Source organism: Nesterenkonia sp. CL21, assembly GCF_031705515.1.
In the GTDB taxonomy this organism is placed as follows: domain Bacteria; phylum Actinomycetota; class Actinomycetes; order Actinomycetales; family Micrococcaceae; genus Nesterenkonia; species Nesterenkonia aethiopica.
In genome coordinates, this window is the sequence record NZ_JAUTWR010000011.1 from 54,398 (window position 1) to 112,068 (window position 57,671).

Here is a 57,671-nt window from a genome sequence, read left to right on the forward strand (position 1 = left end):
CCTCCGGCGCCGAAGAGATCGACATGGTGGTCGACATGGCCGCGGCGAACGCCGGTGACGCCGAAGCGGTCGAGTCCCAGATCCGGGCGATCGCCGAGGCGGCGCACGCCGGGGGCGCCACCCTGAAGGTCATCCTCGAGACCGCCCTGCTCAGCGAGTCCGCCAAGGAGCTCGTGTGCCGGGCTGCTGAGGCCGCGGGCGCGGACTTCGTGAAGACGTCCACGGGCTTCGCCGGCGGCGGGGCCACGGCGGAGGACATCGCCCTGATGCACCGGCTCGTGGGAGGCCGCCTGGGCATCAAGGCCTCCGGCGGTGTGCGCACCTACGAGGACGCCGTCGCGATGGTCTCAGCGGGGGCAACACGCATCGGCGCGAGCTCCTCTCTTGATATCGTGGGAGCAGACGACACGACGTCCGCAGCCGGCGCCGACGCCAGCTACTGAGCAGCGGACATCGACCACTGGCCGCCCAGCGGGGCCATGAAGACTTCCTCAGGGGGAACCACCACATGATCAGCAACGGCAAGGTCAAGGCCTACTCCGGCCAGGGCAACCTCGTCGGCAATCTCATCGCCTTCCTCTTCGTGTTCGGCCTCCTGGTCGGCTCAGTGGTGGCCATCGGCTTCTGGAGCCTGGAGAACGCCTGGATCCCGGGGCTGTCCTTCATGGCCCTGTGGACCCTGGCCTTCTTCGTGGCCAAGGAGGTCATCGGACGGTCGGACTCGCTGGAGCACCAGGACCTGCACGGTGAGCACGGCGATGCCGTCGAGCCGAAGGCCCACTGACCGCTCTGCCCCGCGCTGAGAGACCGCTGAGACCCTGACGGCACACCCCACGGCACCCGCCCGCTCCGATCGCGCCTCCGAACGCAACATCGGAGTGGATCTGCTGCGGGTCATCTCCGTGGCCGCCGTCGTCATCGGACACGCCTATCCGGGCATCCCCGGCGAGGAATATCTGCAGATCTGGCGCATGCCGCTGTTCTTCTTCCTCGCCGGGTTCTTCTTCTCCACCTCCCGGACCTTCTCCGGTGAGGTCGCCGTGCGCTGGCGGACCCTGGCCACCCCGTACCTCACCTGGTTCCTGATCCTGCTCGGTGCGGTGTGGGCCATGGAGCACACGCCGTGGCCGTTCGGAGAGTATGTGATCTCCGGGGCGCTGGCCGGCGGCGCTTCCACTGACATGCCGTTCCTGGCGTTCTGGTTCATCTCCGTGATGTTCTTCGCCGCCCTGCTGCTGCGTATCCTGGTGGCCCTGCCCTGGTGGGTGGGCGTCGTCGTCGCGCTGGTGGGCCTCACCCTGGCGGAGATCCCGGAGTCCCGGATGGCCTATACCCTGCTGGGCATCGGACTGGTGCCGGCGTGCACCACCTACATGCTGGCCGGCTACTGGTTCCGCCGCCATTTCTGGAGGATCCCCCGCGCCGTGCCGGTAGGGGTGCTCTGCCTGATCGTCGGGTTCGGCGGCGTCGTGCTGGGCGCGGAGACCATGAACATGAAATGGTCCGGCTTCGGCACGTACCTGCTCTCGCCGATGCTGGCGATCCTGATCTGCTGCGGGATGGTGCTGATCTTCTCCACGCGGGTGGACGCAGTGCTGCGCCGCCTCCCCTCTGCGGTGACCGTGATCTCCGAGCTGGTGCGCACCGGAACCCTGGTGGTCTTCGCGCACGCACTCGTCCTCTACCTGGCGCTGCGCTGGCTCGGCATCGAGGAGCCCCTCACCCGCACAGCGCTGGCGCTGGCCCTGTGCTGGGCCCTGGGGGTGCTGGTCAACCGGACGCCGCTGTCGCCGTACCTGACCGGACTGCCGGCGCGAAGATCGCCTCGAACACCTGCTCCAGCCAGCTCAGCAGCGCCTCGTCGGTGAGGTCCTGGCCACCCACCCGGGCGGTGGTGGGCCGCGGGAGGAGCACCGCTGAGAGCGACGACTTGATCTGAGACCCCGGGTACAGGCGTTCCAGGCGCATCTGACGAGACTCGGGCAGCTCCTCCACCGGGGCGAAGCGGATGAACTTCCCCTGCACCCCGATGTCGGAGATCCCGGCGGCCCGGGCGCGGTTCCGCAGGCGGGCCACCTCCACCAGGTTCTGCACTGCCTGGGGCAGCTCCCCGTAGCGGTCCTGCCATTCGGTGACCACCTCGGTGATCTTCTCCTCGGTGTCCGCGGCCGCCATCTTCCGGTAGCCCTCCAGCCGCAGCCGCTCCCCCGGGACGTACTCCTCCGGGAGGTGGGCGTTGATGGGCAGCTCGATCTTGACCTCGGTGATCTTCTCTTCGGCGTCGCCGCGGTAGTCGGCCACCGCCTCCCCCACCAGGCGCAGGTACAGGTCGAAGCCGACCCCGGCGATGTGTCCGGACTGCTCGCCGCCGAGCAGGTTCCCGGCCCCGCGGATCTCCAAGTCCTTCATGGCCAGCTGCAGTCCGGCGCCGAGCTCGTTGTTCGCCGCCACGGCCTTCAGCCGCTCCAGGGCGACCTCTCCCAGCGGCTTCTCCGCCGGGTAGAGGAAGTAGGCATAGGCGCGCTCCCGGGAGCGGCCCACCCGGCCGCGCAGCTGGTGCAGCTGGGAGAGCCCGTAGGTGGAGGCGCGGTCCACGATGAGCGTGTTCGCGTTGGAGATGTCCAGGCCGGTCTCGATGATCGTGGTGGAGACCAGCACGTCGAAGCGCTTCTCCCAGAAGTCCTGGATGATCTGCTCCAGGCGGGACTCGCTCATCTGGCCGTGGGCCACTTCCACGCGAGCCTCCGGCACCAGCTCGCGCACCTTCGCCGCAGTCGCCTCGATGGAGGAGACGCGGTTGTGCACGAAGAACACCTGCCCTTCGCGCATGAGCTCACGGCGGACGGCCGCCGAGACCTGCTTGTCCGTGAACGGCCCCACATAGGTGAGCACCGGGTGCCGCTCCTCCGGCGGGGTGGCCAGGGTGGAGGTCTCCCGGATCCCGGCCATGGACATCTCCAGGGTGCGGGGGATCGGGGTCGCGGACATCGCCAGCACGTCCACATTGGTGCGCAGCTTCTTCAGCGCCTCCTTGTGCTCGACGCCGAAGCGCTGCTCCTCGTCGATGATGACCAGCCCCAGGTCCTTGAACTGGACCTCCTTGGAGAGCAGACGATGGGTGCCGATGACGACGTCGACGTCGCCTGCGGCGATCCCGGCGATGATCTCCCGGGACTCCTTGGCCGTCTGGAAGCGAGAGAGCGCCTTCACCGTGACGGGGAAGCCGGCGAACCGTTCGGTGAAGGTCTCCTGGTGCTGGGAGCTCAGCAGCGTGGTGGGGACCAGCACGGCCACCTGCTTGCCGTCCTGGACGGCCTTGAACGCCGCCCGGACCGCGATCTCGGTCTTGCCGTAGCCGACGTCGCCGGAGATCAGCCGGTCCATGGGCACCTCTCGCTCCATGTCCCGTTTGACCTCCTCCATGGTGGTCAGCTGGTCGGGGGTCTCCGGGTGCGGGAAGGCGTCCTCCAGCTCCCCCTGCCAGGGGGTGTCCGGGCCGAAGGCGTGGCCCCGGGAGGCCATGCGCGCCGCATAGAGTCGGATGAGCTCGCCGGCGATCTCCTTGACCGCGCGCTTGGCCTTCTTCTTGGTCTGAGCCCAGTCGCTGCCGCCCATCTTGGACAGGCTCGGGGCGTCCCCTCCCACATACTGGGACACCTGGTCCAGCTGGTCGGTGGGCACCATGAGGCGGTCCTTGGGCCCTCCGCGCTTGGAGGGGGCGTACTCCAGGACCAGATACTCGCGGATCCCGGCGGTGCCGGCCTTCACCGCCTGCGGAGAGCCCACACGCCGCTGGACCAGCTCCACGAACTGGCCGATGCCATGCTGCTCGTGGACCACGTAGTCGCCCTGCTTCAGGGCCAGCGGGTCCACCGCGTGACGACGACGACGGGCCGGCATGCGCCGCGAACCGGTGGATCCCGAACGCATGGAGCGTCCCAGCATCTCGGACTCGGTCAGCAGCGCCAGCTGCAGCGGGTCCACGGCGAAGCCCTGCGAGACCTCCGCAGTGGTGACGGTGATCCTCCCCGGGGAGGGGGCCTCCTCGAGGCTCTCCACCAGCTCGGCGGGGACCTCATGCTCGGCCAGCAGCTCGGCCACCCGCTGGGCCGAGCCGTGCCCGGCGGTGGTGACCACCACGGACCAATGGTCCCGGGCCCGCTCGGCCAGGAACTGCATGACATCCTCCACGCTGCCGCGATACCCGATGGGCTCACGGGAGTCGAGGGAGACGATGTCGGCGTCCTGCTCGAGCTCCTCGTCCAGCCCCAAGGAGGTGATCGACCACCATCCGGCGCCGTGCTGCAGGGAGGCCTCCCGGGTCTCGCCCAACGTGGCGAAGGAGCCGGCGGCCAGGCCCTCCTGCTCGGCGGCGGTGATGTCCAGTGGCGCGGCGCCGCCGTCGGGGGCTGCGGCCCAGGCCGCGGCGAGGAACTCCTCATTGGTGGCGGCCAGGTCCTGGGCGCGGCCGCGGGTGCGCTCCGGCTCCACCACCACGGTCAGTGATCCGGTCGGCAGCTGGCTGACCAGGGGGACCATACGGTCCACGAGCACCGGGGCCAGGGACTCCATGCCTTCGGGCGCCAGCCCGTCGGCGATCTTGGTCAGCAGGTCCTGGGCGTGGGGCATCTGCGGCAGCAGCTCCTTGGCCCGGGCCCTGACGTCCTCGGTGATCAGCAGCTCCCGGCAGGGGGCGGCGTCCACGGCGGTGGGATGCTCGTCCTCCTCCAGCGAGCGCTGATCGGCCACGGAGAACCGGCGCATCTGGTCGATCTCGTCGCCGAAGAACTCCACGCGCACGGGATGGGGCTCGGTCGGCGGGAAGACGTCGAGGATTCCACCGCGCACCGCGAACTCGCCGCGACGGGTGACCATGTCCACCCGGGTGTAGGCGGCGTCGGCCAGGCCGGCGACGACGTCGTCGAAGTCATGCTCCTGTCCGACCTCCAGCCGCACCGGGGCCAGATCGCCGAGGCCGTCCACCAGCGGCTGGACGACGGCGCGCACCGGCGCCACGACGACGTCGAGCCGACCGGCCTGCTGCGGGTGGGCGAGCCGCCGGAGCACGGCGAGCCGTCGGCCGACGGTGTCCGAGCGTGGGGACAGCCGTTCGTGGGGCAGGGTCTCCCAGGACGGGAAGTGGGCGACCTCGATCCCCGGGGCGTAGCTGCGCAGCGAGGTGGCCAGGTCGTCGGCCTCTCGATCCGTGGCGGTCACCGCCAGCAGCACCCCGGTGTCCTCCGCGCCGCGCAGTCGGGCGGCGATCTCCGCGACCAGAGCCGGCCGCAGACCGGTGGTGGCGGCGATCTGCAGCTCGTCGGTGCGTTCGGCCGCCGGGTGCGAGGCCGCGGCGGAGACCCGCCCATAGGAGGAGGAAGCCGCCAGTGCCGTGCGCAGACCGGACAGTGCCATGGAGTGGAACGCCTCGCTTCGTGACAGTTCAGGGGAGAGTCGCCGGACCAGGTGGCCGATGGGCCTCCCACAGGATACTGCGCCGCCCGCCGGCAAGGCATCCACGTCCGCTCTCAGCGGGAAGCGACGTGAGGGACGGACCGCGGCGTCGCGGCTCCAGCTGACCGGCGACCAGGGCCGCCAACGCCAGGCCGTACCCTCCCAGCTGGGTCCAGGTGAACACCTGGCCCAGCACCACCACACCCATCAGGGCGGCAGTGAGGGGCGAGAGCAGCCCCAACAGTGCCGTGGCGGTGACGGGCAGCCGCCGCAGTCCGTCGAACCACAGGCCGTAGGCCACCAGCCCGCCGACCAGCCCCAGCCACAGGTGGCCGAGCACCGCACCGGCGTCGAGACCGGTGGGCGGCCCCTCGACCAGGATTGCGGGGAGCAGCAGGACGACGCCGCCGGCGGCGAGCTGCCAACCCGCATAGCCCACGGGTCCCACCCCGTCGGGTCGGCCCCAGCGCTTGGTGAGGACCACTCCGAAGGCCATGCAGACGGCCCCGGCCAGGCCGGCGACCACGCCCAGCCCGTCCAGCGCCGCCGCCGGGCCGAGGACCACCATGCCCACACCGACCACCCCCAGCCCGCCCCACAACAACTGCCAGCGGCACAGCCGTTCGGAGAGCACGACGACCACCAGCAGGGTCACCAGCAGCGGCTGGACGGCGCCGAGGGTGGCCGCCACTCCCCCAGGAAGCCGCTCTGCCGCCAGGAACAGCAGCGGGAAGAACGCGCCGATGTTCAGCGTGCCGAGGACCAGGGACCGCCACCACCAGTGCCCGTGGGGCAGACGCTGCGCGATCAGCAGCGCCAGCAGCCCGGCAGGCAGCGCACGCAGCAGAGACGCGGTGAGCGGCCGGTCCGGAGGAAGCAGCTCAGTGGTCACCAGAAAGGTCGTGCCCCAGGCGATGGGGGCCAGGGCGGTCAGCACAGTGGTGCGCAGGACGGGGTTCATGGCACCAGCCTCCGCCAGCACTCATCGATGAGTCCAACACATCTTTGTCATCGCAACCATCGTGATGCACGATAGATGGATGGACCTGCAGCAGATCCGCTACGTGCTCGCCGTCGCCGAGCACCGCAGCTTCACGCGGGCAGCGCGGGCATGCTTCGTAGTGCAGTCCGCCCTCAGCCACCAGATCGCCGCCCTCGAGAAGGAGCTCGGCGTGCGGCTCTTCGCCCGCAGCAGCCGACGCGTCGAGCTGACCGCCTCCGGAGAGGCCTTCCTGCCGGCGGCACGCCAAGCCGTGGAGGCCGCCGAGCGGGCCGCGGCCGAGGCGGCCTCCGCCGCCGGAGAGATCCGCGGAACGGTGCGCATCGGGATCATCCCCACCGTCACCGCCGTCGATCTGCCGGCCCTGCTCCGCCGCCTCCACGAGGCCCATCCCGAGGTGACGGTGAGCCTGCGCATGGGGCGCAGCGACGAGATCGTCACCGAGATCCGGCACGGCCGGCTCGACATCGGGGTCCTCGGGCTGGCGGCCGGCCAGTCACCGACGGGGGTCAGCTCCCGAGAACTGGCGCGGGACCGGCACGTGGCCGTCGTCGCCCCGGACCATCGGCTGGCCCGCCGCCGGAGGGTCCGTCTCGAAGAGCTCGCCGACGAGCGCTTCGCCGACTTCCCCGCCGACTCCCCCGGGCGCACCCAGACGGACCTGGCCTTCGCCGAGGCCGGGCTGACCCGCGAGGTGGCCTTTGAGTCCACCACCGCGGACCTGATCCTCGGCCTGGTGCGTCAGCGGCTCGCCGTCGCGCTGCTGCCCTCCGCGCTCGACGACGAGTTCCAGGGTCTGCACACCCTTGACGTGATGAACGGACCGACGCGCACCGAGCATCTGGCCTGGGACGGGTTCAACACGTCCCCGGCCGCTGCGGCGCTGTTGGAGCTTCTGCCGGAGTGACCCCGCCCGCCCCGGCGGCTGATCAGTCGATCCCCACCTGGCGCCTGCCATGCCGGAGCCCGACCTCGTAGCCCACCAGGGCGATGATCCACAGGGCGGTGACCGGCAGGACGAACCACACCATGGCCGCGCTGAACGGCCCCAGCACGGCGTGATGGGAGGCGGCCATCACCAGATAGGCCACATACGAGGCGTAGAGGGCGACCAGCAGCGCACCCTCCCAGCGAGAGATCGCCTGGCCGGTGAAGGCCAGCGGCAGCAGCACCAGCGCGGTGGCGAGCATGACGGGCATGTCGAAGTGGATCGCCGCGGCCTCGACGTCGATGCCCGAGGGTGCGACGAGGGCGGTCACTCCGACCACGGCCCCGATGTTGAAGATGTTGGAGCCGACCAGGTTGCCCACGGCCATCTCCCGCTCGCCGCGCACGGCAGCGATGATGCTGGTGGCCAGCTCAGGCAGCGAGGTGCCGATGGCCACCACCGTCAGACCGATGATGAGGTCAGAGACTCCGAAGGCCTCGGCGATGTCGGTGGCCCCCGAGACGAGCATCTGCGCACCGACCACGAGCAGAGCCACGCCGACGGCGACCAGGACCAGGTCGGTGAGGACCGAGCGCAGCGTGGTGGCCCGCAGAGCCCGCATGAGTGGGCCCGGCTCCTCGCTCCACTCCTCCTCGACGCCGAGCGCAGGAACCCGGCCCTTCGACCGCTGACGTCGGGCATAGATGACCAGCGCCACCAGGTAGACGCCCAGGAGCACCAGCAGGAGGACCCCTTCCCAGGTGGCGATGCCGCCGTCGAGGGCCAGCACCACCAGCAGCACCGAGAAGACGATCATCACCGGGATGTCCGCGCGGATGAGCTGCAGGCGCACGGTCAAGGCGCCGAAGACCGCCGTGAGCCCCAGCACGAAGAGGATGTTGGCGATGTTGCTGCCCACCACATTGCCGATGGCCAGACCGGGGGATCCTGTCAGCGCCGCACCGGTGGAGACCGCCAGTTCGGGGCTGGAGGTGGCGAAGGAGACCACGGTCAGCCCCACGATCAGCGAGGACAGTCCGGCTGTGCGGCCCAGCGACCCCGCGCCGCGCACCAGCGCCTCGCCGCCGGCGACGAGCAGCACGAAGCCGCCCAGGAGCAGAAGAATGCTGAGAATGCTCACCGGTCCAGCCTACTCTCGAGCATCTGCTCAGGGCAGAAACCCTGGAGAGCCACACAGCGCCCGGTCTACTGTGGGGCCATGAGCCAGCAGCAGGGGGACCGCACGACGTGGCGACGCGCCTCGCCGGGAGCCCTTGCGCAGCAGGAGCCGCTGTGGCGCGAAGTGCTCGGTGCCCGCCTCCGTCGGCTGCGAAAGCACCAGGGGCGAACCCTGCATGAACTGGCCGCGGAGGCCGGACTGTCCCCGCAGTACCTCTCCGAGATCGAGCGGGGCCGCAAGGAACCCTCCTCGGAGATGATCGCCGCCATCGCCGGGGCACTCGGAATCGGACTGGTGGATCTCACCCTCGAAGTCGCTGACGAGCTGCGCCGCGACACGCTCTCCTTCATCGGCTTCGCCCCCGTCTCCGACCTGCGGACGCACACCGGCTCACCTCCACGCGACGTCAGTGCCTCCACCGTGGTCAGCCTCAGCGCCGTCGCCTGAGCCGCCGCGATCGACCCACCGGTCATTGAAACCTTTTACTCCCGCATGACGCCTGCTACTGTGCCGCACGTCATGTGATCTGCGACACATTCAGTCGCCGGGAGACTTTCGACCTCATCGTCGTCGTTCGCCCTCCGGGCTGATATTGCAACGTTGCATGACAGTTCTGATCCCCACGAGAGGACGACATGACGACTCTTCCCGCGATGAACCATCCGCCGACGGCTCCCTCGACGCCACCCGCCTCCCCCGACGTCCGACGTCGACCCAGGCTCCTGAGGAGAGCATTCGGCGCCTCACTCGCCGTGCTCGCCCTGCTGGCAGCCACCCTCACCGGCGGCGCACCCGCCATGGCGCAGCAGGACTGCGGCGGCGGAGACGCCGTCGTGACCGGCAGCCAGCAGCAGGGCTTCACCACCAGCTATCGCGGACAGACGGTCTATCAGGGTGAGAGCTACATCGTCGCCATCTGGGAGGCGGTCGGCAGCCTGACGCCCGGACGCACGTCCCAGGAGAGCGTCTCGGTGATGGCCAGCGGCTGGATCGGCCACCACACCATCGACCTGCCCAGCCACACCTCCTTCGAGGTCTGCGGCACCATGGACGTCGGCAGCGCCACCGGTCGCGGCGCCATCGAAGCCTTCGGCGCGACGGATGTCGCCATCCCGCATCTGACCATGACCGGGAGCCCCTGGTTCGGACTCCACTTCGGCGCGGTGCGCGGGCTGCACCTGGGCCAGATCACCCTGGAGCTCGCCGGCGGCCTGGGCGTCCGCTTCGACCGCGAGAGCCCAGACAGCACCTCCGTGGTCATGGACCGCATCCACGTCTCCGGCACCGACAACCACGGGGTGGAGACGTGGAACGTCAACGGCCTCGACATCGGGGCGGTGATCGCCCGGGACGTCGGCTACGCGGGGCTGCTGCTGAACAACACGCGCAACGCACGCATCGGGCTGGTGGACGGCCACAATGTGGCCACCGGCACGGGCTACGCCACCTTTCGCATGGCCAACACCGCAGGACGCGCGGCCGACGGCGGATATGACACCAACGTCGTCGTGGACAAGGTGGTCGCCCACGGCGGCGGACGCGGCATCTTCTGCGTCTCCCAGTCCGGCGGGCTGCACGTCGGGGAGGTCGAGCTCAGCGGCACCGGCGGCAACGCCGTGCTGATCGAGAACTGCTACAACGTCACCCTGGCCTCCGGCACCGTCGACGGCGGCGGGGAGGTCCGCATCGCCTCGCGCAGCGAGTTCCCCCTCACGCGTGATGTGAGCATCACCCTGGAGGTCAACGGCACCTCCGTCCGCGAGTCGCCCTGCGGGGAGAACATCACCTGGCGCATCACGGGGGACGCCCCTCAGCACATCTGCTGATCACGGAGCCGCCGCGATCGACACAGGCCCTGCTGCTGCGCGATCCACGAGTCACTTTCCCGTGCATCTCCGCACGCTGACACGTGTCAGACTCGGGATGATCGACGGGAATGTGACGCCGCGATGGAGGGATCACCCCGCGGCCGGGCTCGCCGCCGTCGTGGGGCGGGTGCTCAGCACCTCGTCCACGAGCCCGTAGTCCAGGGCCTCGGCGGCGGCGAACACCCGGTCGCGGTCCGTGTCCCGGCGCAGCTGGTCCGGGCCGCGACCGGTGTGACGAGCCAGGACCCGCTCGATCTCGCCCCGCACCCGGACCAGCTCGTCGGCGTGCAGGATGAGGTCCGGGATGGCGCCGCGGCCGGCACCGATCGCCGGCTGGTGGAGCACGATCCGGGTGTGCGGCAGCATGGACCGCATCCCGGGCTCTCCCCCGGCCAGCAGCACCGCGCCGGCGGCGAAGGCCTGCCCCACGCAGGTGGTGGCCACCGGCGCGCGGATGTACTGCATCGTGTCGTAGATGGCCAAGGTGGCCGAGGGGTCGCCGCCCTCGCAGTTGATGTACAGGTTCACCGGCACCTGGGGGTCCGCGGACTCCAGATGCAGCAGCTGCGCGATGATCGCATTGGCGACCCCGGAGTCGATGCCGGTGCCCAAGTAGATGATGCGCTCGGCGAGCAGCTGGGAGTAGACGTCCATGACCCGTTCGCCTCGGCCGTCCCGGCTGATCACATGCGGAATGGTGTAGGCGCTCATGATCCCTCCCCGTCGGCCCCCGGCGCGCTGCGCTCCACCTGGGAGGTGAGCCCCACCGGGCGGCGTCGTGCGCGCGGGATGATCGCGGAGAAGTCCGCGACGACGGCGTCGACGAAGCCGTAGTCCACCGCCTCGGCGGCGGTGAACCAGGTGTCCCGCAGGGAGTCCTCGAACACTCTCTCCGGCGGCTGGCCGGTGTCTGCGGCGATGAGCCCCAGCACGGTGTCCCGGGTGCTGCGCAGATCCTTCGCCTGCAGCTCGACGTCCACCGTGGAGCCCCCGATCCCCGAGGATCCCTGGTGCATGAGGATCTTGGCGTGCGGCAGGGCATGCCGGCGCCCGGGCTGCCCGGCGGAGAGGAGGAACTGCCCGGCGCTGGCCGCCACGCCGAGCGCCAGGGTGGTCACCGGGCAGGGCACGGTGCGCATCAGGTCCCGCAGAGCCAACATGGCCGGCACGGAGCCGCCCGGCGAGCGGATCCACAGGGCGATCTCGGTGTGCGGGTCGTCGGCGGCCAAGGTCATCAGCTGGGTCATCAGCAGCGTGCCATTGTCGTCGTCGAGCACGCCGTCGAGGACCAGGACTCTGCGGTGGAGCATCTCCTGGCGGGCGGACTCGCCGAACAGCGGGGCTGCGGGGGTCTCATCACTCATGGTCCCAGGATCACCGTCGGCTCCCCGTCACAGCGACGAAACCTGCTGTCGGCTGATCCGCCGTGGGCTGATCAGCTGACAGCGGCGGCGGGCCTATGATGAGAGGAGCCGCGGGCGACGTCACCTCCGACGTCGCCTTCCCCACGTCCTCACTCTGAAGGAGCACCGCCTGTGGCGCTTGAAGCCGAGACCGTCATCTCCCACTCCGTCGACAAGATCGTGACCGCGTACGCCTCCCGTGACTTCCACCAGCACCTGGCCGACACCGTCGGCTCCACGCTGGAGAGCTTCGAGGTCAGCGGGGACACGGACGGCGCCTTCCAGGTGACCTCGCAGCAGTCGATGTCCGTGGACCGGCTGCCGGACATCGCCAAGAAGGTGATGAAGGGGCAGGTCACCGTGACGGTGACCGAACGCTGGTCGACGCCCGACGCCGACGGCTCCCGCCGCTCCGACATGGACGTGAAGATCCACTCGGCCCCCGTCAGCGCCGAGGCCTCCCAGGTGCTGCATGCGCGCGGACCCGAGGAGACGCTGTCCACGGTGCGCGGCGAGGTCTCCACGTCGATCCCGCTGATCGGCAAGAAGCTCAAAGCCGCCGCCGAGCCGTACATGAAGAAGTTCGTCGCGGTGCAGTCCCGCGAAGTGGCGCAGTGGATCAGCGCGAACGGCTGAGCAGCGCTCTCTGAGAGGGGGCAGAACGCCGTCCGCCGGGTGCGCCTCAGCTCTGGTGGACGGTGTTCTGCGCTGCGGTGAGACCGTCGGTGATGATCAGCTCGACGGCGTCGGCGGCCCGGTCGATCACCTGCGGCAGGTCTTTCGCCTGTTCGGCGGAGAACTTCTGCAGCACGTAGTCCGCGGTGTCCATCCGTCCGGGCGGCCGCGAGACCCCGACCCTGACCCGGATGTAGTCGCGGTCCCCCTGCAGGTGCTGGGTGATGGACTTCAGCCCGTTGTGGCCGCCCTCGGAGCCGCCGCGTTTGAGCTTGAGGCGCCCGAAGTCCAGGTCGACCTCGTCGTGGACCACCACGAGTCGCTCGGGGTCGATGTCGAAGTAGTCCATCAGCCCGCGCACAGGCCTGCCCGAGGTGTTCATGTACCCCTCGGAGACGGCGAAGACCACCTTGGGCCCGCCTGCACCCAGACGGGCGGCCACGACCTGCGCTCCGACCTTGGTCCGTGTGTACTTCGCGTCCATGCGGTCCACGAGCTCATCGAGGACCATGTGTCCGATGTTGTGCCGAGTATGACGATAGCGGGGCCCGGGATTCCCGAGCCCCGCTATCAGCCAGGTGTCAGATGCCATGCCCCGCAGTCTATCGAGGCGTGGCCGTCGTGGGCGTCAGCTCACGCGTGTGGCGCTGATCAGGCGTCTTCGCCCTCACCGGACTCTTCGGCAGGAGCCTCGTCCGCAGCCTCGGCCTCCTCGGCACCCTCGTCCTCGCCCAGGTCCTGCGCAGTGGGCTCGTAGATGGTGACGACCGGGGACTCGAGGTCGGTCAGCGCGAGGGTGACGCCGGCCGGCAGCTGGAGGTGCTCCGGCAGGGCGTTCTCGTCGCGGTCGGTGATGTCGATGGAGATCGACTCCGGCAGGTGGGTCGCCTCGGCCTCGACGGCGACGGTCGGCTGGTCGAGCAGGTACTCGAAGCCGGAGGCCGGCTCACCGATGACCTCGACCGGGGCGTCGACGACGACCTTCTCACCCGAGCGGACGGCCAGCAGGTCCAGGTGGTCCACGCTGCGGTAGATCGCGTCGCGCTGGATGTCCTTGGGCAGGACGAGCTGCTTCTTGCCCTCGATGTCCAGGGTGATCAGCGCGTTGGGGTTGCGGACCGCCAGGGTGGTCTCGTGGTTGGGCAGCAGCAGGTGGATGGGGTCCTCACCGTGGCCGTAGACGACGGCGGGGATCTGGCCGCTGCGGCGGGCCTGGCGGGCGGCACCCTTGCCGAACTCGGTGCGGAGGGTCGCGGGGATGACGATCTTGTCAGCCATGATGTGTCCTTCGTCGGTTGTCTGGTGGAGTTCCAGGGCCTGGAGCCGGAACCGACGATTTCACGGGCCAGGTCGCCGCACACCTGGTGGAACACCGGGATTCCTCATCCCGGGCCGGGCGGCTGATGCGTCCTGTCCGTCGCCTCGTCGATCACGGAGTCACCGGCGGCCTGTACGGGCCGACGGCGCTCCCTCGCCTGGGCACAGTCGACCATGCTATCACGCACGCGCCGGGGCTTGTCCGGGCGAGAACGGGGCCACCATACTCGGTGCCATGAGCGATGATCCGACTGCCTCAGACGTGGCCGGCGCCCCCGCGCTGGAGGCGACCAGCCTGCGTGAGACCGAGAACCCGCGGCTGCTGCTGGTGCTCGTCCCCGGGTTGGGCACTGACGTCGCCTCCACCTGGAGGGCGGCGGCCGCACACCTTCCCGAGGACGTCTGGGCCGTGGGCCTGGATCTTCCAGGGCATGGCCGATCCGCACCGTGGACGGATGCGCCGGCCACGCCGTCGATGCCTCAGCTGGCCCGGGCCGTGGTCGACGCCGTGCAGCGCCTGCGCAGCACACACCCGCGCCTGGAGCACAGCCCGCTGCGGGTGGCCGGCACCTCGCTGGCCGGCGGACTGACCCTGCAGCTGGCCGCCGAGCACGGCGCCGTCGTCGACTCCGCCACAGTGTTCGGAGGCCTTCCGCGATTCGGCACCGCCGAGGCCTGGCGGGACCGCGCCCGGCAGGTGCTCGACGACGGCACGGAAGCCTTGACGGAGGGCAGCATGCCCCGGTGGTTCTCCCCCGCGTTCCGCGCCTCCGCGCCAGAGGCAGTCCACGCAGTCATGGCCTCGCTCCGGGCGGCAGACGACTCCTCCTATGCCGCCCTGTGCACAGTGCTCAGCGGCTTCGACCTGCGCAAGGAGCTGCCCGCGATCTCCACACCTGTCCATCTGGTGGCCGGCGAGCTGGACCCGGTGGCTCCGCCGGAGGAGATCCGTGCGGCCGCCGAGGCGATCCCGGGAGCACGACTCACCGTCGTCGACGGCGTCGCACATCAGATCGCCGTCGAACGCCCCCAGAAGGCGGCGGAGCTGCTCAGCAGCTGAGGCACGGCCGGGCGTGGGCCCGGCAGCTCCTCCCCAGGCGAGGTGCTGTGATCCGCAGCACACCACCCCTGGTCCCTTTAATGTAATACCTGGTACGTTACTTGCCATGGTGACCTCCATCGCATCCGTCTGCCTCTCCGGCGGACTCACAGACAAGATCCACGCCTGCGCTGAAGCGGGCTTCGACGGCATCGAGATCATGGACTCCGACCTCACGGTGACCCACGAGTCACCGGAGGAGATCCGCGCCCTCTGCGAGCGCCTGGGGCTCCGGATCGACATGTTTCAACCGTTCCGCGACGCCGAAGGCGTCGACGACGAGACCTTCACCGACACGCTGAGGCGGGCCCGCGAGAAGTTCAGGACGGCAGGACGACTCGGCACCGACCTGATGCTGGTGTGCAGCAATGCCGGCACCGCCACTGTGGACGACGACGCCCTGGCAGCTCGCCAGCTCGGCGAGCTGGCGGACCTCGCCGCCGAACATGGGATCAGGCTGGCCTACGAGGCTCTCGCCTGGGGGCGGTTCGTCAACGACTATCGCCACGCCTGGCGGATCGTACAGATGGCCGACCGGCCGAATCTGGGAACCTGTCTCGACAGCTTCCACATCCTGTCCCGCGGGCACGACCCCTCCGCCATCGAGGACATCGATGGCGAGAAGATCTTCTTCCTGCAGCTGGCGGACGCGCCGGACCTGAGCATGGATGTGCTCTCCTGGAGCCGCCATCACCGCCTCTTCCCCGGCGAGGGCTCCTTCGATCTGGTGACGTTCCTGCGCCATGTGCTGCGCGCCGGCTACACGGGACCGCTGTCCTTGGAGGTCTTCAACGACACGTTCCGTCAGACGGACACCCAGCGGACGGCCGCGCACGCGCGGCGATCCCTGACATGGCTGACTGACCGCGTGGCCGTCGCCGAGGGGCACCAGACGGGCCGCATCCCGCCGCCCCAGCCGCCGCGTGGAGTCGACTTCGTGGAGCTCGCGGGCGCGGACCTCTCGGCGGTCGACCACATGCTCGAGCAGCTGGGGTTCACCTTCCGCGGGACCCATCACCGCAAACCCGTCCGACTCTGGGCCTTCGGCTCAGCGCGCCTGATCCTCGATGAGCAGGACCGGCAGGAGGCACCGCACCTCTCAGGAATAGGGCTGTCCGTGGACGACGCGGCCCAGGCCTCCGGACGCGCCCAGGCCCTGGGGGCTCCCCCCGCGTTCCGTCGCACCTACGCCGGCGACCATGAACTGAAGGCCGTGGCGTCACCGGACGGCACTCAGGTGTACTGGAACGACCGACCCGCAGAGACCTGGGCGGAGGAGTTCGTCGGCGGCAACGATCCTGACGCCGACGTGATCGCCGTCGTCGACCACATCAATCTGTCCTACCCTTGGCAGGACTTCGACGAAGCAGTGCTGTTTTCCACCAGCGTCCTCGGGCTGGACGCACAGGCCTCCTCCGAGGTTCCGGGGCCCCGAGGCCTGGTGCGCAGCCAGGTGATGCGCTCCCCGGACGGCGCGGTCCGAGTGCCGCTGAACCTGGCCCCGCCGACGGCCCCGAACCCGCCGCGCCATGTGGCGGTCCGTTGCCGGGACGTGATCGGTGTGGCCGAGCGGGCTCGCGCGCGGGGACTGCACTTCCTGCCTGTGCCGGACAACTACTATGACGACCTCGCCGCCCGGTTCGCCCTCGACGGCGAACTCATCGATCGACTGCGCGGCCTGGATCTGCTCTACGACCGGGACGACGACGGCGAGTTCATCCACTTCTACACCCCGACGCTCGGGGACATCTTCCTCGAGCTCGTGGAGCGCCGCGGCAGCTATGACGGCTATGGCGCGCCGAACGCTCCTGTGCGCCTGGCCGCCCAGCGCCCGCGGCTCTGACCCCTCCACCCTCCGGTCCTGCCGCTCCTGTTGACGCCTAATGTAATAACCGGTACGTTCGTAAGCACACCACGTGACTCCCGTCACATGCTCCCCGCTCCCCTGGGAGGGATCCCATGACACCACCGCCCCGCGGACCGCTTCGCCGAGCCGGACGGATGATCGACGCCCTGGAGATCTCCGCGGGCTCGGTGATGCTGCTGACGATCTTCGTGCTCGTCCTCATTCAGGCCGCCCAGCGCCACCTCCCCGGCGAGAGCCTGCCCTGGACGGGCGAAGTCTCTCGGTTCGCCCTGGCGTGGCTCACCTTCACCGTGGCCGGAGTCCTGATCAGCCGAGGCGGCCACATCACCCTGGAGGTGGTCGACATCCTGCCCAAGCCACGACTGATCCGTGCGGTCCAGGTGTTCGCCCTGGTCATCGTGGCCGTCACAGCAGGAGCCTTCACACTGGAGGCCTGGGACCTCGTGCAGACTCAGGGCGCCCTGCGCTCCCCGGTGCTCGGACTGTCCATGGCGCTGGTCTACGTGCCGGTCCTGCTGGGACTCATCAGCAGCACCGTCCGCGCCCTCATCGGCGCGGCCCGCATCGCGCTCCACGGACCCGTCCGGTCTGAGCTCGCCGAGGAGGTGGCCCGATGACACTGCTGCTGCTGGCCCTGGCCATCGCGGTCCTGCTCGTCCTGCGGGTCCCGGTCGCCTTCGCCTTTCTGGGACCCTCGCTCGTCTACATGCTCGTCCACGGACACTCCTCCGGCATGAGCCTGCGCCAAGTCACCGACGCCGCCCAGAGCTTTCCGCTGCTCGCGGTCCCACTCTTCGTCTTCCTCGGCGCGCTGGCCAACCATGCCGGAATCGCGGACCAGCTCTTCCGGTTCGCGCTGGCGCTTCTGGCCCGCCTGCGCGGCAATCTCGGCTATGTCACCGTCGGGGTCAGCGTCGGCTTCTCCTGGATGAGCGGCTCTGCGGTCGCCGACGCGGCCGCCCTCGGCAAGGTCCAGATCCCGGCGATGCTGCGCAACGGCTACAGCCGCCGGTTCGCCACCGGAATCTCCGCGACCTCCTCCCTCATCGCTCCCGTCATGCCGCCGAGCATCCCCGCGGTGATCTTCGCCGGACTGGCCGCCGCGTCCACCGGCGCGCTGTTCGCCGCCGCCGTCATCCCGGCCCTCGCCGTGGCCCTCGGCCTGCTCGTCGTCGTCTTCCTCCTGGTGCGCCGCGAACCAGGGGTCAGCCGGGGGACCTTCGACGCCCGGGAGCTGCTGGCTTCGACCCGAGGGGTGCTGCTGCCGGCCCTGACTCCGGTGATCATCCTGGGTGGGATCCTCGGCGGCTGGTTCACCCCCACGGAGGCGGCCTCAGTGGCCGTGGCCTACGTCCTGCTGATCGCCCTGGTCCAACGGTCGCTGTCCTGGTCGGGCTTCCTGACCGCAGTGCGCGAGACGGTGGTGACCACCGCCGGCATCATGCTCATCGTCGCCTCGGCCGCGCTGCTGGGCCACATCCTGGCCAGAGAGCGTCTCCCCCAGCTCATGACGGAGCTGCTGTTCGGCATCACGGAGAACCCCGTCCTGTTCCTGCTGCTCATCGCCGGGCTGATGCTGGTCCTGGGGACGGTCATCGACGCCACGGCCGTCCTGGTGCTGACCGTGCCGGTCCTGCTGCCGATCGCCGTCCAGTACGGCGTCGACCCCATCGTGCTCGGCGTGGTGCTCATCCTGTCTCTGATGATCGGCCTCCTGACGCCGCCGGTCGGCACCGTCCTGTTCGTGACGGCGGCCGTCTCGGAGACACGCGTGGGCGAAGTGTTCCGCGGAGCGCTGCCGTTCATGATCCCGGCCGTGGTCGTCACGGTGCTGGTGATCCTCTTTCCCGAAGCCGTGCTGTTCATCCCGGAGGTGCTGGGCCTGTGACCGAATCCGAAGACCGTGCTGCGGACCGTGCTGCGGACCGTGCTGTGCTGATCGGCCTGATCGGCCATGGTGTGGGACCGTCTCTGACGCCCCGCATGCATGAGCTGGAGGGGGCCCGCCACGGGCTGCGGCACATCTATCGGACCGTGGAGTTCCCCGAGACGCAGGACCCAGCGGCGGCATTGGATCACCTGCTCTCCAGCGCCGAGGCCTTCGGCTTCGACGGGCTCAACCTGACCCACCCGGTCAAACAGACGGTGATCCCGCTGCTGGATGAGCTCTCCGGGCCTGCCCGGCGGGTCGACGCCGTCAACACCGTGGTCTGGCGCGAGGGTCGGCGCGTCGGCCACAACACGGACGTCTCCGGCTTCTCCGCCTCCCTCGAGGACGCGATGGGCCGCACACACCGGGGGCGCGTCGTGCTGCTCGGCGCCGGCGGAGCGGGCTCCGCGGCGGCCCATGCCCTCGCCGCGGCCGGCGTGGAGGACCTGACCGTCGTCGACGTCGATCGCCGCCGGGCCGGCGAGGTCGCGGAGGCGGTGGCCCGGCATCACGAGGTGGCCAGCGTCCCGGCGACTCCTGAGGACCTGCCGGCGCTGCTCGCCGACGCTGACGGATTGGTCAACGCCACGCCGATCGGCATGGCCCACCACCCGGGCACTCCCGTCGACCGGCGCCACCTGCATCCCGGACTCTGGGTGTGCGACGTCATCTACCGGCCCGTGGAGACCCAGCTTCTCCTCGAGGCCCGTGCCCTGGGCTGCCGGACCGTCAGCGGCCTCGGCATGGCGATGCACCAGGCCGCCGAGGCCTTCGAGATCTTCACCGGCGAACCGGCCGACCGGCACGCGATGCTGGCCGATCTCCAGTCTCTGGTCGCCGCCGAACAGAACCTGTCCCCCACTCCCCGTTGAAAGGTCGCATCATGACACGCACGACGAAACTCCCGGTCCTCCTGACGCTGGCGACGGTGCCGGCGCTGGCCCTGGTCGGCTGCGGAGGCGACGGCGGCGACGCCGCCGAGGGCTCAGTCTCTCTGACCCTGGCCCACAGCTACAACGACGACCAGCCGCAGGCCCGCTGCGGAGCCGACCTCATCAAGGAGGAGGTGGAGGCCGCCGACGTCGGACTCGAGATCGAGATCTTCGGGTCCAGCCAACTCGGCGGGGACGCCGACCGGATCGCCTCTGTGGCCTCCGGTGACATCGATCTCGACATCCAGGGAGCCTCCGCGCTGGGGGCGGTGCACGAGCCGATCAGCGTCCTGGACGCCGCCTATGTGTTCGATGACGCCGAGCACCTGACCGCCTTCATGGACAGTCCTGAGGGCCAGGCGGTGGTGGAGGACTTCGCGGACTCCGCAGGCATCCACACCCTCGGCGCCTGGTCCGCCGGGGCCCGTCACTTCACCGCTGACGATCCCATCCGCTCCCCGGAGGACCTCTCCGGTCTGCGGATCCGCTTCCCCGGCTCCCCCCAGTTCCTGATGAACGCCCGCGCCCTGGGCGCCGACGCGACCGAAGTGGCCTACGAGGAGCTGTACCTCTCCCTGCAGCAGGGCGCGGTGGACGGTCAGGAGAACCCGATCACCAACATCGATTCGGAGAACCTGTCCGAGGTGCAGGACTACCTGAGCCTCTCCGCCCACCAGCTCAACACGAACCTGGTCATCATGTCCGACCGCTGGGAGGAGCTCGTCGACGCCCAGCAGGAGGCCCTGACCTCCGCCGTGGAGTCCGCGGTGGCGTCGGTGACCGACTGCGTGGCCGAGGACGAGGAGGCCACCCTCGACGAGTGGCGCGCCGGAGACGACTGGGAGGTCATCGACGACGTCGACGTCGACGCCTTCCAGGACCAGGCGCTCGACTACCTGGATGAGGCGCTGGACGACGAGTCGCACGACGTCTTCGAGGCCATCCGATCCACCAGCGAGTGAGCCGCTTGGCCGCGGGTCTGGTCGAGACCGTCACCGGGGCGGTGCCGGGCGAACAGCTCGGCACCACGCTGGTCCACGAGCATCTCTTCGTGGGTGATCCGCAGCTGGCCCGGGACCTCCCCCACCCCGAATGGGAGGAGTCCACGGCCGTGGACGAGGCCGTCGACCTCCTGACACGCCTCGCGGCCCTGGGGGTCGACAGCATCGTCGACCTCACCGTGCCGGGCCTGGGGCGGGACGTCCGGCTCATCCAGGAGGTCGCCCGCCGAGCTCCGGTGCGCGTGCTGGCCGCCACCGGGTGGTACACGATGGATGCCCTGCCGCCGTTCTTCCATCTCAACGGTCCGGGGAGGACCGTCGATGGACCGGATCCTCTGGTGGAGCTGTTCCGGCGGGATGTCACCGACGGCATCGCCGGCACCGGGGTGCGGGCGGCGATCATCAAGGTGGCCTCCGGCGCACGGGGCCTCACCGAGGATGTGGCGCGGGTGTTCGCCGCCGCCGCCACAGTGCACCGGGCCACCGGCGTGCCCATCAGCACCCACTCTGACCCGGCCACGCGCAGCGGGATCGAACAGCAGCGGCTGCTCCGGGACCTCGGCGTCTCGATGGACAGTGTGGTGATCGGACATGCCGGAGACTGCCCCGACGGCGCACGGCTGCGCCGCCTGGCGCAGGCCGGTTCCTTCCTCGGCTTCGACCGGTTCGGCATGGCGCACACCGGCGACGACGAGGCTCGCCTCCGCAGGCTGCTCGACCTTCTGGAGACGGGCTATGACCGTCAGCTCCTGCTCTCTCAGGACGCCGCAGTGTTCAGCCGAGTCACCCCGCCGTCGTGGCGGCAGGCCCATGCGCCCTCCTGGCGGATGGACCATCTGCATACGGAGATCCTCCCGCGGCTGCGCCGCCTGGGGGTGGACAGCAGACTTGAGCATCAGCTGCTGGTGGAGAACCCCCGCCGTCTGCTCGCCGGCCGGCGAGACAGTTCTGATAATCTCGCGGAGCGAGAGGGGAGGTTCCCGTGAGCGAGACGCACATCCGGCAGCGCGACGCTGTCCGCACCCGTGCCGAGCTTCTCGACGTGGCCACCGAGGTCTTCGCCGACTCCGGCTACTCCGGTGCTCGCATCGATGAGATCGCCCGCCGCACCCGCACGACCAAGCGGATGATCTACTACTACTTCGGCGGCAAGGAGCAGCTGTACTTGGCCGTGCTGGAGAAGGCCTACCGAGGCATCCGAGACAAGGAACAGACCCTCCACGTCCATGACCTGGACCCGGCGGAGTCCCTGCGCCGGCTGGCGGAGCTGACCTATGACCACCATCTCGAGAACACCGAGTTCATCCGGCTGGTGGCCATCGAGAACATCCACCGCGGCCGATTCATCCGGCAGATCGAGTCGCTGCGCGACCTCGGCAAGCCTGCCCTGGGCCTCTTGGAGGACATCCTCGCCCGCGGGCGCGAGGACGGCTCGTTCCGTGACGACGTCGACGCCGTCGACGTGCACCTGCTGATCAGCGCCTACTGCGTGTTCCAGGTGGCCAACCGTTACACCTTCGGGCATCTGTTCGAGCTGGAGCTGGAGGCCGCCGAGAACCGTGACCGGCTGAGGTCCGTGATCGGCGACGTCGTGGTGGCCTGGCTGACGAACCCGGAGGACCGCCCCACGGGCTGATCTCCCCGCCGGAACGACGACGGCGCCGCCCCTGATCTCAGGGCGGCGCCGTCGTCGTGTGTGCGGGTGGGCCTCAGGCGTTGCCGTCGAACAGCGAGGTGACCGAGCCGTCGGCGAAGACCTCGTGGATGGCCCGAGCCAGGATCGGGGCGATCGAGAGCTCGGTGAGCTGCTCGAAGCGCTTCTCCGCCGGGATCGGCAGCGTGTTGGTGACCACGACCTCCCGGGCGCCGCAGGCGGCCAGCCGCTCGGCGGCCGGGTCGGAGAACACGGCGTGGGTCGCGGCGATGATGACGTCCTTGGCCCCGGCGTCCTTGAGGACCTTCACGGCACCGGAGATCGTGCCCCCGGTGTCGATCATGTCATCGATGAGCACACAGGTGCGGCCCTCGATCTCGCCGACGACCTGCTTCGAGACGGCCTTGTTCGGCATGGTCAGATCGCGGGACTTGTGCACGAAGGCCAGCGGTGCACCCCCCAGGCGCTCCGCCCACTGCTCGGCCACGCGGACGCGCCCGGTGTCCGGGGAGACGACGGTGATCTCGTCGTCGGCGACCTGCTCGCGGATGTAGTCGGCCAGCAGCGGCACCGCGAAGAGATGGTCCACCGGGCCGTCGAAGAAGCCCTGGATCTGGGCGGTGTGCAGGTCCACGCTCATGATGCGGTCTGCACCGGCGGTCTTGTAGAGGTCGGCCACCAGCCGGGCCGAGATGGGCTCACGGCCGCGTCCCTTCTTGTCCTGGCGTGCGTAAGGGTAGAACGGGGAGACCACGGTGATCCGCTTGGCGGAGGCGCGCTTCATGGAGTCCACCATGATGAGCTGCTCCATGAGCCAGTTGTTCAGCGGCCAGGGGTGGGACTGGAGGAGGAACACGTCCTTGCCCCGCACCGACTCGGAGGAGCGCACGTAGAGCTCGCCGTTGGCGAAGTCGTAGGCGCTCATCGGGAGCAGCTCGGTGCCGAGCTCGGCGGCGATCTCCTCGGCCAGCTCGGGGTGCGCACGCCCCGAGGCGACCACCAGGGTCTTCTCGCCGCTCAGCCTGATCTCATCCATGCTGTAGTTCCTTCTCTCCGGTTCCCTGGGTGTGACTGCTTACTCGGAGTCTGCGGTGCGCTCGGCGGCGGGCGATCCGGCCTGCTGAGCGGCCTGGGCGGCGGCGGACCCGGGTCGCTTCCGCTCCACCCAGCCGTCGGCGTTGCGCTGCGGCGCCACCGAGAGCGCCAGCGCCCCGGCGGGCACGTCCTTGCGCACCACGGCCCCGGCACCGGTGTAGGCGCCGTCGCCGACCTCCACGGGTGCCACGAAGACGGTGTTGGAGCTGGTGCGGACGTGACTGCCGATGACGGTGCGGTGCTTGTTCTCGCCGTCGTAGTTGGCGGTGATGTTTCCGCAGCCGATGTTGGTGTGCTCACCGATGGTGGCATCGCCGGCGTAGCCCAGATGGGAGAGCTTGCTGCCGCGGCCGATGGTCACGTTCTTGGTCTCGTAGAACGCACCGATCTTGCCCTCCGCGCCGAGGTCCGTGCCGGGCCGCAGGTAGGTGAACGGCCCGACCGTCGCGCCTGCACCGATGCGGGCACCGGCACCATGGGTGCGGGTCACCGCGGCGCCCTCCCCCACGACGACGTCGGTCAGTGTGGTGTCCGGACCGACGACGGCGTCGCGGCCGATCTGCGTGGTGCCGTGCAGCTGCGTGCCCGGAAGGACGGTGGTGTCCTCCTCCAGCGTCACGGTCGCGTCGATCCAGGTGGTGGCGGGGTCCACCACGGTCGTGCCGGCGCGCATGGCGGCCTCCACCGTGCGGCGGTTCAGCTCGGCGCCCAGCGCCTGCAGCTGCACGCGATCGTTGGCGCCCTCGACCTGCCAGCGATCCTCGGTGACGACGGCGGCGACGCGCCCTCCCTGGCTCCTCGCCAGGGAGAGGACATCGGTGAGGTACTTCTCGCCCTGCGCATTGTCCGTGGTGACCTGGCCCAACGCCCGGGTGAGCACTTCGGCGTCGAAGGCATAGATCCCGGAGTTGATCTCACGGATCTCCCGCTGCTCCGGAGTCGCGTCCTTGTGCTCCACGATGCCGGTGACCGAGCCGTCCTCGGCCCGGATGATGCGCCCGTAGCCGGCGGCGTCGTCGAGGACCGCGGTGAGCACGGTGACCGCGTTGCCGTCGGCCTCATGGGTTCCGACCAGCTCCGCGAGCATCTCGGTGGTCAGCAGGGGGACGTCCCCGTAGGTGACCACGATGGTCCCGGTCAGCGTCGCGACTCCAGGGCCGGCCAGCGCCTCCAGGCCGCATTCGACGGCGCGACCGGTTCCGGGGATCTCATCCTGGTCGGCGATCACCGCACCTGTCCCCAAGGACCCGATGTGGTCTGCGACCTTGTCCCGCTGGTGGCGCACCACGGCCACGAGGTGCTGGGGCTCCAATCCTGAGGCCGCAGCCAGGGCGTGGCCGATCATCGACCGACCGCCGATGCTGTGCATGATCTTCGGCGTGCGTGACTTCATCCGGGTACCCGCCCCTGCGGCCAGGACGATCACGGCGGTGGGTCGGGTCTCAGGTACAGCCACGGGCAGAAGCTCCTTGAGCGGGAATCGGAGGACCCCTCAATCCTAACGGCGGGGACGCCGTGGGGCCGTTCCGCCCCTAGGACTCGAACCTAGACTGCACAGCTCCAAAGGCTGGCGTGCTGCCATTACACCAGGGCGGAGTGCGGACCGGTGGCCACGCGTGGTTCATCTTCGCATGAGAGGCCCGTGGAGTTCACATCTTGACTTCCCTATCGCAAAGCTATACATTTGCTCACGTGAATACTGGCGAAGATCGCAGGCGATCTCTTCACAGACGGGAAGAATCATGACATCGACGACATTCCCCACGCGCACCACAGGCTTCACCGCGGCCGCCGGCGTCGCCCTGCTGGCCCTGACCGGCTGCGTCAGCCTGTCACCCGGCGAAAGCCAGGTGAACTCGAACTCATCCTCCGCGGAGGCGGAGCGGGCCAACCACGATCAGCCCGGAGCCTCCCTCACCCACCCAGTGGAGGACGGAGAGGTCATCTCCCATATGTTCGACGCACGGGAGACCCTCGAGACGCTGCGCACCGAGATGGTCATGACCTTCGAGCTCGACGCGCTCTGGGCCGCCCAGGATCAGCGCCTGGAGATGACCACCGAGGGCACCGAGGACTTCTCCGAGGCCTTCATCTCCGGCACCGTCGCTGAGGACGGAGAGATGCTGGAGTCCTTCGAGGCCTACGTGCAGGACGGCCAGGCGATCTCGAACACCGACGGAACAGGCTGGGAGCAGGACCTGGACATGGAGCCGGAGGAGAGCGAGGACGACAGCCGATACAGCCGGGTGGTGCAGGGCATCGGCGAGCTGGAGCAGCTTCTGGAGGTCGAGTTCGACGACGCCTACCGCCTCAGCTACCGAGGCAGCGACCGCGAGGTCTTCGACGCCTTCGAGGCCCCGTTCTCCCTGACGCTGGACGGCTACGAGCCGGAGGACACCGAGATGACGGTCGACGTCGCCGTCGACCCGGAGACCTTCTATGTGGAGGAGTTCTCCTTCACGCTCCACACCAAGGACTCCGCAGGCCCGATCAGCCTGGGCATGGAGATCGGCGCGGAGTACTCACAGTTCAACGAGGTGCCGGCGCTCGAGATCCCCGCCGAAGTCCTCGACGAGGCCTACGGACCGCAGGACTGAGCGACGCGGGGACGCCTCGCCGGCACCGGCGCTCCCGGCCACAAGGACCTCTCAGAAGAGGTCCTTGTGGCGCGTGTAGTGCTCCAGCGCGGGCCCGACCGAGCCGAGCCCATAGGTCCGCAGCACCTCGGCCACACCCGGCGCGCTGGACTCCAGCTGGTTGGCGGCATCCTTGATCTGCTGACCGGAGGCGACCGCCCGGAGCAGATGCCGCACTCCGGCGACGACGGCGGCATCGCCACCCTCCGCGGAGACCATGGAGGTGGTCCGCGTGAAGCGCCCGGTCGAGGACCTGATCTCCTCCAGCCGTCCCGGCACCTCCGCCGCCTCGACGGCGCCCTGATCCAGCTGCTCGGCCAGCCCGTCCAACGCCTGCAGCCTCTGCAGCACGGCAGGATTGCCGATCTTCACGCGCTGGGCGCTGTTGAGCTGCGAGAGCATGGGGGCCGACATGCCCAGGACCCCGGCAAGCTCGGACTGGTTCAGACCCAGGGCCTGCTTCACCCGTCCGAAGATCGCGGAGAGCGGCTCACCATAGGCGGCCCGCTGAGCCTCGATGTTCTCCTCCACCGTCATGGACGCCTCATCTCCATCCGTCACTGCTGTTCACTCATGCGAAGTCTACTCCTTCGGGCCGCTCCGGACCGATACGAGCAGTTCAGCACTCTTGCGCACTCACCTGACCGTGAGCCGGACGTCGGCTGACAGATTCCGACACTTCCCCTTGACTTTGCTTTCGCAACTCTCTAGCGTTGCTAGTGCAAAGTTCAGTCGACGGAGGAGCCCACCATGGACACCCGAGCATGGCGCATGACGACCGCACTCGGCCTCGCGGCCGCCCTGACCGGTCTCGCAGCCCCCGCGGCGCAGGCCGACATCGCGCCCTCAGACCCCGACCCGGAGGACGGCGAGCTGCTGCTGGTCCTGGACGCGTCCGGCTCGATGTCGGAGCCGGACGCCGACGGCACCACACGGATCGAGGCGGCCCGCGAGGCCCTCCACACGGTGGTGGACGGCCTCGACGAGGACCAGCAGGTGGGATTCCGGGTCTTCGCCGGCGAGGTCACCGACTACACGGACCCCGCCGCCTGCCAGGACTCGGAGCTGGTGGTCCCGGTCAGCGGCGACAATCGCGCCGAGCTGCGCGACGCGATCGAGGCCTATGACGCCGTCGGCGGCCGGACGCCCCTGGCCCATGCGCTCACCGAGGCGGCCGACGACCTCGGCGACACCGGCCGGCGCACCATCGTGCTGGTCTCCGACGGTGAGGAGAACTGCGTCCCGGACCCCTGCGAGGTCGCGGACACGATCGCCGCTCAGGGAGTCGACATCACCATCCACACCGTGGGCTACCACGTGGAGGAGACGGCCCGGGAGCAGCTCAGATGCATAGCCGCCGCCGGCGGCGGCGAATACTACGACGCCGACGACGTCGACTCGCTGACCCGCACTCTGGAACGAGTCTCCGACCGGACCTCTGAGTCGTTCAGCCTGCTCGGCGAGGAGGTCGCCGGCGGCGAGAACTGGGGGGAGGCGCCGCAGCTGGAGACGGGCGGGCAGTACGTGGACTCGCTGGCCGAGCACACGCTGCACTACCGGATCCCCCGCCAGATGGAGAACTCGTCGGTCCACGTTGGGCTGACCACCCACAGTCCGCACGGCGAGACCGACCGGATCCGCATGGAGCTGGAGACCTGGGACGGCGACCGCTGCGACCGGGAGACGATGTCCGGGTTCCACTTCTCCACACTGAACGTCCTCGGCACCGCGCAGGTCAGCGGCTACCGCGACCCGGGGCGAGTCGCCGGGGAGGACCCGTGCGGCGAGGCGGACGAGCTGATCCTCTCCGTGGAGCGGGTCGGCGACCCGGCGGACGAGGAGGCCGTGGGGCAGGCCTTCGAGCTGGTGATCCATGAGGAGCCCGAGGCGCTGGACGTCGCGGAGCTTCCCGTCGAGGCGGAGCGCGGCGAGGTGGAGTGGACCGACATGGGACGTGATCCCCGCGGCGCCCAGGACGTGGTCGGCGGCACGTCGTTCGGCCACGCGCCGATCCTGGAGCCCGGAACCACCTACGACGGCGACATCGTTCCCGGCGAGGCCCTCGTGTTCCGGGTGCCGGTGGAGTGGGGCGAGTCCCTTCAGGCGGAGGCCTACATGGAGGCTCCGGACATGCAGACCGCGGAGCAGTTCACCTCGCTGCGCACCAGCGTGGGCATCCTCTCCCCGAACCGCGGGATGGTCGACTACGACTCGGGCCACACAGGAGCCCAGCGTTCGGACATCTTCCAGGCCATGACCCAGGAGGTCCGCTGGCACAACCGCGAGTCCTCCGCCTCCGGGATCGCCGCGACGGACACCGCCGGCCACTACTACGTGACGCTGGTGATGGACCACACCGACGACGGCGCCTCCTTCAGCCTGCCCTACCGCCTGACGGTGGACACCTTCGGCGAGGCCGGGCACGGAGCGCCCGACTACGCGGACGACCCCGAGCAGCTGCGCCCGGGGCGGGACGAGCGCGAGCAGGAGTCCCGGGAGGAGCGCGAGCCGGAGAACGCCTGAGCGCACACGACGACGGCCCCGGACCGGGAGGAGGACCTCCTGGTCCGGGAGCGTCGGCAGTAGACTGCACGATGAGGGTTCCTGACCTCCGGTCCCCGAGACCGTGCCGTCGACATGCCGCCAGAGATGCCGACCCCACGATCGAGGGCACCACCCGGGGAGGACGCCATGAAAGGCCGCCACACCGCGACCGGTCACCAGGACCCACCGCACCGCACCGTCGAAGAGGCCCGGGAGATGACCATCAGAGCCCCCTACCGGACCATCGCCGCCCTGGGCGGCGCCCTGCTGGTCATGCTGCTGCCCGGCCCTGAGGCCGCTGCCGCAGACGAGGAGGCTGTGCGGGAACCGGTGCAGGAGCAGGTGCAGGAGCCGGTCCTGCAAGGTGAGGAGATCACCGGCGGATCCAACCCCGGCGACGCCGTCGCGCTCAGCTCCGGCACCCAGTACCTGGACGAGTTCACCACCGGCACGCTCCACTATCGGATCCCCCGAGAGGTGGCGCATTCGACCCTCCACGTGGGGATCACCACGCTGGGTCAGTCCGGCGACGGCGACCAGGTGCGGGTGGAGATGGGCACCTGGGAGGGCGATCTGTGCGCCTCCGACACCATCTCGAGCTCCGCTTCCGGGTTCCTGGACCATCTGCGCACCACCCACGTCGCCGCGGGTCCGCCCTTGGACGGAGGAGCCGACGGGACCTGCGGCTCCTCCGAGGAGATCGTGCTGACCATCGAACTCAACGCCGACCCCGAGGACGCCGTCAGCGTGGGCCAGCCGCTGGAGATCCTCGTCTATGAAGAGCCGCGACCGGTACGCCTGGGGGAACTGCCTCCGCCGGACGAAGGCTTCGACCATGACTGGCGAGACATCGGCCGTGACGTCTCGGGGGCCCTGGAGGTCGAGCCCGGCCGGTCCTTCGGCATGGCACCTGAGCTCGAGCCCGGCAGCACCTATGAAGTGACCATCCGACCCGGCGAGACGCAGATCTTCCGTGTGCCGGTGGACTGGGGCGAACGCCTCCAGGCCGAAGCGTTCTTCCCGGAGCCGGACGAACAGCGCGCCGACCGGCTCGCCGGGATGGGTTCGGTGTCCCTGGCGGTCACCAACCCACTGCGGGCGCTGGTGGACCATGACTCCGGCACGCTGAGCACGTCCTCCGCCACCCAGAACCGGGTCAACCCCGGTCCGGTCCGCTGGTTCAACCGGGAGTTCAGCTACACCATGCTCGCCGGGGACCACTACCTGGTGGTCACCGCAGATGAGCACGACGCCTCCGAGAGCCTCTCCCTGCTCTACCGCCTCACCCTGGACACGTTCGGTGAGGCGGGCGACGGCGCTCCCGCCTACCCTGACGACTACGAGGGCGCGTGGCCGACGTTCTCCGGCGGCGAGGTGACCGCCGACGGGCCCGGCACCGGCGCTCTGACCAGGATCAGCGCGCTGGGCGACAGCACGGCCGTCGTCGCGGTCCTGGCCGTGGTCGGGCTGCTCCTGATCGGCTCCGGATCCATCGTGCTGGTCCGGGTGATCCGGGATCCCCGACCGCTTCCGGACGGAGCAGGGCCCGTCCCCTGGCAAGGACCAGCACCTCAAGGACCAGCACCTCAGGGACCAGCACCTCAGGGACCAGCACCTCAGGGACCAGCGCCTCAGGGACAGCAGGTCTACGGGGCCGGACCGTATGGCCAGCCGCCGTCCTCTCCGAGCCGCTATGGGCAGAGGCCCGACGACCACGGGCCTCCCGCCGGCGGTGCCGCACCCGAGCCGCCTCCGTGGGGGCCGGGTCCTGAACGGCGCTGAGCGGCACTGCCTTGCGCTGACCCGTACCGGCCTGGACCGGGAGTGACGGGTCAGGTCAGCACGATCCAGAAGGTGAAGAGCAGCACCAGCAGGCCCAGCAGGATCAGCCCCAGGGCGATCCCGATGCCACGGAGCCGCGAAGGGCGCTGAGGCGCCCCACCGCGCGCCAGGGGGCTCCCCCCTGTGTGTGCGGACAGGCTCGCCTCCGGCTGTCCGCCGGTGTATTGACCCAGCTCCGGCTGCGGGGATCGCGGAGGCAGGCCGGAGTTCGGGCTGGGGCTCGGACCTGTACCCGCTGTGGGGTTCGGCGTGGGACTGGGTGCGGGGTTGTGTCCAGGGTTCTGGGCGGGGTCCTGTCCGGCTGGCCGGGTCGCCGCAGGCGCTACCGGTCGAGTCGGTGCGGAGCGATGGTCGAGCATCGCCGTCGACGCGTCCTCCGTGGCCGCGTCCTCTGCGCCTGCGGCGGCGCCCTGCGCGGGCTCAGGCTCGCTCGGTGGGGGCCCTGGGACCGCGGCCCCGTGCCCGTCGACCGGGCCGCGAGGCGTCCAGCCGGGCGGCAGCTCGGGGACCTGGTCGAAGACCTCGACCTCCCCGAGGATCCCCTCCAGCGGGACCCGGTCCGTGAACAGCTCCGACTCGGCCAGGGCCTGTCGCGCCGTCGTCGCGTCCTGAGTGCGGGCCGTGATGCTGGGAGCGGCCATGCGGGTGACGGCGTCGACCAGTCTCGGGGGAAGCGGGTACGGCAGGTCCGCGCCAGCGAGCGCCTCGGCGGCCTCGGTGTCCTGGTCGGGACGCAGCCCGATGAGCATCTCGACCGCACACATCCCGGCGGAGTAGAGATCCGCCCGAGGATCGGGGTCCCACCCCAGGCGCAGACATTCCGGCGCCAGATAGCCGGGCGTGCCCAGCGCGTAGGGCCCCTGGGTGAGACGGGGCTCGTCGATGCCCGCGGCGATCCCGAAGTCGCCGAGCCACAGCTGGGGCCGGTCCCGTCCGGTGGCGTCGAGCAGCAGGTTCGCCGGTTTGACGTCCCGGTGGACGAGTCCCTCGGAGTGGATGGCCTCCAACGCAGCGAGCAGCTGGTCCAGGAGCAGGGCCACCAGGCGGGGCGGCAACGGCCCGAAGTCCCCCACCAGTGTGGACACTGAGCCGCCGCGGATGATCGGCATGGTGAACAGGACCTTGTCGTCCTCCCCCGCCCATCCGGTGGGGGCCAGCACATGCGGGTGGTCCAACCGCAGGCTCTGTTCGCGGATGAAGCGCAGCAGGGAGGTGGCATCCACCTGGCGGAGGACCTTCGCGGCGCAGTAGGTCTGCCGTCGGTGATCCCAGGCGCGCCAGACCGTGCCGACGCCGCCTTCGCCCAGCGGGTCGACGAGTTCGTAGCGTCCTGCGAAGACATCCCCCATCGGGGCCAGTCTAACGACGCACCGACCGTGCGGCGGGCAGCATCACCCCGACCATCACCTCGTCAGAGGCCGGGCTCCGATCCGGGCAGCGCCCAACGCAGGGGGTTCGCGTTCCAGGAGTTGCCCACGGAGAGCAGGACGCGTCCAGAGATGTAGCGGTCAGTGGACCATTCCAGCACCCTGCCGGCCGGGTCCCGGGAGACGCGCCGGTGCATCAGCAGCGCCGTGCCGCGGGAGACGCCCAGCATCGCCGCGTCGCGGGCCTTGGCGCCTTCGGCACCGAACATATGCTCCGCGTGGCTGAAGTGCACCCCGTGGTCCTCGGCCAGCACAGCCGTCACCGAGGGAGTGTCCTGGGGGATCCGCTCCACGATCTCACCGAGCCACTCGGGGTAGTGGGTCCGCTCGAGCATCACGATCTCGCCGTCCAGCGAGCGAAGCCGCGTGATCGCCAGAACCCGCTGGCCCGACCGGGCCTGCAGCAGCACCTCGTCCATCTCAGAGGCGATCAGCCACCGACTCTCCATGACCTGTCCTCCGGGCTCACGGCCTTGGCCGCGCGCCCACTGAGCGAAGCTGTGGAACTCGCCGAAGCTGGACGGCTGGCGAGGGATACGCACCACGGTCTTGGGTCTCCCCCGTGTGCCGTCGACGGTGCCCTCGGAGACCAGCTCCTTCAGGGCGACGCGCACAGTTCCGGGTGAGACCCCGAAGCGCTCGCTCAAGACACGTTCCGACGGCAGCGAGTCACCGATGCCGAGCACGCCGGTGCGGATCTCCTCCCGCAGCGCCTCCGCGATGCTGGTGAAGGCGAACCCTGCCATCTTCCACCCCTTCCCTGTGCTGGTCAGTGCCTGTGCTGGTCAGGGCCCTGCGCTGGTCAGTGCCCGTGCTGGTCAGTGTAGGCCCCGCAGGCCCTGGGCGGATTCGTCCGCCGTTGTTCATCCGGCGTGCACCATACCGCTTCCCGCACGCCACTTCCACTAGTGATCTTTGACTTGACTTCGCCGAGTTCACTAGTGAACATGGTGTCGTCGACGCCGACGATGTGCCCCGAGCCACAGGCCGGGCCCGGCGACCCCGTTCACTCGACACCTCCGACGAAGGGCATGGAACTTTTCTGATGCGCACCCGAGACCTCACTCTGCTCAGCACCCTCACCATCACGACGCTCGGCCTCGCGGCCTGCGGAGGGGACGGAGGTGAGTCCGAGTCTTCGGCGACGTGGCGAGACGCCAGCACCGTGGAAGACGGCGGCGGCATGGATCAGCTCATCGAGGACGCCCAGGCCGAAGGCACGTTCAACGCCATGGGCCTCTACGAGGACTGGGCCAACTACGGCGAGCTGCTGGAGGCCTTCTCCGAGAAGTACGACATCGAGATCGTCAACGACACCTCCACCGGCTCCAGCCAGGACCTCATCAATGCGGTCGTCAACCGCCAGGGACAGGACAATTCGCTGGACTACCTGGACACCGGGATGAGCTTCGCCCAGCAGGCCGCTGCGGACGAACTGCTGGCCGGCTACACCCCGCAGACCATCGACGACATCGACGAAGACCTGCGCTCCGGCGACGGCACCTGGATCAACCACCTGGGCGGAACCATCGCGATCGGCTGCGACACCTCCCGCGTGCCCGACTGCCCGGAGGACTTCTCCGACCTGCTCGACCCCAAATACGCCGGCCAGGTCGCCCTGCCCTCCGACCCCACCGCCTCCGAAGGGGCGTTCATGATCGTCCATGCCGCGGCGGCAGCCAACGGCGGCTCCTTCGACGACATCGAGCCCGGGATCGAGTTCTTCGCCGAGCTCTCCGAGAAGGGCAACCTGGTGCCTGTCGAGGCCAACGCGGGCACCATCGAGACCGGCGAGACGCCGATCGTGCTCAACTGGGACTACCTGCTGCAGCCGATCGCCGACGACCTCGCCGAGGAGGCCGACATCGATCTGGAGATCCATCTCCCCTCGGACGGTCAGGTGGCCTCCTTCTACGCCGCCTCCCTCAACGACGACGCCCCGCATCCTGCCGTGGCGCGACTGTTCTTCGAGTTCCTGTTCTCCGACGACGGTCAGAACATCCTCCTGGAGGGCTATGTCACCCCGGTCCGTCTGGACGCCATGATCGAGGCCGGCACCGTGGACCAGGACGCTCTGGACGCTCTGCCCGGCGAGGGCGCCGTGGACGCCCCGCAGCCCACGCTGGAGCAGCGTGAGGCCAATCAGGCGATCGTCGACGAGCACTGGGCAGGTGCCCTCCGGTGACGGCCGGGCTCACACCACAGCGCTCCCCCGGGCCGCCGGCGTCGCCGCGGGCGGGCCGTCGGCGGGGCCGGGAGACGCTGGGGGCCCTGCGTCATCCGGCCACGCTCGCGCTCCTGCCCCTCGGCGTCCTGCTGCTGCTCTTCTTCATCCTGCCGATCGTCGGCATGGCCGTCATCGCCGTCACCGTCACCGCCGAGGACGGCAGCATCGGCGTCGGCGCAGACCACTTCCTGGCGCTGACCTCCGGGTCGCACTCCCAAGCGATCCTCAACTCGCTGCAGGTCTCCGCTGTGGGCTCACTGATCGCGGCGGTGATCGGGACTGTGACGGCCTTCTGCATCAGTCTCATCCGCTCCGCGGCACTGGACTCGATCGTGGCGGTGTTCTCCTCGGTGCTGGCCAACGACGGCGGCGCGCCCCTGGCGTTCGCATTCATCGTCACGCTGGGCAACGCCGGCCTCGTCTTCAGCGCGCTGAACCTGGACGCCACGGGCTTCTCGCTGTACTCCTGGCAGGGACTGGTGGTGATGTACCAGTACTTCCTCATCCCGACCATGGTCATGGTCACGTTGCCCACCTTCATGGGACTGCGCCGCGAGTGGCGGGAGGCCGACGCCGCCCTGGGCGGATCCTCCCGGAACTTCTGGCTCCGTGTGGGCCTACCCATCGCCGCACCGGCGCTGCTGGGCGGCTGGGTCCTGTGCTTCGGAGCGGCCTTCGCCACGCACGCGTCTGCGGCCGTGCTGATCGGTGCCGGCGGGTTCCCGCTGATCCCGTTGAACATCTCCTCCTTGCTGGGGCAGAGCCCCTCCAGCCAGCCCGTGGCCATGGCGCTGGGCATCACGATGGTGGTGATCGCCGTCGTCGTGCTGTTCCTGTTCAACCGGCTGCAGAGGAGGAGCGCACGATGGGTGCAGTGACCACCACGACCTCAGCCGCCCCAAGCGCCCCAGAGACCACAGGGACCGCTCGGACCTCAGGGCGCTCCCCTCGCGATCGGGCGCTGCGCGCCTCACGGTGGGTGCCGGTCGTCGCCGTTGCGCTCTACGTGACGGTCCCGGTGCTGTGCTCTGTGGCCTACGCGGTCCTCCCAGGCGGCAGCTTCTCCCTGGCCGCCTACTCCGTGATCGGCGATGACGCGTCCCTGGCTGCGGCGGCTGGACGCACTCTGGCGATCACTGGTGCGACCATCGTGACGTTGGTGGTCACGCTGGTGCCGGCCGTGGTGGCCGTCCACCTGTGGGCACCGCGGCTGCGCCCGCTGCTGGAGATCCTCTGCACCTTGCCGCTGGTGGTCCCCCCGATCGCCATCGCCGCCGGAGTCGTCGCGCTGCTCAGGGCCGGAGCCCAGCAGGGACGCGGCTCGCTGGGGAACCAGATCAGCCAGTTCCTGCAGAGTCCCGACCTGCCGCTGATCCTGGTGGGGACCTACGTGGTGCTGTGCCTGCCGTTCACGTTCCGCTCCATCGACGCCGGGCTGCGGACCATCCCGCTGAAGGCCATGGTGGAGGGCTCCACGATCCTGGGCTCGAGCATCTGGGGCACGATCTTCCGCGTCGTGATCCCCAACATCCGCGGGTCGATGCTCTTCTCCGTGTTCTTCGCCACCGCCCTGTGCTTCGGCGAGTTCTCCCTGGCGGCGACACTGAGCCAGCAGACCATCCCGGTGTGGCTCTACGACGTCTCCTCCCACGACTTCCGCGCGTCCATCGCCATCGCCGTACTGCTGAACCTGACCACCTGGGCGCTGCTGTTCGTCGCCACGCTCTCCGCCGACCGGTTCTCACCGGCCGCCCGGGCGGCACGGGCCGAGAAGCAGCTCCAGAAGACCACGACGAAAGCCCTCGCCTCATGAATGCCTCCGCGACATCCGCCGAGACCACCACATCGCGCGCCTCACAGGACGCCGGAGCCACCTCCGAGGTGACACCCTCCGGTACGACGACACCCGGCGTGACGACACCCGGTGTGACGACACCCGGTGTGACGGAGCCAGGCGACTCTCCGGCCTCCAACGAGGTGACCCTCACCGGAGTGTCGAAGTCCTTCGGTCCCACACCCGTGCTGCGCGAGCTGGATCTGCGCATCTCCGCCGGTGAGCTCGTGACCGTGCTGGGACCGTCCGGATGCGGCAAGACGACCGCGCTGCGCATCCTCGCCGGCTTCGAAAGGCCGACCTCCGGACGGGTCCTCGTCGGGGGCCGGGACCTGACCGGAGTTCCCCCGAACCGGCGCGGCATCGGCATGGTGTTCCAGGCGTACAGCCTGTTCCCCAACATGACCGTGCAGGACAACGTGGAGTACGGCCTGCGGGTGCGCAAGGTCCGCCGGGAGAGACGTCGGGCGACGGCGGCGGAGATGCTCGAGCTGTGCGGCCTGGGCGAGTTCGCCCTCCGGTATCCGCATCAGCTCTCCGGCGGTCAGCAGCAGCGGGTGGCACTGGCTCGCGCGCTGGCCACCCAGCCGGAGGTGCTGCTGCTCGACGAGCCGCTCTCAGCCCTGGATGCGATCGTGCGTACCCAGATCCGGGAGGAGATCCGGCGACTGCAGCAGCAGCTGGGCATCACCACCATGTTCGTCACCCACGATCAGGAGGAGGCGCTGGCCATCGCCGACCGGGTCGCAGTGCTCAACGCCGGGGTCATCGAGCAGATCGACACGCCCCAGACCGTCTATCGGCGACCGGCCGGAGCGTTTGTGGCCCGATTCGTCGGCACCGTCTCCGAGCTCGGGGCGGAGCCGTCGTTCACCCACGGCGCCCTGCCCGCGCAGGCCCCCGGCCCCGGGCTGGACACCGTGTTCGTCCGCCCGGAGGATCTCACGCTGCTGCCGGAGGAGGAAGGGCGCTGCACCGTGGTCTCCCAGATCTACACCGGAGAGCGCACGGTCGTGCGGGCCGAGACGCCGGACGGAGTCACGGTGACCAGCTCCGTCTCAGCCGCAGAGGCCGCCGGTCTTGTGCCGGGGACTCGCGTCAGTCCGCACCTGCTGTCCGCACCGGCGCTGCGGCTTCCCGCCGGCGCCGGTCAGGCGGCAGCATGACCGGGGGCCGACTGCGGCCGAGGCTGCGCCTCGGCCGCCCACCCCAGACTGAGGTCACCGCCGAGGCCGTCGTCTTCGACTGTGACGGGCTGCTGGTGGACTCTGAGTCCGTGTGGATGGATCTGATCTCCTCCTGGCTGCCTGATCGGGACGGGTCCCCTGAGTCGAAGCTGGAGAGCTTCCGTGGAGTCGGCGTGGACGACGCCGCGGCCCGGCTGGCGGACCTGCGGCACGACGGCGCACGCCCCGAGGACATCCAGGAGCAGCTGGTGGCTCGATACTCCGCCCTGCTGGCGGCCGGAGTCTCCCCCATGCCCGGTGCGCTCGACCTGGTGCGGACGCTCGCCGGGTACGTCCCGCTCGCAGTGGCCAGCAACGGGCTGCGCGCCGATGTCACCGCGATGCTCGCCGACATCGGAATCCTCGATCAGGTCCAGGTGATCCGCACCCTGGACGACGTCACCTCCGGAAAGCCTGCCCCGGACCTGTACCTGGAGGCCGCCTCCGCGCTCGGTGTGGATCCCTCCCGGACCATCGCCTTCGAGGACTCCCCCGCCGGTGCACGGGCAGCCCGCGCGGCCGGGATGACGGTGCTGGGCGTCAATGCCGACCCGGAGGTCACACTGGACTGCGACCTCCGCTTCACCGCGCTGACCGAGCTCACCGTGCGCGTGGATGTCTCCGGGGAGAAGGATGGAGCCTGCGGCCCGGTGACCACCACGTGACCCCCACACGATGACGAAGCCCATCCGTGACCAGGACGATGAGACGACGAGGGAGATCCCTATGACCGAGACGACAGAGCCGGCGTCCGCCCCCGCCCCGCTGACTGCAGAGACCGACCGGCCAACTCTGCGGCTGATCAGCTGGAACCTGTGGTTCGGGGGCGAGAAGGTCCACGACGGCCGACACAAGCAGGTGGACGTGCTCCGCAGCCAGGAGGTGGACCTGCTGTTCCTGCAGGAATGCTGGGGCGACGCCGGAGGACGTCTGGGCCGCACCCTCGGGATGACCGTGGCCCAGCAGTCGTGGGACAACGCGGTCCTGACCACGGGCGCCGCACAGCTGGTGGCCACCGACACCGCCCCGTACGCCACCGCTGCGATCGTCCGGACCCGGCTGGGTGAGGTGCTCGCCTGGTCGGTGCATCTGGCCCCGCAGGACTACGGCCCCTACCGGTCTGCCGAGCTGCCCGAGGGGCAGGACGCGGTCTTCGCCCAGGACGGCGAGGTGGCTCGTGACCAGCAGGCCCAGCGGATCCTCGCCGAGACAGACCGTCTCCTGGCCGAGCACGGCGAGATGCCGGTGATCATCGCGGGAGACTTCAACGTGCCGTCGCCGGTGGACTGGGACGGCGACGAGCGGCCCGACGTCGACTGGCCGGCGACCCGACGTCTCATCGAGTCCGGCTACACGGATGCCTTCCGCGCCGTCCACCCGGATCCTCGACTCGCACCGGGCCGGTCCTGGACACAGATCCACACCTTGGCCGACGAGCCCCGGGATCGGATCGACTTCATCTACGTGCGGGGCCTGTCCGTCCTCGCCGCCGACCACCTCGGAGGGGCGGCCGACGGCGAGGATGCCCCTGACGATCAGGGTTTCGTGGAGTACGGCGGGGTGTGCCGACACATCCCGGACCACGAGGACAACGAGTTCCCCTCCGACCACCTGGCGGTACGCGCCGTGGTGGCCTGACCGGGACGGGCGTCCGGGCCGCTTCGCCTCAGCGGATCCGGCCTGGGATCAACGCGGCACCTCAGTGGGGAGGTTGCGCCGTGACCTGTCCTTCGACAGCAGCACCCCGACCATGGACAGCAAGGCCACGGCGATCAGGAACAGTGCCGGGGAGTAGGGGCTACCGGTGGTCTGGATCAGCCATGTGCCGGTGTAGGGGGCGACACCGCCGAAGAGCGCAGCCCCCAGGTTGAACGGCAGGGCGAAGCCGACGTAACGGGATCTCGTGGACAGCGACTCGGCGAAGAAGGACGGGAAGACGGCGTCGTTCAAGGTGAAGATCGCCAGCGCCGCAACCAGAGCCAGAACGGCCAGCGGCATGCTGCCCAGGGAGAAGATGAACATCATCGGGTAGGCGAACAGCATCAGGCCGACGCAGGCCGCCAGCAACGCCCTCTTGCGGCCGATACGATCCGAGAATCGCGCTGCGAAGGGGATCATCAGCGTGAAGACGACCAGCGAGATGGTGACGACCATGCTGGAGTCGGACTGGCTCATGCCAGCTTCCTCGATCAGGAAGGTCGGGGTGTAGGCCAGCAGCAGGTAGTAGGCGCCGGCGTTCAGCGCCATCACGAGCAGCAGCCGGGTCATACCGGGGGCGTTGGCCCAGAAGCTGCTCCTGGCGCTGGCGCGGTCCTGGCGCGTCTGCGCCTGCTTCTGCGCCTCTTTCTCCGCCTTCGCCTGCTTCGTCACCTGGGCCTCCCGCTCCTCACGGGCGTCCATGACCTCACGGAAGTAGGGCGTCTCCTCCAATCGGTACCGGAGGTACAGGGTGATCATGCCCAGCGGACCCGCAATAAGGAACGGCACGCGCCAGCCCCAGGACTCCATCGCGTCTGACGACAGCGACGAGTACAGGACTGTCGCTGTGAATGAGGCGAGCAGGAAGCCCGCCGACGCGGCCATGGGCACCGCACTGGTCATGAACCCGCGGGACCTGTTGGGGGCGAACTCTGCGATGTAGGTGCCCGCCCCGGCGTATTCACCGGCTGCAGAGAAGCTCTGCACCATGCGGAAGAAGAGCAGCAGCACGGGAGCCGCGACACCGATGACGGCGTAGGGAGGAATCAGCCCGATCGCCACGGTGGCGCCGGACATCACCAGGATGGTCGTCGCCAGGATCCTCTTCCGGCCGAGCCGGTCCCCCAGCATCCCCCAGAAGAGGGCACCGACAGGGCGGACCACGAAGGACACCGCGAAGATTGCGAACGTGCTGAGAAGGGCGACCGCAGGATCACCCTGGGCGAAGAACACCACCGCCAAGGTCGTCGCCACATAGCTGTAGGACGCGTAGTCGAAGTACTCGACGAGGGTGCCCAGGCCGCCGGCCAGTACCACTTTTCGCACCGTCCTCCTGTCTGCCGGCGCGCCGCTCGCTGCTGTCGTGGATTGCATCAGGTCCTCCTCACGGCGGCCCACCGACCCCCGAACGTCCCATGTGATGTATCCCACTGTGAGCTGGACCGGCCGGAAGATCCATGTCCCTGGAGGAGAACGGAGTATATCCTGTTCGACATCACGGACAATCGTGCAACCGGTGTCGGCAGACATCAGCTCGTCCCGCCCTCGTCCATCCCGCGGGCCTTCAAAGCCAGCCACAGCTCCGTCTGAGCATCTGTGGTGTCCAGCGATGAACCCGTCAGCTGCATCACGCGATGGATCCTGTTGCGCACCGTGTGCCGGTGGACCCCCAGTCGTGCGGCGCACGCTTCGAGCGACCTTCCCTCCCGCAGCCAGACATGCAACGTCTCCAGGAGCACCTCCCCCTGAGCCGAGGACTCGATGGGGGCCAGGACCCCGGCAGAGAAGGCCGCCAGATACTCCGGATCAGCCACCTCCATCAGGAACCGGTGGGACGCGCCGTCGACGTAGCTGATCAGCCCGCCGGTCCGGCGACTGGTTTCCATGGCCGCCGCCGCCTGGCGCATGGTGACCGCCGCACGTCCAGGCTCGGCGGCTGTGCCCACTCCGACGGGTCCGTCGAACCCGTAGCCGCGCAGCAGCCGGACGGGGTCCGTCGCGGCCAGACACTCGACGGTCTTCCCCCGGTGACGGAGCAGCGGCGTCGCCAGCACCACTGCGAGATCATCCAGGACCACCTCGGCCTGGGTCTCCGTCGCGGCACCGACCACCACGCCCCAGAGACTCGGGGTGCCGAGACCCAAGCTGCGCAGGAAGCTCCGCGCCCCCGATTCCGTCGTCATCCCTAGCAGACGGCAGACGTTCTGCGCTCTCTGCCGACGCTCCCCCTCGCCGAGGAACCACCGGCGCTCGAACTCCAGCGCGAGAAGTGATGTCAGGGTAGGCAGAGCCAGCTGGGCGACTTGGGTGTGGTGGGCCTCGGTCACCAGGAAACCGCGGATCGTCAGCTCGCCCGCCAGCGGCACGACGCCGTAGCTCTCCCCTTCGAGCCGCACCGTCTCGGTCAGGCCCAGGGGCGGGTGCCGGTCCCGCGCCAGTGACGCCAAGACAGCAGGGTCTCCCGAGACCTGGGGAGTGGTGGCGATGACACGCCCTGTGCGGTCACTGACCACCCCGGTCTCCCCTGTGGAGTCCGCCCACTCGCGGAGCAGCGCATCGACACCGCCTCCCCGGGTGATGATCGCCGTCAGACGCACCTGCAGCGCATAGGACTCCTGGTAGTCGGTGCGCTCTGACTCCAATGCCCGCGCATTGATGGCTCGCATGATGTCCGTGAGCGCCGCCCGATGCCGCGCCACCAGCAGCGGCAGCTCATGCGCCTGGACGATGCTGATGAGGCCGGCAGGCACCTCCTGCAACGGCAGGCTGGGGCCCACCACCAGCAGCAGACCCACGGCCCGCGAAGTGGACACTCCCTGCACGTAGGACGTCCATGCGCCCTCGTCCGTGCCGAGCGCCGCTCCCGTGGTCACCACCAGCTCGCCACCCTCGATCCACCGGGTGGGGTCAGGAATATCGATCGCGCAGGCCAGCCCGACTCTCGCTGAACCATCGGATCCGGCATACAGGATGGATGCTCCGACCTCCGGCAGCTCAGCGAGTTCGGCGATCGTCAGGCCATGGTCACTGGTCATGCCGGTCATGCTAGCGGCGTTCCAGACGGCCTGCGAGGGCCGTCATGCCAGCGGCTGGACTCCCTGACGTATATTCACGTGGATAGCCCTGTACACCACGGCGATGGCTGCGCCGAGGGTGCTCCCGTAGCGTGCGATTGTCAGCATGAAGATCCGAGCATTCGGAAAGGACGATCGATGATTGGCCAGAACGAGTACTACGACGGCCAGGTGCGCAGCCTGGAGTTCGCCAACCAGCAGGGCAAGTTCACCGTGGGCGTCATGGAGCCCGGCGAATGGACCTTCGAAGCCCCGACCCGCGAGTGGATGATCCTGGTCCGCGGAACCTGGGACGTCCGCCTTCCCGGGCGCGACGACTGGGTGACATACACCGAAGGTGAGTCCTTCCAGATCGAAGGCGACGAGTCCTTCACCGTGCGCATCGCGGACACCGTCGCCTACGTCTGCCCCTACACCTGATCGGCACTCTGTGACCGCGCGTCGTTCGGTCGCGGTGGGCGGGCGACACTGAGCTCCCCGCCCCACAAGAGGCACCTCCGACGTTCCTTCGGAACGTCGGAGGTGCCTCTTGGGTCGTGCAGGAGGGAACAGCCAGTGACCCCGAGAAACCGGCTCTGCGGGCTCAGTCGACGACCTCGAACTCCACAGTGTCCGTGAACTCTTCGCCGTGGACGTCGGTGGCAGTCACCTCAGCAGAGTGGGTGCCCGGCGCCAGGTCCTCCGGCAGGTCCAGGCGCCACAGGTGCATGCTCCGGTCCGCGATGCTGCCGCCGTGGACCAGCTGCTGCTGCACCGCCGTCGGGTCGGAGTGCTCGGCACCGACCAGCTGTCCCTCGCCCTGCAGCTGCTGAGTGCGCTCGGCCTCCACCGGCTCGCCCCCGTCGAGGGAGACCTCCACGGTGGATCCTGTGCCGCCCATCCAGAAGTTGGCGGTCAGCCATGCCTCTCCCAGATCCTCCTGCGGGACCTCCAACGGAGACTCGAACTCAGGGGCCTCTCCCGCGTCGTCCTCGTGAGCGGTGAACCAGTCACGGTAGGCCGGGGTATTCAGGCCCAGGCTCATCTGGGTGGAGCCGTCGTCTCCGCGGGCGGTGAACCGCTCGGTGATGTGCTCGCCGCGGGCCTCGAGGGTGATCACCCCGGGCACTCCGCCGTCGCGCTGGATCGCCGTCGGATAGCCTTCGTCGAGCATCTCTCCGGAGAACCAGTCTCCGGAGATGGCCCCGGCGGTCAGGTGGGTGAACGGCAGCTCCTCGACGCCGAAGGTCTCCTCCCACCCGGTGAGGCTGTCCCCGGCGTGCAGGTTCTCGATGCTGTGGGTGTGCCCACCGACGGTGATGACTTCTCGGCCCTCCAGGATCTCGTAGATCTCGGCGACCTCGTCGACCTGGTGGACGTCGCTGCCCTGGTCAGCGAAGTTCAGCAGCGGGATGTGCGTGGCGAGAACGATCGCCCGGTCCTCGGGGACCTCGGCGATGTCCCGGCGCAGCCACTCGAGCTGCCGCTCGCCGAGGGCCCCGTTGTACCCGTCGCCGACCGGGTACTCGATGGAGTTCAGCGCGACGACGTGGAGCTTGCCGACGTCGTAGGAGTAGTACTGCGGCCCCAGCTGGGCGCGGAAGGTGTCCACCGAGTGCTCGCGGGACTCGGCGTCGAAGTCCAGGTCATGATTGCCCGGGAGGAACCGGGCCGGCCCGTTGAGCATTCCGGAGAGCTCCCGGATGCTGTCGTAGAGCGCCAGGTCGTCACCGACGACGTCGCCGATGAACAGGGCGCCGCATGAGCTGTAGTCCTCCCGGGCGGCGAGGTCGGAGAACGCGCCGGCGCGTGCGTACTCGACCTCGTCCTCGTCATAGGTCTGCACGTCCCCGCCGATGACGCAGCTCTGATGTGGGTGCTTGGCGTCCTTGTCCCTCTCCAGCGGGAAGTTCAGGGCCTCCGGAGCCGGGCCTGTGGGCTCGAGGCCGCCGTACTCGAGCTCGGGCGATCCCTGGGGCATGTGGGTGTAGGCGAACTGCGCGACGTTGTCCTCGTCCACCGGCACCTGATACCCGCGCGGCTGGGTGACGAAGACGTCCATGCCGTCCTCCAGCGGCAGCTCGTAGCGCCCGTGGGAGTCCGTGGTGACGACGTCGCGCCCGTTCGAGACCTGGACGCCGGCCACGCCCTTCTCTCCGTCGTCGTGGGTGGAGCTGCGGTCGGCGTCCTCGAAGACCACGCCGGAGACCATATCCGCGGCCTCGTCATCTCCCGGAATCACCTCGACCTCACCCCGGTAGGCATCGTCGTTCCACCCGGAACCGGCCTGTGTGGTGCCAGGCGATGTGCTGTCTGACTGCGTCGTGCTGTCACCCTGTGCGACGGCGGCCGGGCCGGCGAGCAGGGCAGCCGCAGCCAGCACCGCACCCGTCGCGGCGGGTCGTGCGACTCGGACGCGTAAGAGATCCACGATCGTCGTTCCTTTCGTCACTGCTGGTCAGAGTCGCCCCGGGCTGATAGCCCCTGGGGCCTCGACAACTCTGACGTGCGCACGTGAACGACAGGCCAATCCCTGGCCAGACTGATGTGACCAGCGGTGAAGAATGCGTGACCAGGAGCTGAGCACCACCTGGACATGACACGGTGGAGGACCTCACTCCACGAGCTCGCCGGCCTCCAGCCAGGTCTCCTCCAGCTCGGCGAGCTGGGCGTCGACGTCGTCCAGCTCGGCCTGCAGGGCACGCAGCCGGTCCAGGTCCACGGCCTCGGAGGCGGCGGCCATCTCGTCATGCAGCTGCTGCTGGCGCTCCCCCAGCTTCTCCATCTGCTTCTCGATCCGCGCCATCTGCTTCTTGGCCTGCCGCTTCTGGGCCTCGGAGGCGCCCGAGCCGGACGCCTGTGCCCCCGCGGGCGCCGACGAGCTCGCCGCAGCGGCGGACACCCCAGTGCTCGATGCTGCGGTGTTCGTCGTCGCACCGGGCACCGCCGCCGCCTGGGCGGTGGACTGCCCGCGGTAGGTCCGGGTGGCCGCCCCCGGCACCGGTTCCTGTCCGGTCCGGATGCGCAGGTACTGTTCCACCCCGCCGGGCAGAGCCCGCAGGGCACCGTCGCCCAGCAGGGCGACCTGATGGTCGGTCACCCGCTCCAGCAGGTAGCGGTCGTGGCTGACCACCACCAGGGTGCCGGGCCAGCCGTCGAGCAGATCTTCCATGGCGGCGAGAGTGTCGGTGTCGAGGTCGTTGGTGGGCTCGTCGAGCATGAGCACGTTCGGTTCGCCGGTGAGCAGCTTCAGCAGCTGCAGACGCCGCCGCTCGCCGCCGGAGAGGTCCCCGACCGGGGTCCATTGGCGGCTCCGACTGAACCCGAGGGTCTCCAGCAGCTGGCCTCCGGAGAGCTCCTTGCCGCCGACCTCGAAAACCTGCTTCTCCTCGGTCATCACCTCGTGGACCCGCATGTGCGCGCGGTCGCGCAGCTCTTCGACCTCTTGGGAGAGGATTGCGGTGCGCACGGTCTTCCCGCGTTTCACGCGGCCCTCGTCCGGGCGGATCCGATCGTCCAGCAGCTTCAGCAGGGTGGACTTGCCCGCGCCGTTGACGCCGACGACGCCGACCCGCTCCCCCGGGCCCAGCCGGAAGGTGACGTCGTCGAAGAGGACCTTGCGCCCGCCCTCGGCGTCCACGGTCAGCCCCACGTGCTCGAGGTCGAGGACGTCCTTGCCCAGCCGGGCGGTGGCCATCTTCTTCAGGCTCACCGTGTCCCGCGGCTCGGGAACGTCGTTGATCAGGGCGTTGGCGGCGTCGATGCGGAACTTCGGCTTCGACGTCCGGGCCGGGGCGCCGCGGCGCAGCCACGCCAGCTCCTTCTTCACCAGCTGCTGACGCTTCTGCTCCTCGACGGCGGCGGCCCGGTCCCGCTCGGCGCGGGCCAGCGTGTAGGCCGCATAGCCGCCGTCGAAGGACTCCACCGTGGCGTCATGGACCTCCCAGGTCAGCGTGCAGACCTCATCGAGGAACCAGCGATCGTGGGTGACCACCAGGAAGGCACCCTCGTCGGCCTTCCATCGGGTCTTCAGGTGCTGCGCCAACCAGGCGACGCCCTCGACGTCGAGATGGTTGGTGGGCTCGTCGAGCATGAGCACATCGTGGTCACTCATCAGCAGCTTCGCCAGTGCCACTCGGCGCCGCTGCCCGCCGGAGAGCGCGCCGACAGGCTGCTCCCAGTCGAGACCTCCCAGGAGTCCGGAGGCGATGTCCCGCATCTTCGGGTCGGAGGCCCACTGGTGGTCGGCCACGTCCCCCACCACCGCCTGGCGGATGCTGGCCTCCCCGTCGAGGACGTCGGACTGGTCCAGGAAGCCCACGGAGACCCCACCGCGCCAGGTGACCCGGCCGGAGTCGGCCTCAGACTGGCGGGCGAGCAGGCGCATCAGGGTGGACTTCCCGTCCCCGTTGCGGCCCACGATGCCGATCCTGTCCCCGGCGTCGATGCCGAGGGTGATGTCGTCGAGGACGGTGCGAGTGCCGAACGTGATGCTGAGCCCTTCGGCTCCGAGGAGATGCGCCATGCGTTAACACTTACCCCACTGGCCCGGGCTGGACCCAAACGGCAGGAAACGACCGCCTCACCCCCGGCGGCTGCGGTAGGCCGCCGCCGCCAGCCGGTTGCCGCAGGTCACCGAGCAGAATCGGCGGGAGCGGTTCCGCGAGAGGTCCACCAGCACCTGCGCACAGTCCTGCGCCGCGCAGACGCGCAGGCGGTCCAGCTCTTCGGCACGGATCACGTCCACCAGCGCCATGGCGGCCTCCACCGCCATGCGCCTCCACAGCGGCGCCTCGGAGGCGGTGGCGTGCAGGTGCCAACCGAAGTCGTCATGGATGACCAGCTGCGGCAGCGCCTGCGCCTCCGCCAGCCAGGTGTTCACCTGCTCCACCGCCTGCTCGGTGTCCATCGACCAGACCGCATGCAGATCCTCCCGGAACCGGCGGACGCCCTGCAGCTCGTCGGCGTCGTGAGTACGGCTGCCGGTCCACCGCCACTGCTCCACAAACTCATCAAGGGCAGCGACGTTGGGCAGGCCCTCCCGCGGGGCGGCCCCGGCGCGCACCACCTCCGGTGCGGTGTTCACCAGGGCGGCGGCGTTGGCCAGCGCGACATCTACATCATGGGTGAAAGTCATCTTTGTACGTGATCTCCGTGCGGTCTACCATCACTGACGTCCCTACTTCACACTCATGATAGGAGGATTCGTGGCCAACCAGGTCTCCTCACGCCGGCTCGCCGTCGGCCTGCTCATCGCCCTGTTCTCGGCCGTCGCCTTCGGGTCCTCCGGCGGTGTGGCCAAAGGGCTGCTGGACTCCGGCTGGTCCCCCGCCGCGGCGGTGACACTGCGGATCCTCATCGGCGCCCTGGTGCTGCTCCCGCTGGCGGCCGTGGAGATGCGCGGGCACTGGGAGCTGCTTCGCCGCCGTCGCACGTGGGTCCATGTGGCACTCTTCGGAGCCCTGGCGGTCGCCGGCTGTCAGCTGTTCTTCTTCCTGGCCGTCACCCACCTCACCGTCGGCGTCGCGCTCATGCTGGAGTACCTGGGCCCGATCCTGGTGGTGCTGTGGCTCTGGGCGGTCCGCAGCCAGACGCCACGGGCTCTGACCCTGGCCGGCATCGGCCTGGCTCTGACCGGCCTGCTGCTGGTGCTGGACGTCTTCAGCGACGCGCAGATCAGCATGATCGGGGTGCTGTGGGGGCTGCTGGCCGCTGTGGGTCTGGCGGTGTTCTTCCTGGTCGGCGCCGACGAGTCTACGGGCCTGCCGCCCCTGGCGTTCACCTCGCTGGCGATGCTGCTGGGCGCCGCCGCCCTGGCGCTGGCCGGAGCCCTGGGTGCGGTGCCCTTCGAGATGGCCGCTGACGACGTCCCGCTGGCCGGGGCCGTGGTGCCGTGGTGGGTGCCGGTGCTGTGGCTCGGCATCATCGCCGCCGGCGTCGCCTATGCGACCGGGGTCATCGCAGCCCGGCGCCTGCAGGCCAAGCTCGCCTCCTTCGTCGGACTCACGGAGGTGCTCTTCGCTGTGGCGTGGGCCTGGCTGCTGCTCGGCGAACTGCCGGCGATCATTCAGCTCCTCGGCGGGCTGCTCATCCTCGCCGGCGTGGTGTGCATCCGGCTGGACGAACCCTCCCGTCCCCGGGTCCAGCCCGACCTGACCACCCCGGCGGCGGCGCGCACCTGAGCCTTACGACGCCGAGGCCAGCCGGTTGGCTCGCATGGCCACCAGGTGAAGCAGCCCTCCGACGGCGGCACCGAGGATCCAGGCGAAGCCGCTGTAGTCGTCCAGCTGCGGCGTCCACACCAGGATGATCGAGAGCACCGAGGCCACGGAGAAGGCGAAGATGGCCCGGACGTTCCACCCCTTCTGGTACCAGTACAGCCCCTCGGGATCCGAGGAGTACAGCTGCTGGACGTCCATCCTCTGGTGCTTGACCAGGTAGTAGTCGGCCACGATGATCCCGTACAGCGGCGCCAGCAGGGCTCCGAGGGTGTCCACGAACATCGGCAGGCCGAACTCGGAGATCACCGAGACCCACAGGGCCCCGATGAGGAAGCCCGCCGCCGCCGTGATCCACCCCGCCCGGGTGAAGTTGATGTGCCGCGGTGCCAGGTTCGACAGCGAGTAGGCCGGCGGGATGAAGTTCGCCACCACATTGATCCCCAGGGTGGCGACCAGGAAGGTCACCGCGGCCAGGACCGTCAGCGGAGTGTTGTCCACGGCGGCGACGATGTCGGTGGGGTTCGTCATCGGAGTCCCCTGACCCTCCTGGTAGAGGACATACGCTCCGGCGGTGATGAACACCGACAGGAACGTGAACAGCGCCAAGCTGACCGGCAGCCCGAGGAAGTTGCCCATCCGCATGGCCCGGTGGCTGCGCACGTTGCGGGCGAAGTCCCCGTAGTTGATCACCACGGCCGCGAAATAGGCCACCATGGTTCCGGTGACTCCCACGAAGGCGCTGACCGCCGCCCATCCGGTGACCTCGTCCCGGGAGAAGACCCCGGCCACCGCGTGCGGCAGGTCCGCCCCCACCTGGATCCAGATCGCCACCAGAAGGGCGATCATCACCAGATAGACCCCCGGGCCGGCGATATTCAGGAATCGACCGATCCTCTCGATCCCGCCGATGAACAGCGCCACCTGCAGGGCGGAGGCCAGCACATAGGAGGCCCAGGAGACCCCGTCCATGCCCAGGAGCGTGGCACCGCCGGGCGAGCCCAACAGGGCGTTGAGCGCCAGCGCGATCGCTGTGGAGGCGAAGTACGTCTGCGCTCCGTACCAGAAGATGGCCACCACGGCTCGGACCAGCGCAGGGAACTGCGCACCCCGGACGCCCATCGAAGCCCGAGCCAGCACGGGGTACGGGAATCCGTACTTCACGCTCGGCTTGCCGCTGAGGTCCACCAGACCCTGGATGATGAATCCGGCCAGCAGGATCGCGGCGAAGACGTACCATCCGTTGATGCCGGCGGCGATGAACAGGCTGGCAGCCAGCGTATAGCCGGCCAACGACTGGATGTCATTGGACCAGACGTTGAAGATCTCGAATGCGCCCCACCGCCGCTGCGACTGCGACAGGGGCGCCAGGCTCTCATTGCACAGGTCCGGATCCGCCGCCGCGACGTCGAAGGCCTCGGCGCAGTCCACGCCGTCGCCCATGGTCGCCTCGCGCATCGGACCGGCGGTCTGATCCGCACCCCGTCCCCCGGCCGTCCCGCCTGCGCCCTCAGTTCTGCCCCTGGTCATCGCGCCTCCTCGCCGGCCTGCCTCGCTGCTCATGCCGTGTCCCGGCAGAGCCATGACGAGGCTCAGACTGTCACAGGACATGTTTCCGCAATGTGAAAACTAAGGTCCATGATGTGAAGACGAGTGTAATCTGCCTCACACGGGGTGCGTCAAGAGGGCGCGCGGCGTGATCTCAGACGGGCGCCACCGGGCTCATTCACCGGCGCGGTGCGTCAGCAGATGCGCCCCAGGCGCAGGCCCGCTGACCGGGATCGCCCACACCGAGGTGCGCTCCTCCAGCCGGGTGGCCAGCTGCCCGGCGGCTTCGGCGTCGCGGGCCAGGAACAGCACCGACGGCCCGGATCCGGAGACCATCCCCTGCAGGGCCCCTTCCACCAGGCCGACGTCCATCATGTCCTCCAGAGAGCCGATCATGCTCACCGCCGGAGCCTGGAGATCATTGGCCATCAGGGCGGCGACGAGCTCCGCATCGGCGGTGCACACCGCTCGCACCAGGTCCGGATCGAGCGCCGGCTCCTCGGCCTGGACTCCGGCCTCCTCCCGCATCGCGTCCAGCCGGCGATAGACCTCCGGAGTGGACAGGCCCGTGTTGGAGGGCACGATCACCAGATGCAGATCCCCGCGGGTCAGCAGCGGCGAGAGCTCGTCCCCCACCCCCTGCCCGACGGCGGCGCCGCCGAGGATGGCGAAGGGCACGTCCGCACCCAGCGCGGAACCGATCTCCGCGAGCTGCTCCTTGGACAGGCCGGCCTCCCACAGGGCGGAGCAGGCCACCAGGGCCGCCGCCGCATCCGCGGAGCCGCCCCCCATTCCGCCGGCCACCGGCACGTTCTTGGTGATGGTCAGGTCCACTCCCCGACGGTGCCCCAGCCGCTCACGCAGCAACGCCGCCGCCCGGTGCGCCAGATTGGACTCGTCGACGGGGATCGCCGCGGTGACCGTCTCCCCCGTGTCCGGGTCCTGGAGCTGCACGTCGCTGAAGGCGGAGCGCTCCGAGAGGCTGACGGTGATCGCCTCATCCTCCCGGGGGGCTGCCGTGACCTCTTCGGTCAGCCCCACCGCCAGATACAGGGTGGCCACCTCGTGGTATCCGTCGGCGCGGGGAGGGCCCACGCGCAGGCTCATGTTGACCTTGCCCGGGGCCACGGCCGTGACATGCCCGAAGAATTCGCTGTCCTTCATGATGCGTGTTCCATCCTTCGCGTCTCAGCGCCCCTCGGCCCGAGGGCGACCACGTCTCTGGGTGCCTCCGCACTCTACCGTCTGGGCCTGACGCACCCGCAGATCTGCTCCGACCGCCGCCGTCCGGTCAGGCGGTGTCTTCGGGAAGCTGCCGCCGCGCCTCCGCGATGCGGGTGTAGGCACCGACGTCGAGCGTCTCACCGCGGGCCTGCGGATCCACCCCGGCGGTGCGCAGCATCTGCTCCGCCCGGGCGCCGGACCCCGCGAACACCGCCAGCGCGGCGCGCAGCGTCTTGCGCCGCTGGGCAAAGGCGGCATCGATCACGGCGAATACCTCCTGGCGGGTCACGGCCTGCGACACCGGCTCGACCCGGTCGAAGCGCACCAGACCGGAGGAGATCCTCGGCTCGGGCCAGAAGACCTTCTTGCCGACCACCCCGGCCTTCCGCATGCGGGTGTCCCAGGCGGCCTTCACACTGGGGACTCCGTAGATCTTGGAGCCCGGGCCGGCGCACAGCCGATCGGCGACCTCTTCCTGGACCATGACCAGGCCCTTGCGCAATGAGGGCAGCACCTGCAGCAGCTGCAGCACCACCGGCACTGCCACGTTATAGGGCAGATTGGCCACCAGCACTTCGGGCCCGTCGTCCTCCCAGCGCAGCGCTTCGGGCTCCACCCGCAGAGCGTCCTCCGGCACCACGCGCAGCGCCTCGGTGCGCTGCGGCCGCATGAGCGCCACCGTCTCGGGCAGCTGCCCCGCCAGGGCGGGATCGATCTCCACGGCGGTGACCTTCGCGGCCTCGTCCAGCAGTCCCAGGGTCAGCGAGCCCAGCCCGGGCCCGACCTCCAGCACATGCTCATCGCCGCGCAGCTCGGCCAGACCGACGATGCGCCGGATGGTGTTGGGGTCGATGACGAAGTTCTGCCCCCACTGTTTCGTGGGGCGGACGCCGAGTCCCTCAGCGAGGTCCCGGATGTGGGCGGCGGAGAGCAGCTCCGGGCCGCCGCCGCTCACGTCCAGCTCCCATAGACCTGGACGGTGTTGAGCATGACCTGTTGGCACAGCGCGTCCAGCTCCGTCTGCCGCACCTCGGCCATGAGCCGCATGGTCTGCGGGATCAGGTAGGGCGCGTTCGGCCGACCCCGATACGGGTGCGGGGTGAGGAAGGGAGTGTCGGTCTCCACCAGGATCAGGTGGGGGTCGGCCACGTCGAGGGCCTCCCGCAGATGACCGGCATTCTTGAAGGTCACCGTGCCGGCGAAGGACATGTACCAGCCGTTGGCGTTGCAGATCCGGGCCAGCTCGGCGTCCCCGGAGTAGCAGTGGAACACCACCGACCGGGGCAGCGCGGGGGCATCGCGCAGCACCGCGACGACGTCCTCGTGGGCGTCCCGGTCGTGGATCTGCATCGCCAGGCCGCGCTCGACCGCGAGCTCGATGTGCCGGTGGAAGCTCTCCTGCTGGGCGGCCACGCCGTCGGGCCCGGTGCGGAAGTAGTCCAGCCCGGTCTCCCCGACGGCGACGACCTGCTCATCGGCGGCCAGCTCGGCGATGCGGACGAAGGCGTCGTCGAACTCCCCGGCGGCGGTGAGCTCGGGGGCCTCGTTGGGATGCAGCGCGACGGCGGCCTTGGCCCGCGGATCCGCCGCGGCCGCGGTCACGGAGAACTCGGAGGAGGCGAGGTCGTAGCCCACGCAGACAGCGCCGGCCACCCCGACCGCCTCGGCGGCGTCGAGGGCGGCCTCCACGGAGACGGCCACCTGGCCGTCTCGGAAGTCCAGGTGGGCGTGGTTGTCGATCACCGGCACGTCCAGCGGCTCCGGCGCGGGCGGGTACTCCAGGCGACGACGACGACCCGAGCTCTCCTCGGCGGCGTCGCGCACCGGCCGCTCGGCCTCAGGGAGGCGGTCGGCGTCGGGGATGTAGGCCTGCGGGGTCTGCCCCGGGGTCACCGTGGTCTGCTGGCGGGTCTCACTCACAACCCACCAGCTTAGTACCCCGGGCAAGCCAGCACCCCGGGCAAGGGCGGATCAGCGGCGGCTCGGTCGCTGGTCGATCACGCGGCGGAGGCCTGCGGCCACAGCTCCGGTGATCGCGCCCCAGATCAGGTTGACGATCAGCACCGCCGGAATGGCGATCGGGTGGGCGAAGGGCCCCTGCAGCTCGCCGTCCAGCAGCGGAGACAGGACCGCGGAGAGCAGCATGCTCAGCACCGCATACGTCAGACCGGCCAGCACGAGCGTCAGCAGGGGCCGCTGCACGCGCGCCAGCACGACGACGGCGATCCAGATCACCGAGATGACGAGGGTGGCGCTCACGGCGACGGCGCCGGCGGCCACACCGGGGGCGCTGCTCAGTCCGGTGATGTGCAGCAGCGGGCGGACCAGCGCCACGGCGCCGAGTCCGAGGATGAGCAGCCAAGGCAGCGGGGGCCGGTCGGCGGCACCCGGCGTCGAGGAGGTCGAAGGGGTGGAGAAGCTGTGCGTGGTGTTCATGGACTCCACGCTACGGAGCCGGATCCCGCCGACCATCCGTCGCGCGGCGTCTCCTGGGGTCGCTCGCAGGCGACCTCGACGGTGCGCGCGAGTCGCCGTGGAGCGACCTCAGCCGGCGTAGAGCTGCTCGATCTCCTCGGAGAAGTCGGCGATCACCTTGTGCCGCTGCAGCTTCATCGACGGCGTCAGGTGCCCGGAGTCTTCGCTGAGCTCAGCGTCCAGGATGCGCACCTTCCGGATGGACTCGGCCCGGGAAACGGCGGCGTTGGCCTGGTCCACCGCGGTCTGGATCGCCGCGGCCACGCGCTGGTCCGCGGCGGCCTGGGTGAGACTGAGCGCCCCGATGCCCTGTTCCGCGCACCAGGCGGGCAGCGCCTCGGCGTCCAGGGTCACCAGGGCGGAGACGAAGGGGCGGTCATCGCCCACGACGACGGCCTGGCCCACCAGGCGGTGGGCTCGGACGGTCTCCTCCAGCGGGGCAGGGTGCACGTTCTTGCCTCCGGCGGTGACCAGCAGCTCCTTCTTCCGTCCGGTGATGGAGAGGAACCCGTCCGCGTCGAGCGCGCCCAGGTCCCCGGTGCGGAAGAGACCGTCCACGAAGGCCTCGTCGGTGGCGGCGTCGTCGTGGTGGTAGCCGTCGAAGACGACCGGTCCGGCCAGCAGGACCTCCCCGTCGTCGGAGATGCGGACGGTGCAGCCCGGCACCGGCAGGCCCACCGACCCGATCCGGGTCGCCCCAGGGATGTTGAGCGTGATGGGCGCGGTCGTCTCGGTGAGTCCGTAGCCCTCCTTGACCGGCACGCCGATGCCGGTGAAGAAGTGGGCGATCTCGGCGTTCAGCGGGGACGCCCCGGAGATCATGTACTCGGCGCTTCCGCCGAGCCGAGCATGGAGCTTGGAGTACACCAGGCGGGAGAACACCGCGCGGCGGGCCTTCAGCGCGGCTGAGGGTCCGGGTCCGCGCCCGGCGGCGGCGGCGTCGAGGGCCTGAGAGTACTCCACGGCGGTGCGGCGGGCGGCCTCGAAGACGCGGCCCTTCCCGGAGGCCTCAGCGGCGGCTGCCGCCCCGTGGTAGACCTTCTCGAACACGCGGGGCACACCGAGCAGCCATCGGGGCCGGAAGCTGGCCAGGTCCTGCTGCAGTGTGGAGGTGCTGGGGCTGTGGGCCACCTGCACGCCGTGGTGCAGGCAGATCAGCTGCACCGCGCGGGCCAGCACGTGGGCCAGCGGCAGGAAGATCAGGGTCCGGGAGGTGCCCGCTCCAAGGATCTCCCGGGCGAAGGGCACGATGTTAGCCGCTCCCTCGGCCAGGTTGCGGTGGGTGATCCGCACCCCTTTGGGGCGCCCGGTGGTGCCGGAGGTGTAGACCAGCGTGGCGACGTCGTTGAGGCGCGCCGTGGTGCGGGCCCTCTCCAGGGCGACGTCGTCGACGCCTGTGCCGTGGTCGACGATGGCCTCCAGATCCCGGGGGGTACGCATGCCGCGCACCGGAATGCGGGCCGCCGGTCCGTCCTTCTCCTGGGCCGCCAGGTCGACGGCGCGGCGCACGGTGGCGGCGATGTCCTCGCTGCCGGTGAGGGCGAGCACGGCACCCGAGTCGGCGAGCACATCGGCGACCTGACGCGGGGAGCTGGTCTCATAGATCGGCACGGACACCCCTCCGGCGAACCAGATGGCCTGATCCATCACCGCCCAGGAGTAGCAGGTCGGTGACATGACGGCCACCCGCTGGCCGGGCTCCACGCCGAGGCCGATGAGCCCCTTGGCCACCGCCCGGACCTGGGCCACGAAGCTGCGGATGGTGACGTCCACCCACCCGCCGGACCCGTTGGGCACCGCGTAGACCGGGTGCGCCGGCGAGGCCTCGAACAGGGCCAGCACCCCGTGGGTGACGTTGATGCTCGGGTCCAGCTGGACGACGTGTTCAGTGGTGGCCTCGGTGAGGGGTGCGGTGGAAGTCACGGCAGACACTATAGCCCTGCGAGGGTGCCTGGATGTGAGCTGAACGACAAAAGTTACTTCCTGGTAGGACAGCGTGGTCGAGACGGTCAGACCCAGGAGGGAAGCCACATACGCAGCCGCCACTGCTCGTAGTCGATGAGCTCCCCCGTCCAGACTGGCAGGAAGAAGATCGACACCGCCGTCGCCAGCAGCAGGAAGCTCAGGATGACCACCGTGTTGCGCCGCCGGTTGGCCCGGACCTCCTCCGCTGCGAACCGCTGTGGATCGGTGCCCGCACGCAGCACGATGGCCCCGACCGCCACCAGGGAGAGGATGAGGAAGGGGTGGTAGGCGATCGTGTAGAAGAAGAACATGGTGCGGCCCGGGAACAGCAGCCAGACCGCGAAACCGGCCACATAGCCGGAGAGGATCGCCCCGAAACGCCAGTCCCGGCGCCCCAGCCAGAGGGCGATCACCAGCACCAGCGCGATCAGTCCCGCCCACCAGATGACAGGGTTCGCCAGGTCGAGGATCGCCGAGGAGCAGCGCTCCACCTGACAGCCGGCCTCGCCGGGGTCGAAGGACTCATAGTGGAAGGACACCGGCCTGCCCATGAACAGCCAGGTCCAGGGAGTGGAGGCATAGTCATGACCGGCATCCAGCCCCGTATGGAAGTCCGTGGACATCAGATGGTACTGCCACAGCGAGCGCACCGGACCGGGCACCAGCGCGGCCAGCCCCTCGGCAGGATGGCTCTCATGCCAGAGCCTGCCCCACCCGGTGCCCGAACGGAGCCACCCGGCCCAGGAGGCCAGGTAGGTCAGCGCGGCCACCGGCAGCACGGTGACCACGGCCACCCCGGCATCCCTCAGCCCGGCCAGACCCCACCGGCGGGCCCCTCCAGCGCGTCGGGCCTGCAGATCCCACAGCACCACCACGATGCCGAACACCGCCAGGAAGGCGAGCCCGGAGAGCTTCACCGCAGCCGCCGCACCCAGCAGCACCCCGGCGAGCAGCCGCCACGGGCGCCACAGCAGCGGGGCGTCGGGGTCGACGGCGGCGAGCCGTCGTCGGCCCCGATACCGGTCCGCCAGCAGGGCACCGAAGGCCGCCAGCACGAACAGCATGAGGAAGATGTCGAGCAGCGCCACCCGGCTCATCACCAGATGATGGCCGTCCACCGCCGTCAGGACGCCCGCCGCCCCGCCGAGCAGCACGGAGCGGAACATCCGCTGGGCGATCAGGCTGACCAGCAGCACCGACAGAGTCCCGGCCACCGCGGCGGAGATCCGCCAGCCGGCCGCAGTCTCGGCACCGAGGCCCTGCAGGCCCAGGGCGATCAGCCATTTGCCCAGCGGCGGGTGCACCACATAGGCGGCCTCCTCCGTGGGCTGCGGATCCCCGGCCAGCCAGGCGTCGTCCGCGCCCTCGGGCCAGACCAGCTCGTGGCCGGCGATCAGCAGGGCGTAGGCGTCCTTGGCGTAGTAGGTCTCGTCGAAGATGAGCTGGTGAGGATGCCCCAGCCCGGGCAGCCGCAGCGCGGCGGCCAGGAGGGTGACCAGCAGCGGGACCACCCAGCCCAGCAGTCCGGGGCGGAACGGCTCGGCATCGAGACGCGCGGCCTGCGAGGCGGCGCCCGGAGGCACCGAGGAGGTGCCGCGGCTGGTCAGAGTCCCGTCCACTCTGGGTATGCTACGTGACCGGCCCCTGTGGCACGCTGGTGCCCGCCGTCCCCGTCCCCTGCAGAGAGTCGGTCACCATGACCTCCCCCTCCCCCACCCCTGCCCTGCCGGAGGGACTATGGGACGCCCCGGTGGTGCTGGCCGCCACGCCGATCGGCAACCTCTCGGACGCCACCGACCGCCTGCGGGCGCTGCTGGCCAGCGCGGAGATCATCGCCGCCGAGGACACCCGCCGCACCCGCCACCTGTGCCAGGCCCTCGGCGTCTCCCCAGCTGGCCGGATGGTGAGCCTGCACGAGCACAACGAGGCAGCCCGGGCCGCGGAGGTGGTGGCGGCCGCGGCCGAGGGCACCCGGGTGCTGGTGGTCTCCGACGCCGGAATGCCCGGCGTCTCGGATCCCGGCTTCCGCCTGGTGACCGCCGCGATCGCCGCCGACGTGGGCGTCACGGTCGCTCCCGGGGCCTCTGCGGTCACCACGGCGCTGGCACTCTCCGGGCTGCCCACTGACCGGTTCACCTTTGCCGGGTTCCCGGCGCGCAAGGGAGCCGAGAGGCGTCGCCTGGTGCGCCGACTGGTGAATGAGGAGTGGACCACGGTGCTGTTCGAGTCGCCGCACCGCACCGCGGCCACGGTTGCCGAGCTGGCCGAGCAGCTGGGCGCCGGCCGCCACGCCGCCGTCTGTCGCGAACTGACCAAGAAGCATGAGGAGGTGCTGCGCGGCACCCTCGGCGAGC

General features: G+C 69.7%; 51 protein-coding genes and 1 tRNA gene (2 of these 52 running past the window's edge). 27 read left to right on the forward strand and 25 right to left on the reverse strand.

The features are described from left to right. From deoC to Q7C18_RS14230, 3 genes are all read left to right on the forward strand, one after another. Positions 1-443: the 3' portion of a deoxyribose-phosphate aldolase gene (gene deoC, locus Q7C18_RS14220; RefSeq protein ID WP_070161529.1), read on the forward strand. Its footprint begins 283 nt before the window's first position; only the last 443 of its 726 coding nucleotides appear in the window; its start codon lies beyond the left edge, outside the window; the stop codon is at positions 441-443. Positions 444-508: 65 nt separating this feature from the next. Further along, positions 509-784 (forward strand): hypothetical protein, encoded by a 276-nt coding sequence (locus Q7C18_RS14225; RefSeq protein WP_070161531.1) that lies wholly within the window; start codon positions 509-511, stop codon positions 782-784. Positions 785-878: 94 nt separating this feature from the next. Then, positions 879-1,868, forward strand: coding sequence for an acyltransferase family protein (locus Q7C18_RS14230; protein WP_311025931.1), 990 nt, complete (start codon positions 879-881; stop codon positions 1,866-1,868). Here the strand turns inward: Q7C18_RS14230 and mfd are convergent. Next, on the reverse strand, positions 1,771-5,412 hold the full coding sequence (gene mfd / locus Q7C18_RS14235; RefSeq protein WP_311025932.1) for a transcription-repair coupling factor: 3,642 nt from the start codon (positions 5,410-5,412) through the stop codon (positions 1,771-1,773). The two genes, Q7C18_RS14230 and mfd, sit on opposite strands and share 98 nt — an antisense overlap. A 28-nt stretch (positions 5,413-5,440) precedes the next feature. Further along, complete coding sequence (locus tag Q7C18_RS14240; protein WP_311025933.1) at positions 5,441-6,412, reverse strand: EamA family transporter; 972 nt, start codon at positions 6,410-6,412, stop codon at positions 5,441-5,443. 79 nt (positions 6,413-6,491) lie between these two features. Between Q7C18_RS14240 and Q7C18_RS14245 the strand changes: the two genes are divergently transcribed. Continuing rightward, positions 6,492-7,358: a LysR substrate-binding domain-containing protein gene (locus tag Q7C18_RS14245; protein WP_311025934.1), complete on the forward strand. Its 867-nt coding sequence runs from the start codon at positions 6,492-6,494 to the stop codon at positions 7,356-7,358. A 22-nt stretch (positions 7,359-7,380) separates the two neighbouring features. Here the strand turns inward: Q7C18_RS14245 and Q7C18_RS14250 are convergent, their stop codons facing one another. After that, positions 7,381-8,520: a calcium/sodium antiporter gene (locus Q7C18_RS14250; RefSeq protein WP_311025935.1), complete on the reverse strand. Its 1,140-nt coding sequence runs from the start codon at positions 8,518-8,520 to the stop codon at positions 7,381-7,383. 78 nt (positions 8,521-8,598) lie between these two features. Between Q7C18_RS14250 and Q7C18_RS14255 the strand changes: the two genes are divergently transcribed. Together Q7C18_RS14255 and Q7C18_RS14260 are read left to right on the forward strand one after the other, a co-directional pair. After that, a complete protein-coding gene (locus Q7C18_RS14255; protein ID WP_311025936.1) occupies positions 8,599-9,006 on the forward strand; it encodes a helix-turn-helix transcriptional regulator in 408 nt (135 codons plus the stop codon). Positions 9,007-9,194: 188 nt separating this feature from the next. Beyond that, positions 9,195-10,385 (forward strand): hypothetical protein, encoded by a 1,191-nt coding sequence (locus Q7C18_RS14260; RefSeq protein WP_311025937.1) that lies wholly within the window; start codon positions 9,195-9,197, stop codon positions 10,383-10,385. A 132-nt stretch (positions 10,386-10,517) separates the two neighbouring features. Here Q7C18_RS14260 and Q7C18_RS14265 read toward each other — a convergent pair whose 3' ends face one another. Together Q7C18_RS14265 and Q7C18_RS14270 are read right to left on the reverse strand one after the other, a co-directional pair. After that, on the reverse strand, positions 10,518-11,138 hold the full coding sequence (locus tag Q7C18_RS14265; RefSeq protein WP_070161543.1) for a ClpP family protease: 621 nt from the start codon (positions 11,136-11,138) through the stop codon (positions 10,518-10,520). Next, the gene (locus Q7C18_RS14270) at positions 11,135-11,791 is read right to left on the reverse strand and encodes an ATP-dependent Clp protease proteolytic subunit (protein WP_311025938.1); all 657 of its coding nucleotides are present in this window, start codon (positions 11,789-11,791) and stop codon (positions 11,135-11,137) included. Before Q7C18_RS14270 ends, Q7C18_RS14265 begins: the two co-directional genes overlap by 4 nt. Before the next feature lie 171 nt (positions 11,792-11,962). On the opposite strand from Q7C18_RS14270, the gene Q7C18_RS14275 reads away from it, so the two are divergent. Then, positions 11,963-12,466, forward strand: a complete 504-nt coding sequence (locus tag Q7C18_RS14275) for a DUF2505 domain-containing protein (RefSeq protein ID WP_070161547.1) — start codon at positions 11,963-11,965, stop codon at positions 12,464-12,466. Positions 12,467-12,512: 46 nt separating this feature from the next. Here Q7C18_RS14275 and pth read toward each other — a convergent pair whose 3' ends face one another. Together pth and Q7C18_RS14285 are read right to left on the reverse strand one after the other, a co-directional pair. Further along, entirely contained in the window at positions 12,513-13,097 is a 585-nt protein-coding gene (gene pth / locus Q7C18_RS14280) for an aminoacyl-tRNA hydrolase (protein ID WP_311025939.1), read from the reverse strand. Between the two features lie 59 nt (positions 13,098-13,156). Next, positions 13,157-13,783: a 50S ribosomal protein L25/general stress protein Ctc gene (locus Q7C18_RS14285; RefSeq protein WP_070161552.1), complete on the reverse strand. Its 627-nt coding sequence runs from the start codon at positions 13,781-13,783 to the stop codon at positions 13,157-13,159. Between the two features lie 274 nt (positions 13,784-14,057). Between Q7C18_RS14285 and Q7C18_RS14290 the strand changes: the two genes are divergently transcribed. From Q7C18_RS14290 to Q7C18_RS14325, 8 genes are all read left to right on the forward strand, one after another. Beyond that, entirely contained in the window at positions 14,058-14,882 is an 825-nt protein-coding gene (locus Q7C18_RS14290) for an alpha/beta fold hydrolase (RefSeq protein WP_311025940.1), read from the forward strand. 106 nt (positions 14,883-14,988) lie between these two features. After that, positions 14,989-16,764, forward strand: coding sequence for a TIM barrel protein (locus Q7C18_RS14295; protein ID WP_311025941.1), 1,776 nt, complete (start codon positions 14,989-14,991; stop codon positions 16,762-16,764). Positions 16,765-16,880: 116 nt separating this feature from the next. Beyond that, entirely contained in the window at positions 16,881-17,405 is a 525-nt protein-coding gene (locus Q7C18_RS14300) for a TRAP transporter small permease subunit (RefSeq protein WP_311025942.1), read from the forward strand. Then, a complete protein-coding gene (locus Q7C18_RS14305) occupies positions 17,402-18,676 on the forward strand; it encodes a TRAP transporter large permease (RefSeq protein WP_311025943.1) in 1,275 nt (424 codons plus the stop codon). The genes Q7C18_RS14300 and Q7C18_RS14305 overlap by 4 nt, the downstream gene beginning before the upstream one ends. Further along, positions 18,673-19,590, forward strand: coding sequence for a shikimate dehydrogenase (locus tag Q7C18_RS14310; RefSeq protein ID WP_311025944.1), 918 nt, complete (start codon positions 18,673-18,675; stop codon positions 19,588-19,590). Before Q7C18_RS14305 ends, Q7C18_RS14310 begins: the two co-directional genes overlap by 4 nt. A gap of 11 nt (positions 19,591-19,601) precedes the next feature. Next, positions 19,602-20,612: a DctP family TRAP transporter solute-binding subunit gene (locus tag Q7C18_RS14315; RefSeq protein ID WP_311025945.1), complete on the forward strand. Its 1,011-nt coding sequence runs from the start codon at positions 19,602-19,604 to the stop codon at positions 20,610-20,612. After that, entirely contained in the window at positions 20,609-21,637 is a 1,029-nt protein-coding gene (locus tag Q7C18_RS14320; protein ID WP_311025946.1) for a phosphotriesterase-related protein, read from the forward strand. Before Q7C18_RS14315 ends, Q7C18_RS14320 begins: the two co-directional genes overlap by 4 nt. Further along, positions 21,634-22,287, forward strand: a complete 654-nt coding sequence (locus tag Q7C18_RS14325) for a TetR/AcrR family transcriptional regulator (protein ID WP_070158411.1) — start codon at positions 21,634-21,636, stop codon at positions 22,285-22,287. Before Q7C18_RS14320 ends, Q7C18_RS14325 begins: the two co-directional genes overlap by 4 nt. A gap of 73 nt (positions 22,288-22,360) precedes the next feature. Here Q7C18_RS14325 and Q7C18_RS14330 read toward each other — a convergent pair whose 3' ends face one another. From Q7C18_RS14330 to Q7C18_RS14340, 3 genes are all read right to left on the reverse strand, one after another. After that, a complete protein-coding gene (locus Q7C18_RS14330; RefSeq protein ID WP_311025947.1) occupies positions 22,361-23,341 on the reverse strand; it encodes a ribose-phosphate diphosphokinase in 981 nt (326 codons plus the stop codon). A 39-nt stretch (positions 23,342-23,380) separates the two neighbouring features. Then, entirely contained in the window at positions 23,381-24,856 is a 1,476-nt protein-coding gene (gene glmU, locus Q7C18_RS14335; RefSeq protein WP_311025948.1) for a bifunctional UDP-N-acetylglucosamine diphosphorylase/glucosamine-1-phosphate N-acetyltransferase GlmU, read from the reverse strand. Positions 24,857-24,924: 68 nt separating this feature from the next. Continuing rightward, a tRNA-Gln gene (locus tag Q7C18_RS14340) sits at positions 24,925-24,996 on the reverse strand. 146 nt (positions 24,997-25,142) lie between these two features. Here Q7C18_RS14340 and Q7C18_RS14345 point away from each other — a divergent pair. After that, positions 25,143-25,997 carry a DUF6612 family protein gene (locus Q7C18_RS14345; RefSeq protein WP_311025949.1) on the forward strand — a complete coding sequence of 285 codons (855 nt, stop codon included), beginning with the start codon at positions 25,143-25,145 and terminating at the stop codon, positions 25,995-25,997. A 51-nt stretch (positions 25,998-26,048) separates the two neighbouring features. Here Q7C18_RS14345 and Q7C18_RS14350 read toward each other — a convergent pair whose 3' ends face one another. After that, positions 26,049-26,573, reverse strand: a complete 525-nt coding sequence (locus tag Q7C18_RS14350; RefSeq protein WP_311025950.1) for a DNA-binding protein — start codon at positions 26,571-26,573, stop codon at positions 26,049-26,051. Positions 26,574-26,786: 213 nt separating this feature from the next. Between Q7C18_RS14350 and Q7C18_RS14355 the strand changes: the two genes are divergently transcribed. Next, positions 26,787-28,559, forward strand: coding sequence for a VWA domain-containing protein (locus Q7C18_RS14355; RefSeq protein WP_311025951.1), 1,773 nt, complete (start codon positions 26,787-26,789; stop codon positions 28,557-28,559). 237 nt (positions 28,560-28,796) lie between these two features. After that, positions 28,797-30,362, forward strand: coding sequence for a hypothetical protein (locus Q7C18_RS14360; RefSeq protein WP_311025952.1), 1,566 nt, complete (start codon positions 28,797-28,799; stop codon positions 30,360-30,362). Positions 30,363-30,412: 50 nt separating this feature from the next. On the opposite strand, the gene Q7C18_RS14365 is transcribed toward Q7C18_RS14360, so the two are convergent. Both Q7C18_RS14365 and Q7C18_RS14370 read right to left on the reverse strand, forming a co-directional pair. Beyond that, the gene (locus Q7C18_RS14365; protein WP_311025953.1) at positions 30,413-31,771 is read right to left on the reverse strand and encodes a protein kinase domain-containing protein; all 1,359 of its coding nucleotides are present in this window, start codon (positions 31,769-31,771) and stop codon (positions 30,413-30,415) included. Between the two features lie 62 nt (positions 31,772-31,833). Further along, positions 31,834-32,595: a GntR family transcriptional regulator gene (locus Q7C18_RS14370; RefSeq protein WP_070159170.1), complete on the reverse strand. Its 762-nt coding sequence runs from the start codon at positions 32,593-32,595 to the stop codon at positions 31,834-31,836. Between the two features lie 299 nt (positions 32,596-32,894). On the opposite strand from Q7C18_RS14370, the gene Q7C18_RS14375 reads away from it, so the two are divergent. From Q7C18_RS14375 to Q7C18_RS14400, 6 genes are all read left to right on the forward strand, one after another. Next, complete coding sequence (locus tag Q7C18_RS14375; RefSeq protein ID WP_139827806.1) at positions 32,895-34,034, forward strand: ABC transporter substrate-binding protein; 1,140 nt, start codon at positions 32,895-32,897, stop codon at positions 34,032-34,034. After that, positions 34,031-34,954 (forward strand): ABC transporter permease subunit, encoded by a 924-nt coding sequence (locus Q7C18_RS14380; protein WP_085437813.1) that lies wholly within the window; start codon positions 34,031-34,033, stop codon positions 34,952-34,954. The genes Q7C18_RS14375 and Q7C18_RS14380 overlap by 4 nt, the downstream gene beginning before the upstream one ends. Then, the gene (locus tag Q7C18_RS14385) at positions 34,942-35,889 is read left to right on the forward strand and encodes an ABC transporter permease subunit (protein WP_311025954.1); all 948 of its coding nucleotides are present in this window, start codon (positions 34,942-34,944) and stop codon (positions 35,887-35,889) included. Before Q7C18_RS14380 ends, Q7C18_RS14385 begins: the two co-directional genes overlap by 13 nt. A gap of 128 nt (positions 35,890-36,017) precedes the next feature. Further along, positions 36,018-37,076 carry an ABC transporter ATP-binding protein gene (locus Q7C18_RS14390; RefSeq protein ID WP_311025955.1) on the forward strand — a complete coding sequence of 353 codons (1,059 nt, stop codon included), beginning with the start codon at positions 36,018-36,020 and terminating at the stop codon, positions 37,074-37,076. Next, complete coding sequence (locus Q7C18_RS14395; protein ID WP_311025956.1) at positions 37,073-37,801, forward strand: HAD family phosphatase; 729 nt, start codon at positions 37,073-37,075, stop codon at positions 37,799-37,801. The genes Q7C18_RS14390 and Q7C18_RS14395 overlap by 4 nt, the downstream gene beginning before the upstream one ends. A gap of 61 nt (positions 37,802-37,862) precedes the next feature. Further along, a complete protein-coding gene (locus tag Q7C18_RS14400; protein ID WP_311025957.1) occupies positions 37,863-38,774 on the forward strand; it encodes an endonuclease/exonuclease/phosphatase family protein in 912 nt (303 codons plus the stop codon). Between the two features lie 48 nt (positions 38,775-38,822). Here Q7C18_RS14400 and Q7C18_RS14405 read toward each other — a convergent pair whose 3' ends face one another. Continuing rightward, positions 38,823-40,160 (reverse strand): MFS transporter, encoded by a 1,338-nt coding sequence (locus Q7C18_RS14405; protein WP_311025958.1) that lies wholly within the window; start codon positions 40,158-40,160, stop codon positions 38,823-38,825. Between the two features lie 203 nt (positions 40,161-40,363). Further along, positions 40,364-41,869: a PucR family transcriptional regulator gene (locus Q7C18_RS14410; RefSeq protein WP_311025959.1), complete on the reverse strand. Its 1,506-nt coding sequence runs from the start codon at positions 41,867-41,869 to the stop codon at positions 40,364-40,366. A 177-nt stretch (positions 41,870-42,046) separates the two neighbouring features. On the opposite strand from Q7C18_RS14410, the gene Q7C18_RS14415 reads away from it, so the two are divergent. Next, positions 42,047-42,328 (forward strand): pyrimidine/purine nucleoside phosphorylase, encoded by a 282-nt coding sequence (locus tag Q7C18_RS14415; protein WP_311025960.1) that lies wholly within the window; start codon positions 42,047-42,049, stop codon positions 42,326-42,328. 163 nt (positions 42,329-42,491) lie between these two features. Here the strand turns inward: Q7C18_RS14415 and Q7C18_RS14420 are convergent, their stop codons facing one another. The 3 genes from Q7C18_RS14420 to Q7C18_RS14430 form a co-directional block, all read right to left on the reverse strand. Beyond that, positions 42,492-44,318 (reverse strand): calcineurin-like phosphoesterase family protein, encoded by a 1,827-nt coding sequence (locus tag Q7C18_RS14420; RefSeq protein WP_311025961.1) that lies wholly within the window; start codon positions 44,316-44,318, stop codon positions 42,492-42,494. A gap of 183 nt (positions 44,319-44,501) precedes the next feature. Then, positions 44,502-46,412 carry an ABC-F family ATP-binding cassette domain-containing protein gene (locus Q7C18_RS14425; protein ID WP_311025962.1) on the reverse strand — a complete coding sequence of 637 codons (1,911 nt, stop codon included), beginning with the start codon at positions 46,410-46,412 and terminating at the stop codon, positions 44,502-44,504. A gap of 57 nt (positions 46,413-46,469) precedes the next feature. Beyond that, positions 46,470-47,024, reverse strand: coding sequence for a CGNR zinc finger domain-containing protein (locus Q7C18_RS14430; RefSeq protein WP_070161444.1), 555 nt, complete (start codon positions 47,022-47,024; stop codon positions 46,470-46,472). A 70-nt stretch (positions 47,025-47,094) separates the two neighbouring features. On the opposite strand from Q7C18_RS14430, the gene Q7C18_RS14435 reads away from it, so the two are divergent. Further along, the gene (locus tag Q7C18_RS14435) at positions 47,095-48,069 is read left to right on the forward strand and encodes a DMT family transporter (protein ID WP_311025963.1); all 975 of its coding nucleotides are present in this window, start codon (positions 47,095-47,097) and stop codon (positions 48,067-48,069) included. 3 nt (positions 48,070-48,072) lie between these two features. On the opposite strand, the gene Q7C18_RS14440 is transcribed toward Q7C18_RS14435, so the two are convergent. From Q7C18_RS14440 to Q7C18_RS14470, 7 genes are all read right to left on the reverse strand, one after another. Next, positions 48,073-49,635, reverse strand: coding sequence for an NCS1 family nucleobase:cation symporter-1 (locus Q7C18_RS14440; RefSeq protein WP_311025964.1), 1,563 nt, complete (start codon positions 49,633-49,635; stop codon positions 48,073-48,075). Between the two features lie 192 nt (positions 49,636-49,827). Continuing rightward, the gene (locus Q7C18_RS14445; protein ID WP_311025965.1) at positions 49,828-50,817 is read right to left on the reverse strand and encodes a 4-(cytidine 5'-diphospho)-2-C-methyl-D-erythritol kinase; all 990 of its coding nucleotides are present in this window, start codon (positions 50,815-50,817) and stop codon (positions 49,828-49,830) included. A gap of 127 nt (positions 50,818-50,944) precedes the next feature. Continuing rightward, on the reverse strand, positions 50,945-51,832 hold the full coding sequence (gene rsmA / locus Q7C18_RS14450; protein ID WP_311025966.1) for a 16S rRNA (adenine(1518)-N(6)/adenine(1519)-N(6))-dimethyltransferase RsmA: 888 nt from the start codon (positions 51,830-51,832) through the stop codon (positions 50,945-50,947). Beyond that, on the reverse strand, positions 51,829-52,740 hold the full coding sequence (locus tag Q7C18_RS14455) for a TatD family hydrolase (protein WP_396954376.1): 912 nt from the start codon (positions 52,738-52,740) through the stop codon (positions 51,829-51,831). The genes rsmA and Q7C18_RS14455 overlap by 4 nt, the downstream gene beginning before the upstream one ends. A gap of 108 nt (positions 52,741-52,848) precedes the next feature. Further along, positions 52,849-53,313: a hypothetical protein gene (locus tag Q7C18_RS14460; RefSeq protein ID WP_201791141.1), complete on the reverse strand. Its 465-nt coding sequence runs from the start codon at positions 53,311-53,313 to the stop codon at positions 52,849-52,851. Between the two features lie 108 nt (positions 53,314-53,421). Beyond that, complete coding sequence (locus Q7C18_RS14465; protein ID WP_311025967.1) at positions 53,422-55,275, reverse strand: AMP-dependent synthetase/ligase; 1,854 nt, start codon at positions 55,273-55,275, stop codon at positions 53,422-53,424. An 86-nt stretch (positions 55,276-55,361) separates the two neighbouring features. Continuing rightward, positions 55,362-56,936, reverse strand: a complete 1,575-nt coding sequence (locus Q7C18_RS14470; RefSeq protein WP_311025968.1) for a phospholipid carrier-dependent glycosyltransferase — start codon at positions 56,934-56,936, stop codon at positions 55,362-55,364. 77 nt (positions 56,937-57,013) lie between these two features. Between Q7C18_RS14470 and rsmI the strand changes: the two genes are divergently transcribed. After that, positions 57,014-57,671, forward strand: the 5' portion of a protein-coding gene (gene rsmI, locus Q7C18_RS14475) for a 16S rRNA (cytidine(1402)-2'-O)-methyltransferase (protein WP_311025969.1). 230 nt of this gene lie beyond the right edge of the window; 658 of the gene's 888 nt are visible here — the first part of the coding sequence; it begins with the start codon at positions 57,014-57,016; its stop codon lies beyond the right edge, outside the window.

Coding starts and splice junctions, on each gene's coding strand:
- Q7C18_RS14225 (WP_070161531.1), top strand. CDS start 509: ATGATCAGCAACGGCAAGGTCAAGGCCTACTCCGGCCAGGGCAACCTC.
- mfd (WP_311025932.1), bottom strand. CDS start 5,412: ATGGCACTGTCCGGTCTGCGCACGGCACTGGCGGCTTCCTCCTCCTAT.
- Q7C18_RS14240 (WP_311025933.1), bottom strand. CDS start 6,412: ATGAACCCCGTCCTGCGCACCACTGTGCTGACCGCCCTGGCCCCCATC.
- Q7C18_RS14245 (WP_311025934.1), top strand. CDS start 6,492: ATGGACCTGCAGCAGATCCGCTACGTGCTCGCCGTCGCCGAGCACCGC.
- Q7C18_RS14255 (WP_311025936.1), top strand. CDS start 8,599: ATGAGCCAGCAGCAGGGGGACCGCACGACGTGGCGACGCGCCTCGCCG.
- Q7C18_RS14260 (WP_311025937.1), top strand. CDS start 9,195: ATGACGACTCTTCCCGCGATGAACCATCCGCCGACGGCTCCCTCGACG.
- Q7C18_RS14265 (WP_070161543.1), bottom strand. CDS start 11,138: ATGAGCGCCTACACCATTCCGCATGTGATCAGCCGGGACGGCCGAGGC.
- Q7C18_RS14270 (WP_311025938.1), bottom strand. CDS start 11,791: ATGAGTGATGAGACCCCCGCAGCCCCGCTGTTCGGCGAGTCCGCCCGC.
- pth (WP_311025939.1), bottom strand. CDS start 13,097: ATGGCATCTGACACCTGGCTGATAGCGGGGCTCGGGAATCCCGGGCCC.
- Q7C18_RS14285 (WP_070161552.1), bottom strand. CDS start 13,783: ATGGCTGACAAGATCGTCATCCCCGCGACCCTCCGCACCGAGTTCGGC.
- Q7C18_RS14290 (WP_311025940.1), top strand. CDS start 14,058: ATGAGCGATGATCCGACTGCCTCAGACGTGGCCGGCGCCCCCGCGCTG.
- Q7C18_RS14295 (WP_311025941.1), top strand. CDS start 14,989: ATGGTGACCTCCATCGCATCCGTCTGCCTCTCCGGCGGACTCACAGAC.
- Q7C18_RS14300 (WP_311025942.1), top strand. CDS start 16,881: ATGACACCACCGCCCCGCGGACCGCTTCGCCGAGCCGGACGGATGATC.
- Q7C18_RS14305 (WP_311025943.1), top strand. CDS start 17,402: ATGACACTGCTGCTGCTGGCCCTGGCCATCGCGGTCCTGCTCGTCCTG.
- Q7C18_RS14315 (WP_311025945.1), top strand. CDS start 19,602: ATGACACGCACGACGAAACTCCCGGTCCTCCTGACGCTGGCGACGGTG.
- Q7C18_RS14330 (WP_311025947.1), bottom strand. CDS start 23,341: ATGGATGAGATCAGGCTGAGCGGCGAGAAGACCCTGGTGGTCGCCTCG.
- Q7C18_RS14345 (WP_311025949.1), top strand. CDS start 25,143: ATGACATCGACGACATTCCCCACGCGCACCACAGGCTTCACCGCGGCC.
- Q7C18_RS14350 (WP_311025950.1), bottom strand. CDS start 26,573: ATGACGGTGGAGGAGAACATCGAGGCTCAGCGGGCCGCCTATGGTGAG.
- Q7C18_RS14355 (WP_311025951.1), top strand. CDS start 26,787: ATGGACACCCGAGCATGGCGCATGACGACCGCACTCGGCCTCGCGGCC.
- Q7C18_RS14360 (WP_311025952.1), top strand. CDS start 28,797: ATGACCATCAGAGCCCCCTACCGGACCATCGCCGCCCTGGGCGGCGCC.
- Q7C18_RS14365 (WP_311025953.1), bottom strand. CDS start 31,771: ATGGGGGATGTCTTCGCAGGACGCTACGAACTCGTCGACCCGCTGGGC.
- Q7C18_RS14370 (WP_070159170.1), bottom strand. CDS start 32,595: ATGGCAGGGTTCGCCTTCACCAGCATCGCGGAGGCGCTGCGGGAGGAG.
- Q7C18_RS14375 (WP_139827806.1), top strand. CDS start 32,895: ATGCGCACCCGAGACCTCACTCTGCTCAGCACCCTCACCATCACGACG.
- Q7C18_RS14385 (WP_311025954.1), top strand. CDS start 34,942: ATGGGTGCAGTGACCACCACGACCTCAGCCGCCCCAAGCGCCCCAGAG.
- Q7C18_RS14395 (WP_311025956.1), top strand. CDS start 37,073: ATGACCGGGGGCCGACTGCGGCCGAGGCTGCGCCTCGGCCGCCCACCC.
- Q7C18_RS14400 (WP_311025957.1), top strand. CDS start 37,863: ATGACCGAGACGACAGAGCCGGCGTCCGCCCCCGCCCCGCTGACTGCA.
- Q7C18_RS14410 (WP_311025959.1), bottom strand. CDS start 41,869: ATGACCAGTGACCATGGCCTGACGATCGCCGAACTCGCTGAGCTGCCG.
- Q7C18_RS14415 (WP_311025960.1), top strand. CDS start 42,047: ATGATTGGCCAGAACGAGTACTACGACGGCCAGGTGCGCAGCCTGGAG.
- Q7C18_RS14425 (WP_311025962.1), bottom strand. CDS start 46,412: ATGGCGCATCTCCTCGGAGCCGAAGGGCTCAGCATCACGTTCGGCACT.
- Q7C18_RS14430 (WP_070161444.1), bottom strand. CDS start 47,024: ATGACTTTCACCCATGATGTAGATGTCGCGCTGGCCAACGCCGCCGCC.
- Q7C18_RS14440 (WP_311025964.1), bottom strand. CDS start 49,635: ATGACCAGGGGCAGAACTGAGGGCGCAGGCGGGACGGCCGGGGGACGG.
- Q7C18_RS14445 (WP_311025965.1), bottom strand. CDS start 50,817: ATGAAGGACAGCGAATTCTTCGGGCATGTCACGGCCGTGGCCCCGGGC.
- Q7C18_RS14460 (WP_201791141.1), bottom strand. CDS start 53,313: ATGAACACCACGCACAGCTTCTCCACCCCTTCGACCTCCTCGACGCCG.